The sequence below is a fragment of the Klebsiella sp. JN_Kp122 genome (assembly GCF_040062085.1).
GTDB lineage: Bacteria > Pseudomonadota > Gammaproteobacteria > Enterobacterales > Enterobacteriaceae > Klebsiella > Klebsiella aerogenes.
The window spans coordinates 1-55,625 of the sequence record NZ_JBEAHW010000046.1 but is presented as its reverse complement, the minus strand read 5'-3'; the positions used below and the strand labels follow the sequence as shown (position 1 = coordinate 55,625).

Here is a 55,625-nt window from a genome sequence, read left to right as displayed (position 1 = left end):
TCAACGCGCTGGGCGATGTCCGTAATTCCTGAAGACACCGTGTCGCATCATCCTGATAGCGTCGCCTTCGCGGGTCGGTAAGGGACAAAGCGCCGTTGTTCAGGCGATGCTCGTTCCCTTACGGCCTCGGTATACCTTGCCAAAGAAATCACCAATGCAAATGCTAATGAGAATAATTACCAATATCATTTGCAAATTGCAATGATAAGTAAAAACTTAATGGAACGGGTAAACGTTTATAAGACAAATCGCAGGTGAGCTTTTCAGGAGGGGCGATGGGTTCCGGTAAGTGATGTTGTTCTGCTGGGACAAAGGCCAATCGGTTATTTTTTTATTGCGGAAAGCGGCTGCTTACCGCTGTTCATTACCCGCGTATGATTTGTGATATGATGAAAAAGCGAAACTTTTTCTCTTTTTTCCAGGTTAAACGATACTTATGAGCGCGTTCGATCACTCGTCAGATGACACCCAGGAAACTATCGGCAACAGCCTGCGCCGACGCCCACTGGCGCGCAAAAAGTTGTCTGAAATGGTGGAAGAAGAGTTGGAGCAGATGATTCGTCGCGGCGAGTTTGGCGAAGGTGGACAGCTTCCCTCCGAACGTGAGCTGATGGCGTTTTTTAACGTCGGGCGCCCGTCGGTACGTGAAGCGCTGGCTGCGCTCAAGCGTAAGGGCCTGGTGCAAATCAACAATGGCGAACGTGCGCGAGTCTCGAGACCGTCGGCGGACACCATCATTTCCGAGCTTTCCGGGCTGGCGAAGGATTTTCTCTCCGCGCCTGGCGGTATCGCGCATTTCGAGCAGTTACGCCTTTTTTTCGAATCAAGCCTGGTGCGCTATGCGGCTGAGAACGCCACGGATGAGCAGATTTCCATGTTAAGCAAGGCGCTGGAGATTAACGGCCAGTCGCTGGATGATAACGCGCAATTTATTCGCTCAGACGTCGATTTCCACCGCGTGCTGGCGGAGATCCCCGGCAACCCTATCTTTATGGCGACGCATGTTGCTTTGCTTGACTGGCTAATCGCTGCGCGGCCGAAAGTGTCGGAGCAAGAGCTTCATCATCACAATAACGTCAGTTTTCAAGAGCATATTGCCATATTTAACGCCATACGCGATCGCGATCCGGACGAAGCCGATCGTGCGTTGCAAACCCACCTCAAAAGTGTTTCCGCCACCTGGCGTGCCTTAGGTAAATCCAAAAAATCCGCTAAATGATCCCTGCCTCGCGATCGGTTTAGTGAACTCGATCGCACAATAAGCTTTCCCTATTGTACTGCTTTAAAAACGATCTGGTATAACAGGTATAAAGGTACATAGTTAATCCAGTCAACATCATTACGAGGTATATATGGTTAGCCATTTACGTGGCGTGATGCCCGCGCTTCTGACCCCATTCGACGCACAGCAGAACATCGATCGGGCGAGCCTGCGTCGGTTAGTGCGTTTCAATATTGAGCAGGGCGTTGATGGGGTTTACGTCGGCGGATCGACCGGGGAGGCCTTCGTTCAGAGCCTGTCCGAGCGCGAAGAAGTCCTTGAAATCGTAGCGGAAGAGGCGAAAGGGAAAATTACCTTAATTGCGCATGTTGGTTGCGTCAGTACGGCGGAAAGCCAGCAGCTGGCGGTGGCGGCTAAGCGCTATGGTTTTGATGCGGTTTCCGCGGTAACGCCGTTCTACTACCCGTTCAGCTTTGAAGAGCACTGCGATCATTATCGCGCAATTATTGATTCTGCTGATGGGATACCGATGGTGGTCTACAACATTCCGGCGCTGAGTGGGGTAAAACTGACCTTAGAGCAGATTAACCAACTGGTGACATTACCGGGGGTGGGCGCGTTAAAACAAACGTCTGGCGATCTCTATCAAATGGAGCAAATCCGTCGCGCGCATCCGGAACTGGTGCTCTACAACGGCTATGACGAAATTTTCGCTTCCGGCTTGCTGGCGGGCGCTGACGGCGGGATCGGTAGTACCTATAACATTATGGCCTGGCGCTATCTGGGGATCGTGCAGGCGCTGAAAGAGGGCGACACCGCGAAGGCGCAGCAGCTGCAGCATGAGTGTAATAAGGTCATCGATCTGTTAGTCAAAGTGGGCGTATTCCGTGGACTGAAAACGGTGCTGCACTATATGGATGTGCTCTCCGTACCACTCTGCCGTAAACCGTTTACGCCGGTAGAGGATAAATTCCAGGCCGAATTGAAAGCGCTGGCGCAGCAGTTAATGCAGGAGCGCGGCTGATTTCTCGCCGGAGACGCTCATAAACTGCGCTTTCGATAAGAGATTTAATCAGACATCTGAAGCGGGCGTCATCCGGCAACAACGATATTCAATTCATACCAAAGCGAGTGGGCGCAGCCCATCGCGGGAGACTCACCATGAGTACAACAACCCAGAACATCCCGTGGTATCGTCATCTTAACCGGGCGCAGTGGCGGGCATTTTCCGCCGCCTGGTTAGGGTATTTGCTTGATGGTTTTGATTTTGTCTTAATCGCCCTGGTGCTCACTGAGGTTCAGGGGGAATTCGGTTTAACGACGGTGCAGGCGGCAAGCCTGATTTCCGCCGCTTTTATCTCTCGCTGGTTTGGCGGCTTGATGCTCGGGGCAATGGGGGATCGCTACGGTCGCCGCCTGGCGATGGTGACCAGCATTGTTCTTTTTTCGTTGGGTACGCTGGCCTGTGGTTTTGCACCTGGTTACACCTCTCTCTTTATTGCCCGGCTGGTTATTGGGATGGGCATGGCGGGAGAATATGGCTCCAGCGCCACCTATGTTATTGAAAGTTGGCCGAAACATTTGCGGAACAAGGCGAGTGGATTTCTGATCTCTGGCTTCTCGGTTGGCGCCGTCGTCGCCGCGCAGGTTTATAGTCTGGTGGTGCCCGTTTGGGGCTGGCGTGCGCTCTTTTTCATCGGCATTGTCCCCATCGTTTTTGCCCTCTGGCTGCGTAAAAACATTCCGGAAGCGGAAGACTGGAAAGAGAAGCACGAAGGTAAAGCGCCGGTACGTACGATGGTCGATATTCTCTATCGCGGCCAGCATCGGGTGCTAAACATCATCATGACCTTTGTGGCCGGCGCGTCGTTATGGTACTGCTTTGCCGGCGAGGCGCGTATTGCCGGGTTGGTTGCGCTGCTGGGCCTGGTATGCGCCATTATCTTCATCAGTTTCATGGTGCAAAGCAGCGGTAAACGCTGGCCGACCGGCGTGATGCTGATGGTGGTGGTGCTCTTCGCTTTCCTCTACTCCTGGCCGATTCAGGCGCTGCTACCTACTTATCTGAAAACTGAACTGGCCTATGATCCACATACTGTTGCTAACGTATTGTTCTTTAGCGGTTTTGGTGCAGCCGTCGGCTGCTGCGTCGGCGGTTTCCTCGGCGACTGGCTGGGGACCCGTAAAGCTTACGTTTGCAGTTTACTGGCTTCGCAACTGCTGATCGTTCCGGTATTTGCGATAGGCGGCACCAATGTCTGGGTGCTCGGTTTGTTACTGTTCTTCCAGCAAATGCTGGGTCAAGGAATTTCAGGGATCTTACCGAAGCTGATCGGCGGTTATTTCGAAACCGATCAGCGTGCTGCGGGTCTGGGATTTACTTACAACGTCGGTGCTTTGGGCGGCGCGTTAGCGCCGATTCTCGGGGCGTTAATTGCTCAACGCCTGGATTTAGGCACCGCGCTGGGTTCGCTCTCCTTTAGCCTGACATTCGTGGTGATCTTACTCATCGGGCTTGATATGCCAACTCGCGTCCAGCGGTGGATCCGCCCGGAAGCCATGCGTACCCATGATGCGATCGATGGCAAACCGTTCAGCGGCGCAGTGCCGTTTGGTCGCGGTAAAAGCACATTAGCGAAAAGTAAAAATTAACCATGGCGCCCGGCCAATCACGAATGTTTGCCTAAGGATATGATGATGTCTCTACTTGAACAGCTTAATCAAAACATTGCGCAATCTGGTGGTTTGATAGTTTCCTGCCAGCCTGTACCAAATAGCCCGCTGGATAAGCCTGAAATTGTCGCTGCGATGGCCCTGGCGGCGGAGCAGGCAGGGGCGGTCGCGCTGCGTATTGAAGGTATTGATAATTTACGCGCCACCCGCGCCGTCGTTTCTATTCCTGTCATCGGGATTATGAAACGCGATCTCGACGATTCGCCAGTCCGGATCACCCCGTTTCTTGAAGATGTTGATGCGCTCGCGCAAGGCGGGGCGGATATTATCGCCGTGGATGGTACCGATCGCCTGCGTCCGGTTACCGTTGCGGCACTGCTGGCGCGAATTCATCAGCATGCTTTGCTGGCGATGGCCGACTGTTCAACTTTTGAAGATGGGATGGCTTGCCAGCAGCAGGGGGCCGACATTATCGGGACGACGCTTTCTGGCTACACGACGGTGAAAACGCCGGAAGAACCCGATTTCGCTCTGGTGAAAACACTCAGTGAGGCCGGATGCCGGGTGATTGCCGAGGGGCGCTACAACACCCCGGCGCAGGCGGCAACTGCGATGCGCCAGGGGGCATGGGCCGTGACCGTTGGCTCTGCCATCACTCGTCTTGAGCATATCTGCCAGTGGTATAACTCGGCGTTAAAAAAGGCGGTGTCATGACTACGCTTGCTATTGATATCGGCGGAACCAAACTCGCCGCCGCGCTGGTGGATGATGACCTGAACCTCCTTAAACGCCGTGAGTTGCCGACACCCGCCAGCAAAATGCCGGAAGCGCTATGTTCGACGCTGCAAGAGCTGATCGTGCCGTTGTTTGCTCGCGCCCAGCGAGTGGCAATTGCCTCTACCGGAATAATTAGCGGCGGCGTGCTGTCGGCCATCAATCCCCATAATCTGGGCGGTTTGCAGCATTTTCCGCTGACGCAGACGCTGGAAAAAATCACCGGCCTACCCACACTGGCGGTTAACGATGCGCAAGCTGCGGCATGGGCGGAATACCATGCTCTGGGGGATGAATGTCGCGACATGGTTTTCATCACGGTATCCACAGGTGTAGGGGGCGGTGTAGTGAGTAATGGTCGGCTAATCACCGGGAATGGCGGTCTCGCCGGCCATCTGGGCCATACGTTAGCGGACCCGAATGGACCGCTATGCGGTTGTGGTCGGCGCGGCTGCGTAGAGGCTGTTGCTTCCGGACGTGGAATGGCGGCCGCCGCTCAGGGAGAACTCAGCGGATGTGATGCGAAAACGATTTTCATCCGTGCCGGGCAGGATGATGAGCAGGCTATTGGGCTTATTCACCGTTCGGCACAGACCTTAGCGAGATTGATCGCTGATGTAAAAGCGACAACGGATTGCCAGCGCGTGGTGGTCGGTGGCAGCATCGGCCTGGCGGAAGGTTATCTGGAGATGGTGAGAGCTTACCTTGCGCAGGAACCGTCGGTATATCACGTAATGTTACAACCCGCGCATTACCGACATGACGCGGGATTGCTGGGAGCGGTGTTACTGGCTCGGGAGAATAACTCATGATAGCAGGTGATATTGGAACGCTAACCACCTCCGGGATACATCCCGTTTTAGCCGAAGCGTTGATGCTGGCGGTAGCCGCTTGTCCACAGGAGAAATCTCCTGGACGTTTCAATCTACGCGGTGACGATATTTTTATGAACGTCATGGTATTTACTACCCAGCCAGCGGAAAGTAAAAAATCGGAACAGCATGCGCAATATATCGATATTCAACTGTTGCTAAGCGGTGAAGAACGTATTCTGTGGGGAATGGTAAATTGTGCACAGCAGTGCGAAGCGATACACGTTGAAGAGGATTATCAGTTGTGTAATGCGATTGAAAATCAGCAGGCCATTACGCTACGGCCTGGTAATTTCGTGATATTTATGCCTGGTGAGCCGCATAAACCTGGATGTATTACGACATTGCCGCAGGAGATTAAAAAGGTAGTAGTTAAGGTTAATGTTAGCCTTTTGCAAAACGAATACTGATGCTGAGATTATTCCTGGTTTTGTTTGTGTAATGTGTTCTTCATTTAAATCTGCAAAATTTAAACTAGCTTATTAGGGGGCTCCTTTTCTTAAAACATGCAATATAGGGACTGTTATGGCTATTGATATGTATCTGAAGGTTGATGGGGTAACCGGTGAATCTAACGACTCAAATCATAAAAATTGGATAGATGTTTTGTCATTTAGCTGGGCAGCTGAGCAGCCTGGGAATATGAGCGTTGGCGGCGGTGGCGGAGCGGGTAAAGTTAATTTTCAGGACCTTTCGGTACAAGCATTGATAGATAAAGCAACGCCGGCAGTTCTCAAGTTTTGCGCTAGCGGTAAACATGTCGCTAAAGTCGAACTATCAATTTGCAAAGCCGGCGGCTCGCAAATTGAGTATTCGCGTGTTGTTCTTGAAGATGTTCTGGTGACGAAAACCAGTTTTAGCGGTGTGGGTCATACCGACACTATTATGGTGAATTACCTGTTTCAGGCATCTAAAGTTAATCTGCATTATTGGGAGCAGTCTTCTCAAGGGACCAAAGGCGCAGAAACTAAATCGGGTTGGGATATCAAACAGAATAAAGAAATTTAATCGACGCTGGAGCGCCTGCAATGCCAGATATTACCTCCGAGATAAATGCGGTTCTCTCCGATCATTCCCGGTTTGACGCAGAGCAGCTGGATATTATTATTTCATTCGTCAATGAACTGGATAAAGGAACTTTGAGTCAGTTTGAGAACGCTCCGGATCGCACGATTATGGATACCTATGAGCGCTTGCTTGCTGCCAGTAAAGAGCCTGCCAGAAGACAACGTGACGAAGAATACGAACTGGAATCTTTGATGGGGGCCAGTCGTCGTACTGCCACCATGAGCAATCATGCTGCGTTTTTTGATCGCTTCAGAACAACGCCCGCGCATATGTATGGTTACGGCGGCAACGTCTACCGGGATCAGACAAAAAGCTATTACGATGTGGCCGGTAAAATACTGGCAGGCATTGGCGGTCTCGCTTCTTTTGGCGCAGGTACCGCCGCCATTGCCGCCTCGCAGGCGGGTTCGTCGCTTTCGGGTATAGCGGCGCGTTATGCGTTATCTTCTGTCGGCGCGACCGGCCTGGCCGCTGGCGCGATGGCGTTGCTCCGTAATAATTTTTCCGATGTTCAGGTGGCGACGAATAAAGATTTCCTCGAAACCATCAAGTCTATCGCCAAGCTAAGAAACAAACTGAATGATTTCTTCCAGGGCCTCAACAACAAGGTCTATTCGGATAAGACAAAAGCAGAAACGGCGCTCAACAATGAAATGAAGTCACATCCGTTACGTTTTGGCGTCGGTTCAGGAAGTCAGGTAGTACATGCAAACCTGGCCCCGATTCAACGTTTGGTCACTCAGGACTTTGTTACCGTAAACCACGAGATCAGAGCCAAAATTTTGCCGAAGGGTACAAATTCAGCCTGGAGTGTTGCGGTTTCGAGCTCAGAAATGGGTTGGGATGAACGGGTATTGGACCAGGCTAACATGGGTATTCTGCAGCAGGTCGTTCATCAGCTTTAACGAGGTTGTGTTGGCGGCGAATAATCGAACGCTGTTCGATGGAGAGTCCGGCTGCAGAAAAGTAAAAACCCACCTTTTGGGCGGGTTCTTTAAATAGTGGTGCCCGGACTCGGACTAACGCCGCAGGCGTTGAACAGCGCGCTTGTCGCGCTGGCCCCGAAGGGGTGAGCCGCATTGCGGCGAATAATCGAACGCAGTTCGATGGAGAGTCCGGTTGCAGAAAAGCAAAAACCCAGCCATAGGCTGGGTTCTCTGAATAAGTGGTGCCCGGACTCGGAATCGAACCAAGGACACGGGGATTTTCAATCCCCTGCTCTACCGACTGAGCTATCCGGGCAACGGGGCGCATTAAACCTGATTCACCGCGCCTCGTCAACGAAATTTATAAATTTCGCAGCAGACTGCACAATCTATCACCACTTTGCCGTAAAAGCACGCGTCGTCAGGCAAAAAAGGCCGTCCACGCGACCGAAATCGGCATTGCCAGCAGCAGGGCGGGGAGCATATTGACCACCGCGAACATCTTAATCCCGCAGATACGCAGGCCGGTCGCCACCAGCAGCATACCGCCGACGGCGCTGAAGTCGGCCATCATCATCGGCGTGGTCAGCGGCATGATAAGCGAGGCGCAGGCCGCCAGACTCAGCTGAATCAGCAGCATCGGCACACAGATTGCCGACACCGCCAGCCCCAGCGTGCAGGCGAAAATAGTAGCGGTGAAAAAGTCGAGAAACGCTTTGGCGATAAGGATGCTGGCGTCGCCGGTCATTCCTTCGCGCATGGCGCCAAAAACACCGGTACCGCTGGCGCAAAACAGCACGATGATCGCCACGTAGCTCTGAATATAAGACTCGTGGGCCGAGGCCTTTTTCCTGCCCTTTGGCGACAATAGCTGCTGGAGTTTGCTTACCAGGGTATTGATGCCTTTCTCCATATTACACACTTCGCCGAGTAGCGCGCCGACCAGCGTCGCCAGCACCATCACCGGCAGGTTGGCGCACTTGATGACCAGTAAAATACCAATCCCCAGTGATGCCAGCCCAAAAATCGAGGTCATCGAGGTGCGGATCCGTTCCGGCAATCGTTGGCTCAGCAGCGCGCCCAGTACGCCGCCGACAAGCACCGCGCTGGCGTTAATAAATGGCCCTATAACCAAAGTAAACTCCTGTTAATTATTCCTGATGTCCGCATTATTATGACGTTGTTTCGCCGCTAAGGCTTGCGGATACGTGGGGAGAATGCATATGGATTTCATCTTGCGCCACTTTCGGAAAGGTGCCATGATTGCGCGGATTTTCACCTCTTTACCCTGAGGCCGCCGGGATGACGACATCGCCATTACATCGCCGTTGCCGCTGCGCATTGCTGCGCGGTTTGCCTCGTTCCTTACTCTCCCTGTTCACCATGCGGTGAAGGCCACGTATGCTCACTGTAGGACAACAGTAAGATCGGACGCGTCTGCTTTTACTGATGTCCGGCGGTCGGAGCTGAATTCCGTCAGACCCGGACACCTCGTTGGGCAAGGCTCCACCTTTGCCTGAGATTTTTACACTCCCGATACGGGCATTTGCGCTTATGAAATCTATGCACATTGCCGCCAGCTGCGAGCTGGTCTCCCGTCTGTCCACCCATCGTCAGGTTGTGGCGCTGGACAGCACTGATTTTACCGATGCGGCAGCGGTCGTCATCACCGCGGCGGATAGCCGCAGCGGTATCCTGGCCCTGCTCAAGCGCAGCGGATTCAATCTGCCGGTCTATCTATTTAGCGAAACGCAAACGGATAAACCGGAAGGAGTCGTCGCGGTGATTAGCGGCAAAGAGCAGGAGTGGCTGGAGCTGGAAGCGGCCGCCTGCGGCTATGAAGAGAAACTGCTGCCGCCATTTTTCAATACGCTTAGCCAGTACGTTGAGATGGACAACAGCACTTTCGCCTGTCCCGGCCATCAGCATGGCGCGTTCTTTAAAAAGCATCCCGCGGGCCGCCAGTTCTACGAGTTTTTCGGCGAGAACGTTTTTCGCGCTGACATGTGCAACGCCGACGTCAAGCTCGGCGATCTGCTGATCCATGAAGGTTCGGCGAAGCACGCGCAGAAATTTGCGGCAAAAGTCTTCAATGCCGATAAAACCTACTTCGTGCTTAACGGCACTTCCGCGGCGAACAAGGTCGTGACCAATGCGCTGCTGACCCGCGGCGATCTGGTACTGTTCGATCGCAACAACCATAAATCAAACCACCATGGCGCGCTGATCCAGGCCGGGGCGACGCCGGTCTATCTGGAAGCCGCGCGCAACCCGTTCGGCTTTATCGGCGGCATCGACGACCACTGCTTTGATGAAACCTACCTGCGCGAGCTGATCCGCGAAGCGGCGCCGGAAAAAGCCGACGCGGCGCGCCCGTTCCGCCTGGCGGTGATCCAACTGGGCACCTATGACGGCACGGTGTATAACGCGCGCCAGGTGGTCGATAAAATCGGCCATCTCTGCGATTACATCCTGTTTGACTCGGCGTGGGTCGGTTACGAGCAGTTTATCCCGATGATGGCTGACTGCTCGCCGCTGCTGTTGGATCTCAATGAAAACGATCCGGGCATTTTTGTGACGCAATCGGTGCATAAGCAACAGGCCGGTTTTTCGCAGACCTCGCAAATTCACAAGAAGGATAACCATCTGCGCGGCCAGGCGCGTTTCTGCCCGCATAAGCGGCTGAATAACGCCTTTATGTTGCATGCTTCCACCAGTCCGTTTTATCCGCTGTTCGCCTCGCTGGATGTGAATGCCAAAATCCATGAAGGAGAGAGCGGTCGGCGGCTGTGGGCGGAGTGCGTGGAGCTGGGTATCGAAGCGCGTAAAGCGATACTAGCGCAGTGTAAATTATTGCGGCCATTTGTGCCGCCGCTGGTCGGCGGGAAACCGTGGCAGGAGCATTCGACGGCGACTATCGCCAGCGAACGTCGCTTCTTTAGCTTCGAGCCGGGCGCGAGCTGGCACGGATTTAGCGGTTATGCTGACAATCAATACTTTGTCGATCCGTGTAAGCTGCTGCTGACCACGCCGGGCATCGATGCCGATAGCGGCGACTATACCGAGTTTGGCATCCCGGCGACCATCCTGGCGCACTACCTGCGCGAAAACGGCATCGTGCCGGAGAAGTGCGATCTCAACTCGATTTTGTTCCTGCTGACGCCGGCGGAAAGCGCGGAAAAACTGGCGCGACTGGTGGCGATGCTGGCCCAGTTCGAACAGCATATCGAAGCGGATTCGCCGCTCGCCGAGGTACTGCCGACTATTTACAACAAATACCCGGTTCGCTACCGCGATTACACCATTCGCCAGCTGTGTCAGGAAATGCACGATCTGTACGTCAGTTTTGATGTTAAAGACCTGCAAAAGGCGATGTTCCGCAAGCAGAGTTTCCCGCCGGTGGTGATGAACCCGCAGGACGCCAACCGCGAATTTATCCGCGGTAACGTTGAGTTGGTGTGCCTGAGCGAGGCCGAAGGCCGCATCGCGGCGGAAGGGGCGCTACCGTATCCGCCGGGCGTGCTGTGCGTGGTGCCGGGCGAACTCTGGGGCGGCGCGGTACTACGCTACTTCCTCGCGCTGGAAGAGGGGGTCAATATGCTGCCGGGCTTTTCGCCGGAGTTGCAGGGGGTTTATAGCGAAACGGATACCGATGGTATTAAGCGGTTGTATGGGTATGTGTTGAAGAAATAAAAAAACGCCCCGCCGAACAGGCGGGGCGTTTTGCTTTTGCCAATCAGGCGTTCTGGCGCGCGGCGGCAGGCTGTCTGACGTGTTGATACTTGAACAGCGCCACGAAAGCGAAGGCCAGCACCAGCGAGTAGGCGGCGAAAATCAGCCACACGCTTTGCCAGTTAGTGATCCCCTCAACGGTAAAGTGCTCGACAACTTTGCCGCTCACCATCCCACCAAGGATGCAGCCGAAGCCGTTGGTCATCATCAGGAACATACCCTGGGCGCTGGCGCGGATTTCCGGACGCACCTCTTTCTCAACGAATACTGAACCGGAGATGTTGAAGAAGTCGAAGGCGCAGCCGTAGACGATCATCGACAGTACCAGCAGCACGGTACCGAACGGCGTCGGGTCGCCGAAGGCGAACAGGCCGAAGCGCAGCATCCACGCCACGATACTAATCAGCATCACGTTCTTAATGCCGTAGCGGCTAAGGAAGAACGGGATGGTCAGGATAAACAGCGTTTCGGAGATCTGCGAAATCGACATCAATACCGACGCGTGCTCGACGATAAAGCTGCCGGAGAACAGCGGGTCTTTATCGAAGCTGTGCAGGAAAGTGTTGCCAAACATATTAGTGATTTGCAGTTCGGCACCGAGCATCATGGAGAAGATAAAGAAGATTGCCATACGCTTGTTTTTAAACAGCGCAAAAGCGTTCAGGCCGAGCATCTCAGTCCAGCTCTGGTTGCGCTGGGCGTTGGCGACCGGAATATGCGGCAGCGTCAGGGTGAACAGCGCCAGCAAGACCGACAGCGTCGCGCCGATATAAAGCTGCATATGGCTAAGCTCGAAGCCCGAGAAGCTGACGCCCCACATGGCGAGGATAAAGCCGATGGTGCCCCAGATACGAATTGGCGGGAAATCGGTCACGATATCCAGCCCCGCCGACTGCAGGCGGTAGTAGGAGATGGTGTTGATCAAGCCAAGCGTCGGCATATAGGCCAGCGAGTTAAGCAAGATCACGAGGAACATCTCGCCTGGCGTGGTGACCTGCGCCGCAAGGTACAGCGTTAACGCGCCGACCAGGTGGCAGATGGCATACACCCATTTGGCGCTGATCCATTTATCGGCGACGATCCCGAGCAGCGTCGGCATCAGCACAGCGGCGATGCCGAGCGAGCTATACACCGCGCCGATGGCCGCGCCGTCAAACTTCAGGGTGACGAACATGTAAGAGCCGAGCGTGGTCAGCCAACTCCCCCAAAGGCAGAACTGCAGGAACGACAGTATTTTTAACTGCAGCTTAAGATTCATGTATTTATCCTCACGAATGTGGGCTGGTGATGTTTTTTAAATAACATAACCACCGTTATTTTGATGCGATTCTATCATTCACCGGTTGAAGGCTTCTGTTAACTGCCGCAGAAAATCGAAAGATATTACGAAGTATGTCGTAAAAAAGAGAGGCCCGGCGAGATGTCCGGGCCTGCGGGAGAGGGCTACTTACGGCGGTAGCTTTTCTGCGCGGTATTCACTTTATACAGATACCGGCGCGATTCTGCCGACGGATGGCGGGTGGTGAGCGTCTGGTAGACGTCGCCTGGCGCCATGCTGTTAATGATGTTCGCCGCCTGGACTTTATCGCTGGAGAAGACGCGCAGTACGCTGCCGGCGCCGCCGTTATAGGCGGTGATCACCGCGTAGCGACGCGAGGTGGGGTTATCGATGCCGGCGAGATAAACGTTGTTCAGCATCGCCAGATAGGCGGTACCGGTATCGATGTTATTCGCCGGGTCAAACAGATAGCTGCGGCTCGGCAGGCCGGATTTGCCCTGCGAGCGGAAGACGTCTTTCCCCGCGCTATGCTGTACGACCTGCATCAGCCCCATGGCATCCGCGTGGCTCACCGCATAGGGGTTAAACGATGATTCTGTTTGCATAATCGCAAGGATCAGCGACTCATCAACGCCATATTTACGCGAGGCCTGGCGCACCATGCCGAGATATTTATGCGCACGTTTATCGAGGTGGTTAGGCACCAGGTTGATAGTGATGCTATAGACCACGCGCAGGCCATTGCTGCGGCTCTTCAGACGGGTTTGCAGCAGATAATCGGCATAGCGCGCGGCGCGCCACTCCCAGCGGATGGATTCGCCGGTGTTATCGACGACCTGGCCGTAGAGGAACGGTTCTTTGGAAATCTGAATATCATCGACATCGGAATAGAGGTCGATAGAGTTGGGGTCATCGCCCATCAACAGAGTTTTGATAATCGCCTGGCGTAACCGTCCTTGCGGATCGGTTCCGGCGATGGTCTCGACGGTAATCGTACCGGCATCAAAGTTGATGTGGCTGCGGGTTTGATATTGATCGGTATATTTTACGTAGTCCTTCGGCCCGGCGAGCAGAACTTCGTTATACCCCCAAATGTTCTCGATGTTATGGGCAAACTGGCCCATCAGGATATCGAATCCGTTAGTGTCCTTGACCCAGGCCTCGTTATATTCGGCGCCTTTTTTATTGGAACTGGAACAGGACACGAGCAGTGGCGCAATCAGCGCGAGCGCTAAGTATTTTTTCATCATTCCGGGAGTGCGTGTTGTGTTTGTTTGGTAAAGGCCGTGAGGCCCTTACTGTTTTTCCGGCGGCGTGTAGCCTTCGATGTGAACGTCTTTCCCTTCAAACAGGAACTGCACCATCTCCTGTTCCAGCAGCTTGCGGTGCTCCGGGTTCATCATGCTGAGTTTTTTCTCGTTGATCAGCATAGTCTGCTTATGCTGCCACTGCGCCCAGGCCTCTTTGGAAATTTCGTTGTAAATGCGCTTACCGAGCTCGCCCGGATAGAGCTGGAAATCCTGGCCGTCCGCTTCACGCTGCAGGAAAGTACAAAAAATCGTTCTGCTCATAATCAATCCTCTTTTATAGCCGAAAAAACTAGACCGGCGTTCCGGCTTTCAACTGTTGCAACAAGCGCTCCACGGGGGCCGCCAGTCCGACCGATGGCGGCTGCGCTAAGTTATACCAGAGTGCGTTACCTTCATCCATGCATGCGCCAGATGAGTGCACTGTAAGCCACATCGGCACAATATCCAGGTGGAAATGGCTGAAAGTGTGGCGGAAGGCGGTTAATTGCGTCAGATTATCGGCCTTTATCTGACGTTGCGCCAGCCACTCACGCAGCCCGGCTTCATCCTCAAACTGCGGAAAACAGAACAACCCGCCCCATAAACCCACCGGCGGACGTTGGGAAAGAAATACCTCGTCGCCGTGCTGCATCAGCAGGAAGTAGCCGGTGCGTTCCGGGATGGTCTGCTTCGGTTTTTTCCCCGGATATTCCGCCCATGAATGGTTAGCGTAGGCCACGCAGCCGTTACTCAGCGGGCACAGTTCGCACTTCGGCTTCGAGCGGGTGCAAACCATGGCGCCGAGATCCATCATCGCCTGGTTGAAGCGCTCTACGCCCTGCGCCGGCGTCACCTCTTCGCTTATTTCCCACAGCCGTTTTTCCACCTCTTTTTTCCCCGGCCAGCCGCTCACAGCATAGCAGCGGGCGAGTACCCGCTTCACGTTGCCGTCGAGAATCGGATAATGCTGACCGAGCGAAAGGGATAAAATCGCCCCCGCCGTCGAGCGCCCGACGCCGGGAAGCGCGGCCACCTCTTCAAAGGTTTGCGGGAACTCACCGCCGTGTTGCGTGGCGACCTGCTGCGCGGCTTTATGTAAGTTGCGCGCCCGCGCGTAGTAGCCAAGGCCGGTCCACAGATGCAGCACTTCATCCAGCGGCGCGTTGGCTAAATCAACAACCGTTGGGAAACGCGCCATAAAGCGTTCAAAATAGGGAATAACCGTGGTGACCTGGGTTTGTTGCAACATCACTTCGGAGAGCCATACTTTGTAGGGCGTCTTGGCGATTTGCCAGGGCAGGGTTTTACGGCCGTATTTGTCGTACCAGTCCAGGACCTGGGCTGAAAATTGCGCGGCGAGAAAAGTCAAAGCTACGGCTCCGGAATCGCGATTACAGGGTGGCAGATTGCAGCACAAGGGCGAGTGGCTGTAAACCCTTGCATCCGCCGGGTAACTTTGGATAATGCCCGTTTTCCGAACACATTCACAAGCAGACTTAACTTTTATGAAAAACGACGTCATTTCTCCGGAATTCGATGAAAACGGTCGCCCGCTGCGCCGTATTCGTAGCTTCGTCCGTCGCCAGGGCCGCCTGACGAAAGGGCAGCAGCATGCGCTGGATAACATTTGGCCGGTGATGGGCGTTGAATTCAACGATGCGCCGCTCGATTTCGCCGCCCTGTTTGGCCGCGAAGCGCCGGTCACCTTAGAAATTGGTTTCGGCATGGGCGCTTCGCTGGTGGCGATGGCGAAAGCTAAACCGGAGCAAAACTTCCTCGGTATTGAAGTGCACTCGCCGGGCGTCGGCGCATGCCTGGCTTCCGCGGAAGAAGAAGGCGTACAAAATCTGCGCGTAATGTGTCACGATGCGGTCGAAGTGCTGCACACTATGATCCCGGATAACTCGCTGAATATGGTGCAGCTGTTTTTCCCTGACCCGTGGCATAAAGCGCGTCATAATAAACGTCGTATCGTGCAGCCGCCTTTCGCCGAGCTGGTAAAAAGCAAACTGAAGCTGGGCGGCGTCTTCCATATGGCGACCGACTGGGAAGCCTATGCTGAGCATATGCTGGAAGTGATGTCTTCGCTGGAAGGCTATCGTAACCGGTCGGAAAGTAACGATTACGTACCGCGTCCGGAATCGCGCCCGGTAACCAAATTTGAACAACGTGGCCATCGTCTTGGCCACGGCGTATGGGACTTAATGTTCGAGAGGGTGAAATAATGGCCAAGAATCGTAGCCGTCGTCTGCGTAAAAAAATGCATATCGACGAGTTTCAGGAGTTAGGTTTCTCCGTAGCCTGGCGTTTCCCGGAAGGGACCAGCGAAGAGCAGATCGACCAGACGGTCAACGATCTGATCGAAGAGGTCATTGAGCCGAACAAACTGGCCTTTGACGGCAGCGGCTATCTCTCGTGGGAAGGGCTCATCTGCATGCAGGAAATCGGTAAATGTACCGAAGAGCATCAGGCCATCGTTCGTAAGTGGCTGGAAGATCGTAAATTAGCGGATGTGCGCACCAGCGAACTTTTTGACGTCTGGTGGGACTAAGTTTGACAAGGGTCGGCAATTGCCGGCCCGATTTGTCTTAAGGGAGTAAAATGATGCGCAAAACGCTGCTGGCGGTGGCGCTTTCCGTCACCGCTTTGTCTGCCCACGCGGACTACCAGTGTAGCGTCACGCCGCGTGACGATGTAATCCTCAGCCCGCAGCAGGTGCAGGTGAAGGGTGAAAACGGCGATCTGGTGATTAAGCCGGACGGTAATCTGACCTTTAACGGTAAAGCCTATGCCCTTAGCGCCGCCCAGCGCGAACAGGCGCAAGATTATCAGGCCGGTCTGCGCAGCAGTCTGCCGTGGATTGATGATGGCGCGCGTTCGCGGGTCGAAAAGGGCCGCAAGGCGCTGGATAAAATCATCACCGAACAGGTCGGCGCCAGCAGCAGTATGCATAGCCGCCTGACCAAGCTGGACGCGCAGCTGAAAGAACAGATGAACCGCATTATCGAACGTCGCAGCGATGGCCTGACTTTCCACTATAAAGCCATCGACCAGGTTCGCGCCGATGGCCAACAACTGGTGAATCAGGCGATGGGCGGCATTCTGCAGGACAGCATTAACGAGATGGGCGCCAAAGCGGTGCTTAAAGGCGGCGGCAATCCGCTGCAGGGCATTCTCGGCAGTCTTGGCGGCCTGCAAACCGCAATCCAGGATGAGTGGAAAAACCAGGAAGCGGATTTCCAGCAGTTCGGCAAAGATGTTTGCAGCCGGGTGGTCTCGCTGGAAGAGAGCCGCAAAGCGCTGGTTGGTTCGTTAAAGTAAGCAAGATTTCGCGGCCCGCATTTCTTTGGGCCGCGCACTTATCCACTCAGGCGCGGCCGTGCGACACGCGTGAACGGCGAGCCAGAGAATCAATGATTACCGCAATCGCCAGTACCGCGCCGGTAATGATATAGCGCAGCGAAGACGGCAGGTTCAACAGCGTCAGCCCATTTGAAATCGACTGAATCACGATGATCCCCAATAGCGCGGACCAGGCGCTGCCGCGTCCGCCGAACAGGCTGGTGCCGCCGATCACCGCCGCGGCGATGGCGTTGAGGTTGACGTCGCCGGTGCCGGCCTGCTGGCTGGCGGAAGCCAGTCGCGACGCCGCGAGAATGCCGCCGAAGGTCGCAAGCGTGGTACACAGAACAAAAGCGCTCACATAAATCGCCCGCACGTTAATTCCCGAACGGCGCGCCGCTTCACGGTTGCCGCCGACCGCGAACATCGAGCGACCCCATTTTGTCCGTTTCAGCGCGTAGTTGAGGATCATCACGCAGGCGACAAAGAGACCGAAAATCCACGGAATACCGCGCCCCTGATTGAGGTAAAGCACCGCGGCCTCGAAGATAATCGTCAGCGCGATCGCGCGCGCCAGTAGCGAGCTGACTCCCTCGGCGGAAAGATTGGCCGCCAGGCGCCGCGAGCGCTTTTTCAGACCAAAGACAATAATCGCCAGTCCTGGCAGCAATGCCATCAGGTGTGAGAACCAGCCGGGCATCACCAGCAGTTGGCCAAAGCGCACCAGCGGCGAAGTATAGGGCAGGTTGATGCTGCCGCTCGGCCCGAGGATATACAGCTGCATGCCCAGCAGCGCCAGCAGGCCGGCGAGGGTGGCGACGAAACTTGGCATTCCGACGCGGGTATACAGTAGCGCGTAGACCAGCCCGACGGCCACGCCGCAGGCCAGCGCCACGGCGATGGCTCCCGCCAGCGGCCATCCTGCGTTCACCCACAGCACGCCGACGATAGCCGATGCCAGGCCGCTCATGGAGCCGACCGACAGGTCTATCTCGCCAAGCATCAGAACGCAGACGATGCCGAGCGAGATAAACCCGACCGTCGCGCAGTCAAACAGCAGGTTCACCAGGTTATTCGGCGCGATATAGACCGGGTTGAGGAAGGTGAAAACCAGGGAAATCACAATCAGCCCTGCTATCACCGGCGCGGTGCCGAGATCGCCGGTTTTGATGCGGGTTATCTGCGCGCGCAGGGCGCCAAACAGCCCCTCGTCGTGACGAACGCGCTCATCGCTGCGATCCAGCGCGGTGTGGGATGCGGTCTTACTGTTCATAAAATTACATCGCTCCGGAAGTTGTTGGCTGTGATTTACGTTCAACCCGGCGTGAAACGGCGTTTTCCGTCGCGCCGGTGATCGCGGCGACCAGATCCTGATTGGAAGCATCGGGCGTGAAGATCCCTTTGTTGCGCCCGAGACGTAGCACCACGATACGGTCGGCGACGGCGCGAACGTCTTCCATGTTGTGGCTGATGATGATGACGCCAAGCCCGCGCTCGCGAACGCGCTCAATCAGGTTGAGCACTTCCGCGGTCTGCGCGACGCCCAGCGCCGCGGTGGGCTCATCGAGCATAATGATTTTAGGGTTCAGCAGCAGCGAACGGGCGATGGCGACGGTCTGCCGCTGGCCGCCGGAAAGCGATGCCACCGGTTCGCGTACCGACGGAATACGTGCCGCCAGCTCCTGCAGCAGCGTCCAGGCTTTCACTTCCATCGCCACTTCATCGAGCTGGAACGGCGAAATTTCATGACCCAGAAACAGGTTTGCTACCACATCAAGGTTTTCACACAGCGCCAGATCCTGAAACACCGTGGCAATACCGTATTCCAGCGCCTTGCCGGGGCTATCGAGGGTGACGGGGTTGCCGTCAAACTCAATGGTGCCGGAGGTCGGTTGGTGGACGCCGGCGAGGATCTTCACCAGCGTGGATTTGCCCGCGCCGTTGTCGCCGACCAGCGCAACTACCTCGCCGGCGTGGACTTCTAATTCGATATCCGTCAGCGCGGACACCGCGCCAAAATGTTTAGAGACGTTGCGCAGTTGCAGTATTGGCCGCCCGGCGGCGGAGTTGTGTTGTTGTTGCGGCATACAAAACGACCTCAATCATGGCGAAATCGCGCCCGCCGCGGCGGGCGCAGGGGCAAAGGTTACTTGCTGATGCCTAACTTCTGGCAGGCGGCGGCGTACTCGCCGCTACACACCTGATCCCAGGTCTGGATTTTTTTATCGAAGATTTCCGCTTTGATGTTTTTGGCCGTTACCACTTCCGGGGTAAATAGCTGGGAAGGGGTGTTGTACAGGGTGGTGCTGGCCTGCGGTTTTTTGCCCTGAATAAAATCAACCGCCACTTTGGCCGCCGCCGCGGCGACGATCTCCGATGGCTTGGAGATGGTGTTGTACTGGTCGCCGGCGATGATCAGCTGCAGCGCGGCGATAGTGGCGTCATTGCCGGTGACCGGCGGCAGCGGCTGGACCCCGGCAGCCTTAAAGGCGGCAATCGCGCCGCCGCCGGTACCGTCGTTCGCCGCGACCACGCCCTTAATTTTGTCGCCAAAGCGGGTAACCTGCCCGGCGGTCCACTCCTGGGCTTTCGGCGGCGCCCACTCCGGGGTGTCGAATTCGGCCAGCGTTTTGTAACCGGACTCTTTCAATCCGCGATGGATACCGTCGCGGATCAGCCCTGCGGCGGCATCGGTTGGCGAACCGTTAATTTGCAGCACGCCGGCATCCTGCGGCACGCCGCTCGCTTTCAGGTGGTCGGTGAGGGATTTCGCGATGGCGTAGCCAATGCCCTCGTTATCAAACGAAACATAAAAATCGGCCGGTTTGTTTGGCACCGGGCGGTCATAGGCGATGACCTTGACCCCCTGCGCCTGGGCGTTTTCGACCAGCGCGGCGGCGGCGGAAGAGTCAACCGGATCCAGGACGATCACTTTCGCTCCCTGGGCGATTACCGAGTTGAACTGCTGCTGCTGGAGCGACGCGTTGGCGTTGGCATTCTGATAGATGACCTTACATTCCGCGCAAAGCTTGCTCATTTCCGCCTTAAAACCGGGGAAGTCGTGCTGCTCATAGCGGGTAGAGGCCTGATCGGGCATTAAAAAGGCCACGGTGGCGGACTCTGCAGACCAGGCTGAAGCCGTGACGGTGCCGGATAGTGCGGCGAGTGTGATAAATATATTACGGTAATTCATTGTGTTACCCTCTTTTTTATAGGCTTAAGCCCGCCGGGTTGCGCCGACGTTACAGAGACTTTTTTTAATCAGAGTTACCAATAATTCACATGTAGGATACGTCGGTTTTACATTTGCTCAACCGATGAAGCAGGATTACCACTGCGCAAAAAATGAGTCAAGAAAAGGAAAAAAGTCGATCGGATTTTGTGATTCGCTGCAAATAAGTGAACAAAAAAACGCCAGTCTATTTGACCGTGGCGGAAGAGGATGTAATGGGAAAGATACGGGCGACGACGTGCCGCCCGCAGGGATTACTCTTCGCTGAGGAACAGCTCTAGCAGCGAATTTAAAAACAGTTTACCGTGCTCGGTAATTTGCCAGTTTTGCGCATCTTCCAGCAGATAGCCTTCGGCGATAGCGGCATCGATTTGCGGACGGATAACCTGCTCATTAAGGCCGGTATACAAGCTGAACTCCGCGCGCGGCGCGGCCTCCAGCAGGCGGAAGCGGTTCATAAAGAACTCGAACGGTTTATCCGCCGCGTCCACGTCGTGCTGGCGCTCCAGGTAACGGCCTTCCATGTAGCCGCGCGGGTGACGGGTTTTCGCCGTACGCAGAATTCGGCCATCAGGGAAGGTCACTTTGCCGTGCGCGCCGCAGCCAATACCCAGATAATCGCCAAAGCGCCAGTAGTTGAGATTGTGCTGGCACTGATAGCCTGGTTTGGCGTAAGCGGAGGTCTCGTACTGCTGATAACCTGCGGCGCTCAGCAATTGATGCCCCTGCTCGAAAATATCCCACAGCGCATCGTCATCCGGTAATACCGGCGGGCGCGAACCAAACAGCGTGTTCGGCTCAATAGTCAACTGATACCACGACAGATGCGGCGGATTCAGCGCGATCGCCTGGCGCAAATCATCCAGCGCCTCATCCAGCGACTGGTCCGGTAGGCCATGCATTAAATCGAGGTTAAAGCTACGCAGCCCGAGGCCGCTCGCCAGCCGCGCCGCGCGTTTTGCCTCTTCCGGACCGTGAATACGCCCCAGACGCTGCAATTTGGGCTCGCTAAAGCTCTGTACGCCGATGGAGATACGGTTGATCCCGGCACGCTGATACTCAACGAAGCGATCGGCCTCCACGGTCCCCGGATTGGCTTCCATGGTGATCTCCGCATCCGCCGCCAGCGGTAGGCAGGCGCGCACGCCATCAAGCAGGGTTTGCATCGCCGGGCCGGAAAGCAGGCTCGGCGTACCGCCGCCGATAAAAATAGTCTTAATTTCACGTCCCTGTGCGTATGGCGCATCGTGGCGCAGATCGGCAAGCAGGTGCTGGACGTAGTCGTCGTGCGGCACTTCGCCCTTTAACGCATGCGAATTGAAATCGCAGTACGGGCATTTCTGCACGCACCACGGGATATGAATATAAAGACTCAGAGGCGGCAAATTAGCCATTACGTAATGCTTCCAGTAACAGTTTCAGCGCCTGCCCACGGTGGGAAATGGCGCTTTTCTCTTCACGGCTCAGTTCCGCTGCGGTTTTACCCTCGGACGGAACAAAGAAAATCGGGTCATAGCCAAAGCCGCCGCTACCCGCCGCCTGGCGAGTAATCACGCCCGGCCAGCTGCCGTGGCACACCAGCGGTGTCGGGTCTTCGGCATGGCGCAGATACACCAGCACGCAGTGGAACTGGGCCTGGCGTTGCTCATCGGGCACATCCTGCAGGGCATCCAGCAGCTTTTCCAGATTCTGCTGGTCGCTGGCGTTTTCACCCGAGTAGCGAGCGGAGTAAATTCCCGGCGCGCCGCCCAGCGCATCCACCGCCAGACCCGAGTCGTCGGCGATGGCCGGTAGGCCGGTGATCTGCGCGGCGTGACGCGCTTTGAGGATCGCGTTTTCGATAAAGGTCAGGCCGGTTTCTTCGGCGGAATCGACGCCAAGCTCGGTCTGGGCGACGACGTCGAGCCCAAAATCTTCCAGCAGCGAGGCCAGCTCGCGAACTTTACCGGCGTTGCCGGTAGCGAGTACAACTTTTTGCATATTCAATCCTGTTTAGTCAGTCAGCGCCGCGACGGCGGGCGGGATCTGCTGCGGGTGAATGATTTTTACCTGTTTGTGACGGCCCAGTTCGCCTTTTTCGATAAGCACCTGGCTTTTCGCAACGCGGAACTGTTTAGCGAGATATTTAACCAGATGGGCATTTGCCTGGCCGTCGACGGGTGGGGCGGTGATGGCGACTTTGAGCTCGTCGCCATGCAGACCAACAAGGCTGTCGCGGCTGGCCTTTGGCTGAATATACAGCCTGAGCACCAGCCCGTCAGCGCAGACTTCAACGGCACTCATAGCGCCATCCACAGCCCCGGAAGCAGGACATTGCCAGTAGCTTGCAGCAGCTCGGCGATACCCATGTTAATCACGTACAGCAGCAGGACCAGCACCATCGGCGAAAAGTCGATGCCGCCCATGGATGGCAGCAGGTTGCGGATCGGGCGCAGCAGCGGGTCGGCCAACTGCATCAGCACGTATTCCACCGGGCTGCGGCCCTGGCTTACCCAGCTCATGATCGCCATCAATAGCAGCACCCAGAAAATCAGCGAACCGATGGTTTTCAGCAGGATCAGCACCGCGGCAATCCAGATAATCGGCTGGAAGGTGACCACCATAAACAGCACGATCGCCTTGATAACGCAGAGCACGAAGGCGACCAGCAGGGAGGCGCTATCCAGCGGCCCCATTGCCGGGATAATCCGGCGCAGCGGCCCGACGATTGGCTGGGTCGCTTTCACGACGAACTGTGAAAACGGATTGTAAAAGTCGCAGCGCGCCCACTGCATCCAGACGCGTAACAACATGACCATTGTGTAGAGCTCAATGACCGTTGAGAGCAGGAAGGTCAACGTCTTCATGGCGTTCCTCAGATTCCTTATTTTTTGCTGTAGTCGCGCGCGCCGAAGATTGCGGTCCCGATGCGCACCATAGTGCTTCCCGCCGCGATAGCGGCTTCCATGTCATCCGACATGCCCAGAGAGAGCGTATCAACCGAAGGGTAGAGCGTTTTCAGTTGCGCGAATGCTACCGCCATTTGTTGGGCGACGGCAAACTGCCTTTCATATTCTGACTCTGGCGCCGGAATGGCCATTAACCCGCGAAGCTGGAGATTCGGTAAGGCGGCGACACCGGCGGCTAAAGCGTCAAGCTCCGCCAGCGGGATCCCGGATTTACTCTGTTCATCGCTGATGTTGATTTGAATCAGCACGTTCAGCGGCGGTAAATCCGCCGGACGTTGCTCGCTCAGGCGGGTGGCGATTTTCAACCGGTCGACGGTGTGGCACCAGTCAAAATGTTCGGCCACCAGCCGGCTTTTGTTGGACTGCAGCGGGCCGATGAAGTGCCACTGCAGACCGCTGGCGCCCGCCTGCTGGAAATAGCGGATTTTATCCACCCCTTCCTGGACGTAGTTTTCGCCGAATGCCCGCTGTCCTGCGGTCATTGCTTCTTCGATAGCGCTCGCAGGTTTGGTTTTACTCACTGCAAGCAACGTAACTTCTTCTGAAGCGCGGCCGCAGCGGGCGGCGGCGCCTGAGATTTTATCCCGGACCTGTGCCAGGTTATGCGCAATATCGTTCATATTCCGAGGATCAGTTATGGAGCTGGAAGAAATCGTGGCCCTTAGTGTAAAGCATAACGTCTCCGATCTACACCTGTGCAGCGCGTATCCGCCGCGCTGGCGTCGTTTGGGAAAGCTTGAGCCTGCACCGTTTACTTCGCCGGATGTTGAGGAAATCCTCACTCGCTGGCTTAACGACCCACAGTTGGCGCAGTGGCGTGCCGATGGCCAGGTGGACTTTGCCCTTGCCCTCTCAGATGGGCCGCGGCTGCGTGCCAGCGCTTTTGCCCACGCGCGCGGCTTGTCGTTGGCGCTGCGTCTTTTGCCGCAGCGATGCCCGCAGTTGGGTGATTTGGGCGCGCCCGCCGCGCTTAGCGAACTGTTAAATGAAGAGAGTGGTTTGATCCTGGTTACCGGCGCTACCGGTAGCGGCAAGTCGACCACCCTGGCGGCGATGGTGGACTACCTCAATCAATATCGCCATGGTCATATTTTAACCCTTGAGGATCCCGTGGAGTTTATTCACGCCAGCAGGAACTGCCTGATCCAGCAGCGCGAAATCGGCCGCCATTGCTCCTCCTTCGCGGCGGCGCTACGCGTGGCGCTGCGTCAGGACCCGGACGTGATCTTATTAGGTGAGCTACGCGATAGCGAAACCATCCGCCTGGCGCTGACCGCGGCCGAAACCGGGCACCTGGTGATGGCGACGCTGCATACCCGCAGCGCGGCGCAGGCCGTCGAGCGGCTGGTGGATGTGTTCCCGGCGGAAGAAAAAGAGCCGGTTCGCAGTCAGCTGGCAGGGAGTTTATGCGCCGTGGCGGCGCAAAAATTGTTGCCAAATGCTTCCGGCGGCCGGGTTGCGCTATACGAACTTTTAGTGAACACGCCAGCGGTGGCAAATTTGATCCGCGAAGGAAAAACGCATCAGCTACCCGGCGTGATGCAAACCAGTCAACAGGCAGGAATGCAAACCTTTGCGCAGAGTTTTCAACAACGTGCGTTAGCAGGTGAGTTATAGCTTATGCCGTGATGAAACAAAGGTGGTATTCATTAAATTGTTAATTCAGTGTTCAATTAATGTTTTGATTAATGATTTCATAATACAAATAAGTGGTACGACCTAAGCCGAAATAATGAATGTTATGACAGCGGGCTTACATTTACCCCGCTTAACCAGGAAAAAAATGGGATTACCTTTTGACACTTTTGCTGGGTTCGATTTATGCTGTTTACGGGAATAGGAAGATTCTCATGAAATGATGTTTCAATATCCAAAATGTATTTGAAAATATAAATACATTATTGAACGTTTAATTTTCAGTTAATTTAACCGCTAAGATGGCGGGGTACTGCTAAGGAGAGTTTTAAGTGATTAATTTATCGGAGAATTTACCGCATTCGCGTCAAGTGACTTTCATTACTCATCCGTCCATTCAGAGTAATGCATTTGCGACGTGGTTGACTGAGAAGCTATCCGTAAACGTAACTCTGCATAATATCAACAAACCGCTAACTCAACGTCTGGCAAAAGACTCGGTAATATTGTTTGATATTGCCGTCTCTAATAAGAAATTGAATGGCGTGTGGCGAGATATTATTCGCGTACAGGCAGATAATCCGCGTCTGTTGATTATCAATAGCGCGCAAAAGTATGAGCTTTACGAAATGGCGCAATGGCCTGCGTTATATGGCGTATTCCGCCATGACGATGACCAATCGCGCTTAATTGAGGGCGTCAAAGCCGTATTAAATGGCGAGCAGACGGCTGAATTGAGCGTGATGCACCCGGCGCTGTATTCTGCGGATCAGGTCACGGCGCCGACGGAGAACTCACCGTTGACCGAGCGTGAATGTGAGATCCTCAACGAGCTGCGCTGCGGCGCAACGAATATGGATATTGCCCGCGCGCTGTTCATCAGCGAAAACACGGTACGTACTCATCTGTACAATGTGTTCCGCAAATTGAGCGTCAAGAACCGTACCCAGGCGGTAAGCTGGGCGAATGAACATCTGCGTCACTGATTGCCCGGCGGCGCTACGCTTGCGCGGGCCTACGGGTTATGCCAGCGAGGGGGTTGTAGGCCGGGTAAGGCGAAGCCGCCACCCGGCGCAAAAGCGGCTCCGCATCCGCTGCCATGATTGCCCTGCGGCGCTACGCTTGCGCGGGCCTACGGGTTACTCCAGCGGGGGTTTTGTAGGCCGGGTAAGGCGAAGCCGCCACCCGGCGCAAACGCGAATCTATGCTTCGCTTTCATCCCAGAGCTACCGATTAGTATCCCTGTTCGAAATAGCTTTCGAGGATAACCACGGCAGAGGCGGAATCAACGCTGCCTTTATTGAGCGCGCGAAAACCTCCGTGTTCGAACAGCCCTGCGCGGGCTTCGACGGTGCTTAAACGCTCGTCGTGGAGGGTGATTTTCACGCCGAAGCGGCCATGAATTTTATTGGCGAAGTTACGTGCGCGCGCGGTTAGCGGCTGTTCGGTGCCGTCCATGTTCAGCGGCAGGCCGACAATCACCGCTTCCGGCTGCCACTCTTTCAACAGCTTTTCGATGATGTTCCAGTCAGGTTTGCCGTCCTGCGCTTTCAGCGCCGGGAGCGGACGCGCCGTGCCGGTAATGCGCTGCCCAACGGCGACGCCAATGCTTTTAGTGCCAAAATCAAAACTCAGAAAGGTACCGCTCATTATGCATGCCCCGCGTCGGCAGGCATCGTCACGATATCGATACCGATAAGTTTGGCCGCTTCGCGCCAGCGGTCGGCAATCGGCGTTTTAAACAAAATATTCTGATCGGCCGGTGCGGTAAGCCAGGCGTTATCGAGAATTTCCTGTTCCAGTTGCCCTTTTTCCCACGACGCGTAGCCCAACGCCACCAGCACGTTGCTCGGTTGTTTATCGGTACCGAGAGTTTCCAGCACGTCGCGTGAGGTGGTAATCACCGTGTTGTCGGAGATACGGATGCTGGAGGAAAAATCAGACGGCGGCGTGTGCAGAATAAAACCGCGATCCTCCGCCAGCGGGCCGCCGACCATCACCGGCTTATCCAGACGGATATCCGGGTTGCGCGGCTGCGGCGCGATTTTCAATTTTTCCAGGATCCCTTCCACCTGCAAATTTTCCAGCGGCTTATTGATGATAATGCCCATGGCGCCATCGTCGTTGTACTCGCAGATATAGACGACGGAGCGACGGAAAAGAGGGTCCTGTAGCGCAGGCATGGCAATCAGAAAGTGATGCTGTAAATTCATTGTCAGAGGTTCTGTTCCTGGTTTAAAAAAACAACACCCAGTATGCGGGTAAAGTAGAAACGTGTCGATGCACTTTGTTTTACCGGCGCCCGAGGGGCGCCTTGCGGGCGGGCGTTTGCCCGCCCCAGTGCTTATTTGTTGATACGTTTTTCGATGGCGTCCATCAACATGCCGGTAATCGACACGTCCGGGAAAGCGGCTTCGATTTCGCGCACGCAGGTCGGGCTGGTAACGTTAATTTCGGTCAGGCGATCGCCGATGATGTCCAGGCCGACGAAGATAAGGCCTTTGGCTTTTAGCGTTGGGCCAACGCGGCGGGCGATTTCCCAGTCGCTTTCGGTCAGCGGACGCGCTTCGCCACGGCCACCGGCAGCCAGGTTGCCGCGCGTTTCACCGCCCTGCGGGATACGCGCCAGGCAGTATGGCACCGGCTCGCCGTCCACCACCAGCACGCGTTTGTCGCCGTCTTTGATGGCCGGCAGATAATTCTGCGCCATGCAGTAGCGGCTACCCAATTCAGTCAGGGTTTCGGAAATGACGCCGAGGTTCGGGTCGCCCGCTTTCACGCGGAAGATTGAGGCGCCGCCCATGCCGTCCAGCGGTTTGAGAATAATATCGCCGTGTTTTTCCCAAAACGCTTTCAACTGGGCTTTATTACGGGTGACCAGCGTTTCCGGGGTTAGATCGGAGAACCAGGCGGTAAACAGCTTCTCGTTACAGTCGCGCAGGCTCTGCGGCTTGTTGACGATAAGCGTGCCTTTCTCTTCCGCGCGTTCGAGAATGTAGGTGGCGTAGATAAACTCGGTATCGAACGGCGGGTCTTTACGCATCAGGATAACGTCGAGATCCGCCAGCGGCAGGTCCTGTTCGCCGGTGAACGCGTACCACTTGTCGTAATTCTGCTCGACGCTCAGCGTGCGCGTACGGGCGCGGGATTCGCCGTTGATGAGATACAGGTCGTTCATCTCCATGTAATGGAGTTCATAGCCGCGACGCTGCGCTTCCAGCAACATAGCGAAGCTGGTGTCTTTTTTGATGTTGATGGATGCGATAGGGTCCATCACGATGCCGAGCTTGATCATTCTTTTCTCCATTAGCGCTGTCGTGTTTGCGGAACGTTGCGCCAGATTTTAGCCCAGATCGCCAAAACGCACCTGCAGCGCGGTGATGGCGGTGAGCGCGGTGGTCTCAGTACGCAGAACGCGCGGTCCCAACAGGATATCAGTAAACTGATAGCGAGCGGTCATCGCTATCTCTTCCGCCGACAAACCGCCTTCCGGGCCAATCAGCAGGCGAACACGTTCAACCGGCAGCGGCAGCGTATTGATGCTGGCGCTGGCGCGCGGGTGCAGGTTGAGCTTGAGGCCGTTTTCTTCCTCGGCGCACCAGGCTTCCAGCTGCATCGCCGGGCGAATTTCCGGCACGATGTTACGGCCGCTCTGTTCGCAGGCGGCAATAGCGATTTTCTGCCACTGCTGAATCTTCTTCTGCAAGCGTTCGGCATCCAGTTTAACGCCGCAGCGCTCGGAAAACAGTGGCGTTATGAGGCTTACGCCAAGTTCGATCGATTTCTGGATGGTGAATTCCATTTTTTCGCCGCGTGACATCACCTGGCCGAGATGGATGTGCAGCGGTGATTCACGATCGTCGATCTGGCCACGGATAACCTCGACCATGACGTTTTTCTTACCCGCTTCGGTGATGACCGCGTCAAAAACCTGATTGCTGCCGTCAAACAGCTGGATTTCCTGACCTTTGCTCATGCGCAGGACGCGGCCAACGTGGTTTGCCGCGTCTTCGCTGAGGGCAATGTGGCTGCCGGGGGTAATGCGTTCCGGGTGGTGGATGCGAGGAATGCGCATGCTTGATATTCCGTTCTTCGCGCAGATAGCGTCTTCCCCATAGCGGGGAAGACGGCGGCTGCAAATTAACAATTGCCGCTAGTGTAGGTTAGCTCTTTTGCGCCTGGCAAGCCTGCTGGACGTAAGGATTATGGTTGCCCTGTACTTTGGCGATTCGCTCATCGCGCTCGCACTCCCAGGAGGTCACCGGATACTGCTTATCCCAGGCGGTAAATAGCTGGGTTTGCTGGCGGGAAAGAGTCAGCTGATAGCGGTCGCGCATATAGAAGTAGGTGCGAGCGATCGAGCCGCGGGCGCGTACCGGCGGTTCGGCGACTTTATCTTTGAAATCGACCTTCATGGCGCATTGACCATACTGCCCGTCGCCGCCGTTCCACTGGCTGTACATAAAGTTGCCGCGATCGCCATTGACCTCGCCGACCGCAGGCTGCAGGTTATGCATATCGCTTTCCATCTTGCGATATTCCGGATCTTTGGCGCAGTTTTTACGTCCACCATCCTGCCAGCACTGGCGCTGGTGGCCGAACTGCCACGCCGGAACCACATGTTCCCATTCGACCCGGCTGGCGCGGTTCTCGTTTTTACGCACTTTGTAGCCGCAAGATTCCAGATCGATAACGCCTTTTTTACCCTGCCAGTCGATTTTACAACCGCAATAAAAGTCGCCGGGGACGTCGGCATTCACTTTTACGCCAGCGGCTTTCGCCTGGGAAAAACTATGAATACCAGCTGCCGCAAGCGGGCCGCTGGCTGCCACGCTGAACAACGCGACGGCAAAAACATACATACGGGACATCGTAAACTCCGTGTCAAAACGAGCCCGCAACGTAGCGAATGAGGGTGTCAGATGCAATCAGTCAGATCAGAAAGTTTCTAATTAATTCCGGTGGTTACTTTTCCGCCACCAGTAGATCGCCGCAGCGAACGCAGCGGTAGGTGGCTTCACCGCGCACCACGCGGTTATGACGACGAACGGTGAGCTGATGCTGCTGGCACTGGCAGCGATAGGGGAAGGTGTTCTGGCGTACCGAATCAAGCTCAAAGCGGTGGGTGCGGCGGGCGGGGACGCCCAGCACGGCCTCCATCATCCATTTCCACTCTTTGCCGTGCGGCGCGACGCGGCCAAAGTGTTTCCACACCAGCAGATGCGCCAGTTCGTGCGGTACCACTTCATCGATAAACGCCTGCTGGTTTTCCAGCAATAGCACTGGATTAAGGCGGATCTCGTTTTTCTCCAGCCACGCGGTGCCTGCGGAGGTGCCGCGCTGCTGATAAACCAGCGTCGGTTCCGCATAGCGGCGTTCCAGCTTGAGATTGGCGGTGGCAAGGTGCTCCCGCAGGCTACGCATGACGGCCTGCTGGATAGCGATGGGAATACGGGGTGTTTTCATAGCGCCAGAGGATAGTGCGCCGCGCGGGGGAGAGCAAGAAGAAGCTTCCTCCCGAAGGGGAGGAAGCACAGAGGGGATTAATCGCGAGCGCCGATTTCGCGCAGCGGACGTCCCTGCATCAGGTTGCGTTCAATATGTTCCAGCGAGACGTTTTTGGTTTCCGGAATCAGCCAGATAGTCAGCAGGATAAACAGCACGTTCAGACCGCCGTAGACCCAGAAGGTGTTGGCGCTGCCGAGAGAGTTCAGCATGGTCAGGAAGGTGGCGCCGACGATCATATTGGCAATCCAGTTGGTCGCGGTGGAGCAGGTGATACCGAAATCGCGGCCTTTCAGCGGCTGGATTTCCGAACACAGTACCCAAATCAGCGGGCCGGCGCTCATCGCGAAGCCGACGATAAACATCAGCAGCATCAGTACCGCGAAGTACTGTGCGGTAGCAGAATGAATACCGATATGCATCATGCTGCCCAGTACGCCCATACCGGCGGCCATCACGATAAAGCCGAGGATCAGCGTCGGTTTGCGGCCCCAGCGGTCGACCAGGCCGATAGCGATAAAGGTGGCCAGTACGTTGGTCAGGCCGACGATCACGGTGCCCCACATTTGCTCAGTGGTATTGGCATAGCCCGCCAGTTCAAAAATCTTCGGCGCATAGTACATGATGACGTTCATTCCGGTGAACTGTTGCATGATCTGCAGCAGTACGCCGAGGAATACCGCACGGCGGAAGTTGCTGTTCTCTTTGAACAGCGCCCAGCCGGACTGTTTGACTTTCAGGCTTTCGCGGATTTCATCGAGCTCGCGTTTGGCTTCGGCGCTGGTATCTCGCAGGCGCAGCAGGACGCGCTCGGCATCGACGAAACGGCGTTTAGCGGCAAACCAGCGCGGGCTATCCGGCAGGAAGATAACGCCGATCAGCAGCAGGACTGCCGGGATGATAATCACGCCGAGCATCCAGCGCCACGCGCCGCTATAGCTGAAGGCGGTATCGGAAAGATAGGCGCCGAGAATACCGATGGTAATCATCAACTGGTACATCGAAATCATACTGCCGCGGATTTTCTCCGGCGCGATTTCCGACAAGTATAGCGGCGCGGTGTAAGAGGCGACGCCAACCGCCAGCCCCAGCAATACGCGGGAAATCAGCAGGATTTCGACGTTCGGCGCGGCGGCGGAAAATAGTGAACCAGCCACAAACAGGATCGCGCCGATCATCAGGCTTTTTTTACGCCCAAGTTTGAAAGAGAGCCAGCCGCTGCCCACTGCGCCGACGGCGGCGCCGAACATCATGGAGCTGACCACCCACTCCTGGGTGTGTGCGCTGATTTGGAATTCATTGGCAATGAACGGTAAGGCGCCGGCAATAACGCCGATATCAAGGCCGAACAGTAAGCCGGCCAGCGCGGCGAGGAAACAGACAAAGAACGTCATCGTCTTGTTTGAACGCCCTTGTTTTTTATTGTCAGGCATAACGCCCTCCAGTTGAGTTATTGATTCTGTCGATGCTTAGAGTAGGGGAGTGCAGGACAAAAAAACGTGATTACAATCACGACTGTGTAATCGGTTACACTAAGGTAAAGATATGTAATCAGCAAAAACATATTCAAATCATAGATATAAAAGGCAATTATCGCCAATAAGATTGCGCTGAAACGGTGAGATTCGACATGGTATGTAACATTGTGAAAAGAATTGGCGTCAACAGAAAGCTCAGTTACGCCAGGCTCTATAACAGATATGTAATCGCTTCCATTATCTATGGCCTGCATGACAAAAAAAGGGCAGGAAGCGTTAGATGTGGGGAATGAGGGGCAACAAAAAGGCCAGCGCGGGGCTGGCCTTAAGTCGTCAAGCGGGGTGGCTTATTTCAGGCCAGCCGCTTCGCGCAGCAGGGCTGCTTTGTCGGTTTTTTCCCATGGGAAATGTTCGCGACCAAAGTGACCGTAAGCCGCGGTCTCTTTGTAGATCGGGTGCAGCAGATCCAGCATCTGAATCAGGCCGTATGGACGCAGGTCGAAGAACTCGCGTACCAGCAGGGTCAGCTGTTCAGAAGGCACTTTTTCGGTGCCGAAAGTTTCTACCATGATCGAAGTCGGTTCAGCGACGCCGATGGCGTAGGAGACCTGAATCTCACAACGATCGGCAAGACCTGCGGCAACGATGTTTTTCGCTACATAGCGCGCCGCGTAGGCTGCGGAACGGTCAACTTTAGATGGATCTTTACCGGAGAACGCGCCGCCGCCGTGACGAGCCATGCCGCCGTAGGTATCAACGATGATCTTACGACCGGTCAGACCGCAGTCGCCCATCGGGCCGCCGATAACGAAACGGCCGGTCGGGTTGATGAAGAACTTGGTCGAAGCGTTCAGCCATTCGGTCGGCAGAATCGGCTTGATGATCTCTTCCATCACTGCTTCCTGCAGGGATTTCTGATCGATATCTTCAGCGTGCTGAGTAGACAGAACTACCGCATCGATGCCGACGATTTTGCCGTCGTCATACTGGAAAGTGACCTGGCTTTTCGCGTCCGGACGCAGCCACGGCAGGGTGCCGTTTTTGCGGACTTCAGCCTGGCGCTGTACCAGACGGTGAGCATAGGTCACCGGAGCCGGCATCAGCACGTCAGTTTCGTTAGTGGCATAACCAAACATCAGGCCCTGGTCGCCCGCGCCCTGTTCCAGCGGATCGGCACGGTCAACACCCTGGTTGATGTCCGGGGACTGTTTACCAATGGCGCTCAGGACGGCGCAAGAGTTGGCGTCAAAGCCCATATCGGAATGCACGTAGCCAATTTCACGCACCGTGTTACGGGTGATCTCTTCGATATCAACCCATGCGCTGGTGGTGATTTCACCGCCAACCAGAACCATGCCGGTTTTAACGTAGGTTTCGCAGGCTACGCGCGCTTTCGGATCCTGTTCGAGGATCGCGTCCAGCACGGCATCGGAGATTTGGTCAGCAATTTTGTCTGGATGCCCTTCTGATACAGACTCGGACGTAAAGAGGTGTTTTGCCATGTTTTATTTTACCTGTGAGTATTCGTGTAGCTCATACTGTTGTGTAGAGAGGCTTTGATAGATGACTCTACCAAGGCTTGCAGGTAGTGACACGAGCAGTCTGAGTGTTAATCAGTATAGATGGATTAACTTCTGGATGGCTATTTTAGGTCAGAACTTCATCGCATTTCCACATTTTTTTGACATCACCCGCATTAATGGAAAAAGCGTGGTGGAAATTTTTCCTGACAACCCCGGCAAGGCGCGTATTTTTATTTTGCATTTTACCCCGCTTCTCGGTATAAAACGCCGCGCGCGGCTCATTAAAAAAGCGCACGAAGCCCCATCTCGTGACGCCACTTCCAGCCGGGTTAAGCACTCTGTTACACAGCGGCGGTTTCGCCGGCTGTTCGATATGTATAGCTTTGGCTTGTCGCTGGCCTGTTTCGGGGCAGTGTGGAGGTGATACCAGATAATGAACCAACGTTTTTCGCCTGATTCGTCGCGTCGTTCTGTCGCGCAATTCTATCCCGCAATCTGCATCTCTTTCGTGCAAACCTGCCGATGTTCTACCCATCTCGGCGCTTCTCAGGATTCCAGGGCCTCCAGGCTTTTTGAAAACTGAACAAGGGCGCTCTTGCGTGAGCAAGGGTTTTCTCGTGGTTTCTCCGGGCTGTCACACCAGCTTCGGGTACGTGTTTTACTATATATGAATAAGAAACCGGTCGCGCAGCTGCAGTGCCAGCACTATCTGCTGGGATTAAAGGCTGTTCATGGGTTGTTATCGCGTCTGTCGACTGCGATAGTAGTTAATATTACAAGTTGAGGTTCGCTATGTCTGACGACATGTCTTTGGGTTCGCTTTCGTCAGCAGGCGAACACGGTGTACTACGTTCCATGCAGGAGGTTGCGATGAGCTCCCAGGAAGCCAGCAAAATGCTACGTACCTACAATATTGCCTGGTGGGGTAATAACTATTACGACGTTAACGAACTGGGCCATATCAGCGTTTGCCCGGATCCTGACGTCCCGGAAGCGCGCGTCGACCTGGCCGAGCTGGTCAAAGCGCGCGAAGCCCAGGGACAACGCCTGCCGGCGCTGTTCTGCTTCCCGCAGATCCTGCAACATCGTCTGCGCTCGATTAACGCCGCCTTCAAGCGCGCGCGTGAATCCTACGGTTATAACGGCGACTATTTCCTTGTCTACCCGATCAAGGTTAACCAGCACCGTCGCGTGATTGAATCCTTGATCCACTCCGGCGAACCGCTGGGGCTGGAGGCCGGTTCGAAGGCTGAGCTGATGGCGGTGCTGGCGCACGCGGGGATGACCCGTAGCGTGATCGTCTGTAACGGTTATAAAGATCGCGAATACATCCGTCTGGCGCTGGTGGGTGAGAAGATGGGCCATAAGGTCTATCTGGTCATCGAGAAGATGTCGGAAATCGCCATCGTGCTGGAAGAGGCCGCCCGTCTGAACGTAGTGCCGCGCCTTGGCGTGCGTGCGCGTCTGGCTTCGCAGGGCTCCGGTAAATGGCAGTCCTCCGGCGGTGAGAAATCCAAATTTGGCCTCGCGGCGACGCAGGTGCTGCAACTGGTCGAAATTCTGCGCGAGGCAGGCCATCTTGAGAGCCTGCAACTGCTGCACTTCCACCTCGGCTCGCAGATGGCCAACATTCGCGATATCGCCACCGGCGTGCGCGAATCGGCGCGTTTCTACGTCGAGCTGCATAAGCTGGGCGTTAATATTCAGTGTTTCGATGTCGGCGGCGGTCTGGGCGTGGACTATGAAGGGACCCGCTCGCAGTCCGACTGTTCGGTGAACTACGGCCTGAATGAGTACGCCAACAATATCATCTGGGCGATCGGCGATGCCTGTGAAGAGAACGGCCTGCCGCACCCGACGGTGATTACTGAGTCCGGCCGCGCGGTGACCGCGCACCACACCGTACTGGTTTCCAACATTATCGGCGTCGAGCGCAACGAATACACCGAGGCGACCCCGCCGGCGGAAGACGCCGCGCGTCCGCTGCAGAGCATGTGGGAAACCTGGCTGGAGATGCACGAAACCGGCAACCGCCGCTCGCTGCGTGAATGGCTGCATGACAGCCAAATGGATCTGCACGATATCCACATCGGCTACTCCTCTGGCACCTTCAACCTGCAGGAGCGCGCGTGGGCGGAACAGCTGTATCTGAACATGTGCCATGAGGTGCAAAAACAGCTCGATCCAAGCAACCGCGCCCATCGCCCGATTATCGATGAGCTGCAGGAACGTATGGCGGATAAAATCTACGTCAACTTCTCGCTGTTCCAGTCGATGCCGGATGCCTGGGGTATCGATCAGCTGTTCCCGGTGATGCCGCTGGAAGGGCTGAACAAGTCGCCGGAACGCCGCGCGGTGCTGCTGGATATAACCTGCGACTCCGATGGCGCCATCGATCACTATGTTGACGGCGACGGGATCGCCACTACCATGCCGATGCCGGAATACGACCCGGAGAACCCGCCAATGCTGGGCTTCTTTATGGTTGGCGCTTATCAGGAGATCCTCGGCAACATGCACAACCTGTTCGGCGACACCGAAGCGGTAGACGTCTTCGTCTTCCCGGACGGTAGCGTTGAGGTTGAGCTCTCCGATGAGGGCGATACGGTGGCGGATATGCTGCAGTATGTTCAACTGGATCCGAATACGTTGCTGACCCAGTTCCGCGATCAGGTGAAAAATACCGGACTCGACGCCGAGCTGCAGCAGCAGTTCCTCGAAGAGTTCGAAGCGGGGCTGTACGGGTATACTTATCTTGAAGATGAGTAACTAAGAGTTATCCGCTGGCGGGCCGGTTTATATTCCTGAACCGGCCCTTTTTTATAAATGAAATCTGAAACATCATGGTAGCTGCTTTTTAAAATGACAAAGGTCCGTACACTGCCGCAGGGAATTAACATTCAGTGAAACAGGGACGGAATATGAAAAGCATACCGCGTTACGGTCTTATTATCGGTTTATTATTTTTAAGCGGCTGCGCAAAACAGCCGGAGTACAATACCCGCACGGCACTCTCCACTGAGGTTGCCACCCGCTGGGGCAGCGACGTTCACTCAACGGTTAAAGGCGTGTCTGCAGAACGCGTAGATTCCCATCCTGATGAGATCGTACTAATTAATTATTCCGGTCAATATCAAACCGGGTTTGACCAGCGCTATAGCATTCGTAATAGCGATCTGGAATATGCGGTGCGCGATGCTAATTTTAACTCTCTCCCTATTACTCGCAGCTATAATAATTCCACGGGAAAATGGCAATACGCCATTGCGGCCCGCGTTGGTACTCAGTATCAATTATATGTCCGTAATTATAGCCACAGCGTGGATTATGAAATTGTCGCCACGGTGGATGGTCTCGATGTCCTGAGCGGTAAGGCCGGTTCGCTTAACAACAATGGCTACATTGTGCCTGCTGGTGGCTCGTTAGCGATCAAAGGCTTTCGTAAAAACAGCCGTATCGAGGCGGCATTCGAATTTTCAAACGTCGCGCAATCTTATGCCGCCCATTCCGTACAGGGCGACACGCGTAACGTTGGAGTCATTGGTTTTGCGGCCTTCGCTTTACGTGGAAAAGAGCAAGCGTCGCTACCGCCGTGCGCGAGCCAGGCCTTCCCGGCGGACGGTTTCGCCCCGGCGCCTTGTCAAAAATAAACGTCCCGCTTGCTGCCGGGCGTTTTTCGGGCGATAATTTATGCCCATAAGCAGTAACCCAATTCAAACCCTTCCTCGTCGGGCCTAACGACGCGGAGGGGTTTTTTTATACTTATTTTTTACGTACCACGACTGCGAAAAGAGGTCATATCCATGAGCACTTTAGGTCATCAATACGATAACTCCCTGGTATCCAACGCCTTTGGTTTCCTGCGTCTGCCGATGAACTTTATGCCGTATGAAAGCGATGCGGATTGGGTCATCACCGGCGTGCCGTTTGATATGGCGACCTCCGGGCGCGCGGGCGGCCGTCATGGCCCGGCGGCGATCCGTCAGGTGTCAACCAACCTTGCCTGGGAGCACAACCGTTTCCCATGGAACTTCGACATGCGCGAACGCCTGAACGTCGTGGACTGCGGCGATCTGGTCTACGCCTTCGGCGACGCCCGCGAAATGAGCGAGAAACTGCAGGCGCACGCGGAGAAACTGCTGGCGGCCGGTAAACGCATGCTCTCCTTCGGCGGCGACCATTTCGTCACCCTGCCGCTGCTGCGCGCCCACGCCAAGCATTTCGGTAAAATGGCGCTGGTACACTTCGATGCCCACACCGATACCTACGCCAACGGCTGTGAATTCGACCACGGCACCATGTTCTACACCGCGCCGAACGAAGGGCTTATCGATCCGAACCACTCCGTGCAGATCGGTATTCGTACCGAATTCGATAAAGATAACGGTTTTACCGTGCTTGATGCGGGCCAGGTTAACGACCGCAGCGTCGATGATATCATCGCTCAGGTGAAGCAGATCGTCGGCGATATGCCGGTGTACCTGACCTTCGATATCGACTGCCTGGATCCGGCATTTGCGCCAGGTACCGGTACGCCGGTGATCGGTGGACTCACCTCCGACCGTGCGATCAAACTGGTGCGCGGCCTGAAGGATCTGAACATCGTCGGGATGGACGTGGTTGAAGTCGCCCCGGCCTATGACCAGTCCGAAATCACCGCCCTGGCGGCGGCGACTCTGGCGCTGGAGATGCTTTATATTCAGGCGGCGAAGAAAGGCGACTAAGCCTATCCCCGTCATACTTCAAGTTGCATGTGCGTTGGCTTTCCTCGCTCACCCCAGTCACTTACTTGAGTAAGCTCCTGGGGATTCTCTGCGTCGCCGCCTTCCTGCAACTCGAATTATTTAGGGGATAGAGGTATTTACTGCTGCTGCGCGACGCATGCGCAGCAGCAGTACGCCGCCGGCGCACAGCGTGATCAGCTGCGAGGCCACCAGAACGGAAAAACCTGAACTGACCGATCCCACCGATTTCATCACCACTCCCATCAGCAGCGGAATAAACGCCGCGCAAATATTGCCAATGCCGTTAATGATCCCATAGGCGCTGCCCACCGCTTCGCGCGGGGCGTGATGCTGAACCACCGCGGGGATCGCCGCCCCCTGTAATCCCCAGAAAATGTTCGCCGCCAGCATAAACAATGCCAGCATCGCCGGCTGCTGGCTGAGCATCAGCGCCAGCACAGAACCGGCGGTGAGTAGGCCGCCGATAATAAACAGCAGCGGCGCCTGCTCCGGGCGCATTTTGTCGAGGAGCACGCCGCCAAGAAACTTTGAGCCGAGGCTTAACAGAAAGGGGACAGCCGCCAGCAGGCCGGTAGCCTGTAGCGAGAAGTGGTGCTCGTCGCGCAGCCAGGCGGGCAACCAGGCGCTACTCCCCCACAGATAGCTGAGTGTGGCGATTTCTACCAGCAGGATCCAGCCTAGCAGCGGCGTGCGCCAGGCGAGGGCGAAAGTCTGCCTGAAACCCGGCTTCGCGCGCTGTGAGGTTACTTGTGGCGCGGGGAGAAACCGCCAGATTAATCCGCCGCCGAGTAGCAGGTTAAGCAGCGCCAGCGCGTAGAAGGAGCCGATCCAGCCAACGTGCGCCATCAGCCAGGTGACCAGCGGGAAGCCTACCGCCAGCCCCAACGATACGCCAAGGGCGGTCAGCGCATTCGGCTTGCCTATTTCATCGGCGGCGAAGTTGTCGTTGATAAAGCGCGTTTTCAGTGAGAACAGCGGCCCCTCCGCCACGCCAAGAACAATGCGCGCGATTAACATTCCCATTAGTGAACCGAGTAACGGGGAAATGGCGCACACCAGCGCCCATATCGCAATGCTGCTTAACAGTCCCTGACGATAATGCCATCTACTTTCTATAACTGGTGTTAATAATAATGCCGAAAACCCATAACCCAGAAGAAAGCATGTCATTAGCATGCCTTGTAACATTCTGTTTTCATTTAACTGAAAATGGGCAGCGAATTCCGGGTTAAGGATCATCACCGAGATATTTACCCGATCGACGTAGGAAATAATTATTAACAAAAGTAATGCTATTACCCCTTGCCATCTTGCCGCCATTCGTTGTCTCCACGCTTAATTTAATGATTGCCAGTTATTATTTTTTAACGCCAGAAATAGTTACATGAGTAAAATGGTTCACCTGTGAAACTCATTGTTTTTAAATGATTAAATAAAGAGTTGTTTCATGGGTGAAACACCATGGTTTCCGCTATTGCCCATTTTTAATGATCGATTTGAAAAGAAGTCAATAGTCGTATGTGAAATTTAAATCGGCATTTTTATTTATAATGGATCACCGCTTTAAATATCATCATTTCATCTGAATGCAGTTTTTCGTGATCAATTGCACACTTAGCTAATTTAAAAGCCATTAATTAACAAGTTCGTCACATTAACGCTTGACGAAACATTCACCGCTTTTATATTGACCGTATTAAATAAGAAACAGAGTTTCATATATGAAACATAAGCCCGGAGGATTGCGATGAGCTGGATAGGCGTATGTGACGCGGAGCAAGTACAGGAAGATTTCCCATATAGCGGCAATATCGACGGTAAGGAAATCGGTATTTATCTGATTGATGGCGAATATTACGCGCTGGAAGACGTTTGCCCTCATGCCTATGCGCTCCTGAGCCAGGGCTTTGTCGAAGATGGCAAGGTGGAATGCCCGCTGCATGAGGCGGTATTCGACGTCAAAACCGGCCAGTGCCTGCATGGCCCCGGCGGTCGCAACCTTAATCGTTACCCGGTGCGGGTATACGACAATCAGATCCAGATTACCTTTATCGAGGAGAACGTGGCATGAGCGAATCCCTGGACTTCAACCCGGCGCTACCGGAAAGCCGCCAGTTTACGCCACCGGCGGAAGGCGGAAACGGCAATATCCATAAGCCTGGCGACTATCACAATCTGATTTGGCAAACCCGCAGCCGGGTGCCGGAAAACTGGGAACTGCAGCTTATCGCCACCCTGGAAACGTTGTTCGAGCAGGGCGCGGAAAGTCTCGGTGAACTGGTGAACGGCCTCAATGGCGTCAGGATGCATGACCAACAGGGCGAACCGTGGAGCGAAAGCAGCTTCCAGGCATTTTTACAGGTTAACGGCTACTGAGGACACAGCGATGACGACAACGGTACAAAACTATCTTGATAAAGGACTGCGCGGCCTGTGGTATCCGGTGCTGGCGAGTTGGGAAGTGCAGTCTGCGCCGGTAGGCATTACCCGTCTCGGCGAGCAGATCGTGGTCTGGCGGAATAAAGACGGTCAGGTGCAGGCGCTGGAAGACCGCTGTCCGCATCGCGGCGCGCGTCTGTCAATGGGCTGGAACTTAGGCGATCGTATCGCCTGCTGGTATCACGGCGTGGAAGTCGCCGGTAACGGCGAAGTCAAAGACGTCCCGGCGGTTGACCGCTGCCCGCTGGTCGGCCAGCAGTGCGTGCGCAGCTACAGCGTGCAGGAAGCGCATGGGGCAATCTTCCTGTGGTTCGGCGTCACCGCCGACCAGCAGCCTGATGAACTGAGCTTCCCGGAGGAACTGGCCGACCACGAAAAATACAGTAACTTCCTGTGCACCGCGGCGTGGAAATGCAACTACCAGTACGCGCTGGAAAACGTGATGGACCCGATGCACGGTACCTATCTGCACTCGTCATCGCATTCGATGGCGGAAGGCGATCGCAAAGCCGATATGGTGCTGCAGCCGACGAAAACCGGCTTTATCTTCGAGAAAAAAGGGCAGAGCGGCGTCAACTTTGACTGGGTTGAACTGGGCAACAGCGGCGCCTACTGGATGCGCCTGTCTATTCCGTACAAAAAGCGTTTCGGGCCGGGCGGCCACTTCTGGATCGTCGGCATGGTGGTTCCGGAAGATAACGACAACTGCCGCGTCTTCTTCTGGCGCATCCGCGGCGTTCAGGGCTGGCAGCGCGATCTGTGGCGCTTTATGTACCGCAACCGTCTGGAAAAACTGCACTGGGAAGTACTGGAACAGGATCGCGTGGTGCTGGAAAGCCTGGCGCCGAACGCCCGCGATCATGAATATCTCTATCAACATGACGTCGGTTTGTCCCGCCTGCGCCGCATGATGCAGAAAGCGGCGAAAGAGCAGTTAGCGCTTCGCGAAGCGCAGCAGGGTGCCGCCTGATGAACGGCCTGCTGAACGGTAAACGTATTGTCGTCACCGGCGCGGCGCGTGGCCTGGGTTACCACTTTGCCGAAGCCTGCGCCGCGCAGGGCGCGACGGTGGTGATGTGCGACATCCTGCAGGGGGAGCTGGCGGAAAGCGCTCATCGCCTGCAGCAGAAGGGCTATCAGATCGAATCCCACGCCATCGATCTTGCCAGTCAAGCGTCGATCGAGCAGGTCTTCAGCGCCATCGGCGCGCAGGGGCCTATCGATGGCTTAGTCAATAACGCGGCGATGGCCACCGGCGTCGGCGGTAAAAATATGATCGATTACGATCCGGACCTGTGGGATCGGGTGATGACGGTCAATGTCAAAGGCACCTGGCTGGTGACCCGCGAGGCGGTACCGCTGCTGCGCGAAGGGTCGGCGATCGTCAACGTCGCTTCGGATACCGCGCTGTGGGGCGCGCCGCGGCTGATGGCCTATGTCGCCAGTAAGGGCGCGGTGATTGCGATGACCCGCTCCATGGCCCGCGAGTTGGGTGAAAAGCGGATCCGTATCAACGCCATCGCGCCGGGACTGACCCGCGTTGAGGCCACGGAATACGTTCCCGCCGAGCGTCATCAGCTGTATGAGAACGGCCGCGCGCTCAGCGGCGCGCAGCAGCCGGAAGATGTCACCGGCAGCGTGGTCTGGCTGCTGAGCGATCTTTCGCGCTTTATCACCGGCCAACTGATCCCGGTCAACGGCGGTTTTGTCTTTAACTAACAAGTGAGGCGGTATGGCGAACGATCAGGAAGTGAAGTACCTGGTACCGGGTCTGGAGCGCGGTTTACAACTGCTGCTGGCGTTTGGCGAACAGCATCGCGATCTAACCTTTGCCGAGCTGCATCGGCTGGTGGATATGCCGAAAGCGACCGCCTATCGCGTGGTGCAGACGCTGGAATATATGGGCTTTCTCGAGCGCAATGCCCGCACCAATACCTTTTCGCTGGGCATGAACGTACTGCGTCTGGGCTTTGAATATATCGCCTCACTGGATGTCGCTCAGGTGGGTCAGCCGGTCATCGAGCAACTGCGCGATATCAGCCAGTGCAGCAGCCATCTGGCGATCCGCGATGGCCGCGACATTATCTACATCGCCCGCGTCAGCGCCGCCGGTTCGCGTATCAACCAGGTCAGCGTCGGAACGCGGCTACCGGTGCACTGCACCTCGCTTGGCCGCATGCTGCTGACCGATGTTTCCCGCAGCGAGTTTGAACAATTGTTCCCGGATGAACGTCTGCCGGGCAATACGCCGGGCCAGCTGTACGACCGCGAAGCGCTGTGGCAGATGGTGCAGCAGGATAAAGCCCGCGGCTACGTGATTGGCGAATCGTTCTATCGCCACGGCATCTCATCGATTGTCTATCCGGTCTTTGACCGCAGCGGCCGGGTGGCGGCGGTCGTCAGCATTCTGGTGCCGTCGGACGAGATCCCGCAAAGCGATCGCGAGCGGTTGCAGAACGACGTCAGTATGGCGGCGGACAAAATTTCCGGCTTCCTCGGATATTTGTCACAGGCAAGTTAAATCAACAACTTAACAGCAGGCGCTTGATTGCGTCGGGCATGTTTTACGCCCAAATTCGGGCGACTGAACGGTAAAGAGGCGACGAATAATGAGTATTACCGGAATTGAAAAGCTGGAATTTGGCGTAGACGACCTGAACCACAGCGCTAAATTCATGCGCGATTTTGGCCTGACCGGCGACGCCAGCGGCCGCGCGTTTACCACCCTCAGCGGCGCGCGGGTCGAACTTAACCCGACCGATGCCGCCGACCTGCCGCCAGCCTTTGAGGCGGGCAACACCCTGCGTCGCATGACCTGGGGCGTGGCGGATCGGGCGGCGCTGGATGCGCTGCGCCCGAAGCTGGAACTTCAGCCCGCTTTCCGTGAAATCGACGGCGCGCTGGAGTGCCGCGATCCCAACGGTATGACACTGCGGGTGCAGGTTAGCCAGCAAACGGCGGTTGAACTGAACGTTGAACCGATCAACCAGTGGGGCGATGTGCGTCGCATCGACACCCCGAGCCCGGTGTACGACCGCGCGCAGCCGATTAATGTCGGCCACGTGGTGTTCTTCGTGGAAGAACTGGCGGCGGTGGAAAGTTTCTATCGCGAAGTCCTCGGCTTCCAGGTGTCAGACCGCTATATCAATCGCGCGGTGTTCCTGCGCTGCGGCGTGCGCGGCGGACACCATAACCTCTTCTTATTGCAGTTGCCCAACCGCAAGCGCGGGCTAAACCACGTCGCGTTTACCGTGCGGGATATTCATGAAGTGATCGGCGGCGGCATTGCGATGAATAAAAACGCGTGGAGCACGTTTATCGGCCCCGGCCGCCATCCGGTCTCCTCGGCCTACTTCTGGTATGTCAACAGCCCGACCGGCGGCGCTTTTGAGTACTACACCAACGATGACTATCTGACGGAAAACTGGCAGCCGCGCGAACTGGAGCATTCACTCGTGTCCTTTACCGAATGGGCGGTGGAAGGCGGTATCGATCACGATACCCGTCGCCAGCAGAAAAAACCGGAGGCGGTATGACGGCGCGGATAGTCATTATCGGCGGCGGCCAGGCTGGCGGCTGGGCAGCGAAAACGCTGCGTGATGAAGGGTTTAGCGGCGAGATTTGCGTGGTTGCCGAAGAGCAATGGGATTTTTACGAGCGCCCGCCGCTGTCGAAAGCGGCATTGCTGGAGGCCGAACCGGCGCTGCCGCGGTTATTCAGCGCCGAGGCGCAGCAGGCGCTGGATCTGCGCTGGTACCGCCCGCTGCGCGCGGAATCGATCGACCGGCAAAATAAAACCCTGGCGCTGAGCAACGGCGAAACGCTGGCGTACGACCAACTGCTGATCGCCACCGGCGGCCGCGCGCGGCTGCCGTCCGAGGCCTGGGGGCAGCATCCGCAGGTGTATACCCTGCGCCACTGGCAGGACGCGCAGCGTCTGAAGCAGCGGCTGGCGTCGGCAACGCGGCTGGCGATCGTCGGCGGCGGCTGGATTGGCCTCGAAATCGCCGCCTCGGCGCGCAAAAGCGGCGTGGCCGTGACCCTTTATGAACAGCAGCCGGCGCTGTGCATGCGTTCGGTCAGTATGGAGGTCTCGCAGGCCCTGGATCAGTTGCATCGCGGGCAGGGCGTTGATATTCGCCGCGGCTGCGGCGCGCTGGAGCTGGAAGATGATAACGGCCTGCCGACGCTGCACTGCGATGGCCAGCGGGAAACCTTCGATGCGGTGGTGGTGGGGATCGGCGTCGATCTGAATCTCGAACTGGCGCGCGATGCCGGGCTCACTATCGAGCGCGGGATTGTCGTCGATGCCCAGGGACGCAGCAGCGATCCGGCGATTTTCGCCGCCGGCGATGTCGCTCAGCATCATCAGTATGGCCTGTGCATTCAGTCGTGGGCCTTTGCGCAAAATCAGGCCATCGCGACGGCGAAAGCGATGCTCGATCCGCAGGCCAGCGGCTACGACGAGGCGCCATGGCTGTGGTCGGATCAATACGATCGCAATATCCAGATCCTCGGGATCCCTCAGGCGGGCAGCCGCACTATCGTGCGTGACGAGCCGCAGGGCGCGCTCTATTTCTCGCTCAATGCCGATGGACGTTTAACGCAACTGGTGGCCTTCAATAATGCACGTACCGTGAAGCTGGCGAAGCGCTGGATGGCGGCGGGGAGGGATCTCTCTGACGTCCCGCTCGCTGACCCGACTTTCTCGCTGATGTCATTGCGATAATTAACGCGAACCCTTAAGGGGGAGAAATGACCACATTAGAGACTAACGCCGCGCCTGCTGAGGCGAGCGGCGAGGGCGTCCGCACGCCTGAAAAGGCGGTTCGTTGGGCCATTCCGCTGTCGCTGCTGGCCTGCGTACTGCTGGCGTTTTTCGACAAAATCAGCATCGCCGCGCTGTTTTCCGATAGCCATTTCCAGCAGGCGATGGGGATCGATTTCGATACCACCCGGCTGGGCATTTTGATGAGCGCCTTTCTGTTGAGCTATGGCTTCTCATCAGTGTTGTTAAGCGGTCTTGGTGACCGGATTGCGCCGCTGCGCTTGCTAACTGGAATGATGGTGGTGTGGTGCATCCTGATGGTGATCATGGGTTTCACCCACAACTACGCGCTGATGGTGACGCTGCGCATCCTGTTGGGCATTGCTGAAGGGCCGCTGTTCCCGTTGGCGTTCGCCGTGGTGCGTCACACCTTCCCGCAGCGGCTACAGGCCCGCGCCACCATGCTGTGGCTGCTTGGCACGCCGGTTGGCGCGGCGCTGGGTTTCCCGCTGTCAATTTGGCTACTCAATACCTTCGGCTGGCAGAGCACCTTTTTCGTGATGGCGATGCTGACGGTACCGGTGCTGATTTTTGTGCGCATCGGGCTGCGCGGCGTGCAGCTGGAGGCGAAAGTCGGCAGCGATAAAACGTCGCAGGAAGCACGCCGCAGCGCGCGTCGCGAGCTCTTCGTGAGTCCGCATTTCTGGATGATCTGCATTTTCAACATCGCCTTTCTCGCCTATCTGTGGGGGATCAACGGCTGGCTACCGGGCTACCTGATTAAAGGCAAAGGCATTCATCTGGAACACGCCGGCTGGCTGTCTTCGATGCCGTTTATCGCCATGCTGCTGGGCGAAATTATCGGCGCCTGGCTGTCCGACCGCGTCGATAAGCGCGCCGCCGCCTGCTTTATTTCCCTGGCGGGCGCCGGAATCGGGCTGGCGGCGGTGATGCATTTTAGCGCGCCGTTGCCGGTGATCGCGGCGATGAGCTTTAGCACCTTTATGTGGGGCACCGGCGCGCCAAACATTTTCGCGCTGCTGGCTAAAGCGACCCATCCACGGGTCAGCGCCACGGCGGGTGGAATTTTCAACGGACTGGGAAACTTTGCCGGGGCGCTATCGCCGGCGGTGATGGGCGCGCTTATCGCCTTCACCAATAGCATGGATTCCGGGCTGATTTTTCTGGCGGTGATGGCGGCGGTGGGCTGCGCCCTGTTACTGCCGCTGCTGAGACGTTACTGAGGATAAAACGATGACTGATTCAACCGTAACTGCAAAACAGAGTTTGAAACCTGACCATATGACGATGGAAGAGTGGGTGGAGTCGCGTATCGCGCGCTTTGAAGGCCGTAAATACGACTGGAATGCGCTGAAATTCCAGGCCGATTTCGATCCGAAATATCGCCGCGCGCAGATGCGCTACATCGGCACCGGCGCCACCGGCGTCGCCAGTGATACCAACACCGTTCCGGCCGAACACTTCACCTTCTCCACCATGGTGTTGCCGTCCAAATGTGAAGGGCCGCTGCACCTGCATGATGACGTAGAAGAGGTGTTCTTCATGCTCAAAGGGCAGATCACCCTGATGATTCAGGACGGCGACAACTATACCGAAACCGTGCTACGCGAACGCGATCTGATCTCGGTGCCGCCTGGAATTTACCGCGGTTTGTTTAACCACGGCGAAGAAGAGGCGCTGATGTGCGTGATGCTCGGCACCCATAAGCCGCATATTCCGACCTACCCGGAAGATCATCCGCTGGCAAAAGTAAAACGTAACTAAGGGGCGATGATGACGGGGTTTCGTGAACAAGGAAGCGGTATTCCGATGACGCTGCTGCACGGCATTAGTTCCGGCGCGGCCTCCTGGCATAAACAGATGACGCTGCCCGGCTACCGCGTGCTGGCCTGGGATATGCCCGGTTATGGCGAAAGCCCGATGCTGGCGGCGGCGTCGGCGGATGCCGGTGATTACGCCGACGCGCTGGCGCGAATGCTGGACCGCGCTGGAGTAGAGCAAACCGTACTGGTCGGCCATTCGCTGGGCGCGCTGGTGGCGGCCGCCTTCGCCGCGAAATACCCGCAGCGGGTGCTTTACCTGGTGCTCGCCGACGTCGCGCAGGGCTACGGCCAGGCGGAAGCCGCACAGCGGGAAAAAGTCTGGCAGGGACGTCAACAGCAGATAGCGCTGGGCGGCGAGGCGATGGCGCAGGGGCGGGCGGCAAAACTGCTGCGCCCCGGCGCGCGCGAAGCCGATGTGGCGACGGTGGCGGCAGGTATGCGCAGGCTGCGTAGCGAAGGCTACCTCGCCGCCGCCTGGATGCTGGCGCATGACGACATCCACCGCTGGCTTGCCGACTATCGCGGTCGTCTCTCGGTGTGGTGCGGCGAGCAGGATGCCATTACCCAACCGGAGCTGGTGCAGGGAGTGGCGCTGCGTTACGGCGCCCCTTACATCGCCATCCCGCAGGCTGGACATGCCAGCTATCTCGATAACGAAACCTTTTTTAATCAACAGCTTTTACGCATAGGGGAAGAGGTGCGCGATGAATGCACAAATTGAAGGACGCGTCGCGGTAGTCACCGGCGGCTCGTCAGGGATCGGCTTTGAAACGCTGCGCCTGCTGCTGGGCGAAGGGGCGAAGGTCGCCTTTTGCGGCCGCAACCCGGATCGGCTGGCCAGTGCCCATGCGGCGTTGCAAAACGAATATCCAGAAGGCGAGGTGTTCTCCTGGCGCTGCGACGTACTGAACGAAGCGGAAGTTCAGGCCTTCGCTGACGCGGTCGCCACGCGTTTCGGCGGCACCGACATGCTGATTAATAACGCCGGGCAGGGCTATGTCGCCCATTTCGCCGATACGCCGCGCGAGGCCTGGCTGCACGAAGCCGAACTGAAACTGTTCGGCGTGATTAACCCGGTAAAGGCCTTCCAGTCGCAGCTTGAACAGTCGGATATCGCCTCGATTACCTGTGTGAACTCGCTGCTGGCTCTGCAGCCGGAAGAGCACATGATTGCCACCTCTGCTGCCCGTGCCGCGCTGCTCAATATGACGCTGACCCTGTCGAAAGAGCTGGTGGAGAAAGGCATCCGCGTGAATTCCATTCTGCTGGGAATGGTCGAATCCGGGCAGTGGCAGCGCCGTTTCGAAAACCGCAGCGATAAGAGCCAGAGCTGGCCGCAGTGGACCGCCGATATCGCCCGCAAACGCGGGATCCCGATGGCGCGCCTCGGCAAACCGCAGGAACCGGCACAGGCGTTGCTATTCCTCGCTTCGCCGCTGGCCTCCTTTACCACCGGCGCGGCGCTGGACGTTTCCGGCGGTTTCTGCCGCCATCTGTAAGGAAAGATGATGAAAAAGGTCATGTTAATCGGCTATGGCGCGATGGCGCAGGCGGTGATTGAACGCCTGCCGCCGCAGGTGACGTTGGGTTGGATCGTCGCCCGCGAATCGCATCATGCGGCGATCCGCCAGCAGTTCGGCCACGCGGTGACGCCGCTTACCGATCCGCTGCAGTGCGAAGAGACACCGGATCTGGTGCTGGAATGCGCCAGCCAGCAGGCGGTCGCGCAGTACGGCGAAGCGGTGCTGGCGCGCGGCTGGCATCTGGCGGTGATCTCGACCGGCGCGCTGGCGGACAGCGAACTGGAACAGCGTTTACGTCAGGCGGGCGGCAAGTTGACGCTGCTGGCTGGCGCAGTAGCCGGGATTGACGGCCTGGCGGCGGCCAAAGAGGGGGGGCTTGAACGAGTGACCTATCAGTCACGTAAAAGCCCGGACAGCTGGCGCGGCAGCTATGCCGAACAGCTTATCGACCTCAGCGCGGTCAATGAAGCGCAAATTTTCTTCGAGGGCAGCGCCCGCGAGGCGGCGCGGCTATTCCCGGCAAATGCCAACGTGGCGGCAACCATCGCGCTGGGCGGTATCGGCCTTGACGCGACCCGAGTACAGCTGATGGTCGATCCGGCGACGCAACGCAACACCCATACGCTACACGCCGAAGGATTGTTCGGCGAGTTTCACCTGGAGCTGAGCGGTCTGCCGCTCGCCAGCAATCCGAAAACATCGACCCTCGCGGCACTGAGCGCGGTACGCGCCTGCCGTGAACTGGCATAACGCAGAGAGGCTGAGATGGACGAATTAGACATTTTTATCGGCGGTCAGTGGCGTCGCGGCGGCGGCAATTTGATGCACAGCCAGTTTCCGGCGGATGGCGCTATTAACGCGGCGCTGCATGCGGCAAGCCTCGATGATTTACAGGAGGCGATCGACTGCGCCGACCGCGCCTGGCGGCAGCCAACGTGGCGGGCGATGCTGCCGCATCAGCGGGCGAAGATCCTGCATAAAGTCGCCGATCTGATTGAAGCACAGCTTGATGCGCTCACCCAAAAGCAGAGCCGCGATAACGGTAAACCGCTGGCGGAAGCGCGAGGGCTGGTGATGAGCGCGGCGGGGACGGCGCGCTATTTTGCCGCCGCCTGCGAGTTACTGGAAGGCGAGCTGCCGACGCCGCGGCAGGCGGATCTATTGACCCTGAGCCGCTATGAGCCGTTGGGCGTGGTGGCGGCGATCACCCCATGGAACTCGCCGATCGCCAGCGAAATGCAGAAGGTGGCCCCGGCGATCGCCGCCGGAAATGCGGTGATCCTCAAACCGGCGGAAGCTACGCCGCTCATGGCGCTGGAGCTGGCGAAGATCTTTGAGCAGGCCGGTTTACCCGCCGGACTGCTGAGCGTGCTGCCGGGTAAAGGATCGATTATCGGCGATGCGCTGGCCCGCCATCCTAAGGTGCGCAAAATTTCCTTTACCGGCGGCACCACCACCGGACGTCACCTGGCGCACGTGGCGGCGGAAAAGTTGATCCCGGCGTCGCTGGAGCTGGGCGGTAAATCACCGACCATCGTGCTGGAAGATGCCGATATCGAACAGGCGGCGCGGGGCATCTGCTACGGCATTTTCAGCTCCGGCGGCCAGGCCTGCATTGCCGGCTCGCGGCTGTTTGTCCATGACAAAGTGTATCCGCAATTAATGGCCCGCCTGCTGGAGTTAACCCAAGGGCTGCGGGTTGGTCATCCGTTCAGCGCTGGCACCCACGTCGGGCCGCTAATCAACGATAAACACCGCCAGAGCGTGCTGGAGTACGTCGAGCTGGCGAAACGCGAAGGCGGCAGCGTGCTATGCGGCGGCGAGATCCCGGCGGATCCGGCGCTGGCGGCGGGGAGCTATTTCCTGCCGACCATCATTGAAGGGCTGAACAATCAAGCCCGCGTTTGCCAGGAAGAGATCTTCGGGCCGGTGTTGGTGGCAATGCGTTTTCACGATGAAGCGGCGTTGATCCGCGAGGCCAATGATTCGGTCTTCGGACTGGCGGCGGGGATCTGGACACGCGATACCGGCCGCGCGCTGCGTCTGAGCGAGCAACTGGAAGCCGGTACGGTGTGGATCAACACCTACAAAGTTTTCTCCATTTCGACCCCGTTTGGGGGCTTTAAAGAGAGCGGTCTGGGCCGCGAAAAAGGGATCCAGGGGCTGAAAGCCTGGATGCAACAAAAGAGCATTTATCTGGCGACGGGTAATAGCGTCAACCACTGGTGCGACTGAGAAAGGGTGAGCAATGAGCGAAATGATAACCGTCGGCGATGCCATCGCCAGAACGCTGGAGCAGTATCACGTTGAAGCCATTTATGGCGTCATTTCTATCCATAACCTGCCGATCGCCGACGCCGTCGGCCAGCGGGAAAAAATCCGCTTTGTTCCGGCGCGCGGTGAAGCGGGCTCGGTGACCATGGCTGACGCCCACGGCCGTTTTTCCGGGCTCGGCGTGGCGCTGACCAGTACCGGCGCGGGCGCGGGTAATGCGGTCGGCGCGCTGGTTGAGGCGATGAACGCCGGTACGCCGCTGCTGCACCTGACCGGACAGGTCGAAAAAGCCTGGCTGGACGCCGACACCGGTTTTATTCATGAAACCCGCGATCAGTTGACCTTCCTGAAAGCCAGTTCGAAGCGCGCTTACCGCATTAGCAACGCCAACCAGGCGGTGGCTATCCTGCATAAGGCGATTCAGGAGGCGCAGACGCCGCCGTGCGGCCCGGTCTCGGTGGAAATTCCCATCGATATTCAGAGCGCCAAAATTCCGCTTTCACTGCTGACCGCGCCGTTGGAACGCGCTCCGGCGGTTGAGCCGGAAGCGTCGCTGGTCGATGCGCTGTGGGCGCAGCTTAAGCAGGCGAAGCAACCGCTGTTGTGGCTTGGCGGCGGCGCGTTAGAGAGCGGCGAGGCGGTAAAGACGCTGGCGGATGCCGGGGTGACGGTGATTTCCAGTACCCACGGCCGCGGCATTCTGGCGGACAGCCATCGCGCCAGCCTACGCGCGTTTCATAATTCTCCCTCGGTTGAAGCGCTGATTTCACAATGTGATTTCACACTTGTGGCCGGTTCCCGGCTACGCAGTAACGAAACGCGCTCGTGGACGCTGGAACTGCCAACGCCGCGGGTGCAGATTGATATCGACCCGGCGGCGGCCAGCCGTAACTACCTGATGGACAACACGCTGGTGGCGGACTGCCGCGCTTTATTAGACGCGCTGGCGAAGCGAGTACAGGGCCGGATGTGGGGCGATGCGCGTTGGGATAGCCAGCTTAAAGCGGCGGTAGAGACGGCGGAGCAGGCGCTGCGCGACCAGTGCGGCGCTTACGCTAAATTGAATGACGCGATTGCGCAGGCGCTGCCCGATGACGGCATCCTGGTGCGCGATATTACCGTTTCCGGCAGCCTGTGGGGCAGCCGTCTGTTCCGCGCTCACGGCCCGCTGATGAATATCCATTCTCTGGCCGGCGCCATCGGTATGGGGCTACCGATGGCGGTGGGCACCGCGATTGCCAATCCGCAACGGAAAGTGGTCGGCCTGGTCGGCGACGGCGGCCTGAGCCTCAACCTTGGCGAGCTGGCGACCCTGGCGCAGGAGAAGGCCAACGTGACGCTGTTGATTATGAACGATGGCGGCTACGGCGTGATGCGCGGTATTCAGGATAAGTACTTTGGCGGCCGCCAGTATTACAACGAGCTGCACACGCCGGACTTTACCCTGTTGGCGCAGGCGATTGGCCTGCAGGCGTGGAGCGTGGAACGCGCTGAGGATTTCCAGGCGGTGATGACCGAAGCGCTGGCGATGCCGGGGCCATCGGTGGTGGAAGTGAAAATGGGCCAGATTGGCGCGCTGCGCTTTGCCGGCCCGCCGCAGAAGACGCTGTATTAATATAACCCAGTGACCCCAACCCTCTCCCTTCCGGGGAGAGGGTACCGCACGGCACAGGGGGTTAATCAAGGCGCCGCACGGTTGCTCCCGCGCGCCGGGAGAGGGCCGGCTCACAGGAGAGGGTTCATTACACGGTTAAAATACGTTAAACGGATATTCGACGTAGAACCGCACTTCATTACCGCTGACGTTATAGTCGCTGGCGTTGCTGGAAACGCGCAGCACCGAATAGCGGAGTCTCAATTTCAAATCTTTCGCCATGCCGTTTTGCACCTGGTACTGCACCTGGTTGAACCATTCGTGTTCTTTGCCGTTGCTGGTCTCGGCGGTTTTAATGTTATCGCCGCGAACGTAGGCGGTGGTCCAGCTCAGGCCCGGTACGCCCAGTCCGGCAAAATCCAGGCCATAGGAGGCCTGCCAGGAACGTTCATCCTCGCCGTTAAAATCGGACCAGTAGGAGTTAGCCAGCCAGATGGTGTTGCCGCCATCGCCAACGCCGCCCTGATTCTGATACCCGCCGTAGTGGTAGCCGGTGCTGCCGCTGCTTTGCTGGTAAGCGACTTTAAAGGTATGAATATCCCAGATATAGCTGGCGGCCAGGCTCCAGATGCTGTTGCTGCGCCCGGTGTCATTGGCGTCGGCATACTCTTGATCTAAGCGCGAGTTATAGCCATTGAAGTCAACAATCAGCTGCTGGTCGGCGGCGAACGGCTGCTTGTAGTTCAGGCCGAGATACTGCTTATTCAGCACGTCCTCGACGTGCGAAGCGTAAAGCGCGCCGCTGAGCTGGTCGTTGAATTGATAGCTGGCGCCGCCAAAGGTCAGGCTCTTCAGGCCGCTATTGTGGCTGTCGTCGCTTTTGCGCTGCTGATCGGTGAGATAACCGGCGTTAATTTCCAGACCGTCGATTTCTCTTGAGGTCAGCATGGTACCGGTATAGCTCTCATACAGCAGCCGCGAGTCATCGGCGTAGACGATGGGCAGCATCGGGCGCTGGCTGCCGTAGCTGAGTACGGTATTCGAGAAGCGCATTTTAGCGGTAGCGCCAAATTTTGCTAAATCGGACTTCGCGCGGCCATCATCATCCTGGGCGAAAAAGTCGATACCGCCTGCGCCGCTGCGGCCGCGGCCGCCGTCGAGGCGCACGGCGTACTGTGCAATGCCGTCAACGCCGAAGCCGACCGGCCCTTGAGTAAAGCCGGACTCGAAGGTAGCGATGATACCCTGACCCCATTCGGCTTTATCCGGCAAACCATCGCGATAATCGCGTTTGATATAAGCGTTACGTAAAAAGAGATCGAGGTGGCTGTCTTCAATAAAGCCCTGACTGGTAGATTGTTGGCTGGCGAAAGCCGGCGCGGCGGCAATAATGCCAAGTGCGAGTAATGGTAATTCTTTTTTCACTGAGGGCACTTCTCTGTCTGTCGATATATTCAAGGGAATCACTGCCAGTCAGATATTCTCCTGAAATAATGTCGAAAGCAATCATTGTGTGAGCAGTTATTGCAGCCGGAAACAGGCTGTATGGCGCATGAGCCGTGCGCCAGGTAGTAAGGGGTGGACTATTTATTATTCGGCTAAAGACGATTCTGGAAGCCAGATAGTGTGCGGCCTTTTTAATTTACCAAATAATATATTTCTGAATCGCCGGGCATAAAATAATTGGCTGTGATGCGCTGTGATAATAATTAACGGTTTGTGCGCTTAAATTATCAATTGATGCGGCTAAATATTTTTACGGGTATATAAAAAAGGGAGGCAATAATGCCTCCCGCTGTCGCTTATTTAATACCGTCGGCCTTCATGCGATCGCGAATATGCTGCGCGCGGGCTTCCGATGCCGGGTGATCGTCAAACATGGAGCTCTGACGGCCGGCTTCCAGCTTGGCCAGTTTTTCGAAGCTGGTGGCCAGTCCCGATGGATTGATGCCGCGTTTACGCAGCAGGTCGTAAGAGTAGTCGTCCGCTTCCGACTCCTGGCGCTGGGAGAACTGCGAGTTCACCAGTTTTTCGCCGAGATCGCCCAGCTGCGACTGAGACAGGCTGCCGACGATGCCGCCAGCGGAGGCCGCCGCCGCGCGCACGGCGTTAGTGCCCAGCGCGACCTGCATGCCTTTCTTCACGTGGCCCAACGCAACGTGGCCCATTTCGTGGCCGATAACCGCTTCCACTTCATTATCGTTCATCAGGTCCATCAGGCCGCTATAAACGCGGATGCAGCCGTTGGCCATCGCGAAGGCGTTGACGTCTTTTGTTTCATAAACCTTATAGTTGACCGGCTGACCGTTGATGTTATCGCCCAGCGCCGCGGCAATCTTGCTCAGGCGTTTGCTGTACTCGCTGCTGGCCGGAGAAATAGTGGCTTTGGCGTCCATCTCTTTACACGCCTGGTCGCTTAAGGTTTTTACCTGTTCGTCGCTAAGAGAGTAGGCCTGGAATGCTTCCGCGCCCGAGCTCAGCAGGGCGTTGGAGTCCATGTTCTGACATCCGGTTAACGTTGCTGCGATCCCGAAGGCAAGAAGGGTTGAGCGAATTTTCATTTTTATCTTCCACAATCTTATGGTTTTTTATCTGAATAATGGGCGACGACGGACCCGCCTCGTCCTGTGCAAAGTATAAATAGTATCTCATGATCCGGGCGAGTGGATTCCGCGGCAGCACAACGTGTTCCAGAGATTTCTTAATGGGCAAAAGGATGCTCCATGTACATGCTTTGTCGCTTGGGTTACATTGTTCACACTTTTTTCCGGCGTAGCCCAAAACGCGCTCTCGTCAAGTCGTTAAGGGCATGGCCTTATAACATCCGAACTGGAGTCAAAATGTCCTCACGTAAAGAGCTTGCCAACGCTATTCGTGCGCTGAGCATGGACGCTGTACAGAAAGCCAAATCCGGCCACCCTGGCGCCCCGATGGGCATGG

Annotated in this window: 57 protein-coding genes and 1 tRNA gene; 33 read left to right on the top strand and 25 right to left on the bottom strand. The window is 56.6% G+C overall.

All coding sequences use genetic code 11. The annotated features are described in order from the left end of the window. Positions 1-436: 436 nt before the first annotated feature. The 8 genes from nanR to ABLU78_RS20325 all read left to right on the top strand — a co-directional run bounded on the left by nanR (position 437) and on the right by ABLU78_RS20325 (position 7,514). Positions 437-1,219, top strand: a complete 783-nt coding sequence (gene nanR, locus ABLU78_RS20360) for a transcriptional regulator NanR (protein WP_047055801.1) — start codon at positions 437-439, stop codon at positions 1,217-1,219. A 133-nt stretch (positions 1,220-1,352) separates the two neighbouring features. Next, positions 1,353-2,246 (top strand): N-acetylneuraminate lyase, encoded by an 894-nt coding sequence (gene nanA, locus ABLU78_RS20355; RefSeq protein ID WP_048229465.1) that lies wholly within the window; start codon positions 1,353-1,355, stop codon positions 2,244-2,246. A 137-nt stretch (positions 2,247-2,383) separates the two neighbouring features. Beyond that, positions 2,384-3,874: an MFS transporter gene (locus tag ABLU78_RS20350; protein WP_015703467.1), complete on the top strand. Its 1,491-nt coding sequence runs from the start codon at positions 2,384-2,386 to the stop codon at positions 3,872-3,874. A 45-nt stretch (positions 3,875-3,919) separates the two neighbouring features. Beyond that, the gene (locus tag ABLU78_RS20345) at positions 3,920-4,609 is read left to right on the top strand and encodes an N-acetylmannosamine-6-phosphate 2-epimerase (RefSeq protein ID WP_047046675.1); all 690 of its coding nucleotides are present in this window, start codon (positions 3,920-3,922) and stop codon (positions 4,607-4,609) included. After that, positions 4,606-5,481: an N-acetylmannosamine kinase gene (locus tag ABLU78_RS20340; protein WP_042897792.1), complete on the top strand. Its 876-nt coding sequence runs from the start codon at positions 4,606-4,608 to the stop codon at positions 5,479-5,481. The genes ABLU78_RS20345 and ABLU78_RS20340 overlap by 4 nt, the downstream gene beginning before the upstream one ends. Next, entirely contained in the window at positions 5,478-5,951 is a 474-nt protein-coding gene (gene nanQ / locus ABLU78_RS20335; RefSeq protein ID WP_032709153.1) for an N-acetylneuraminate anomerase, read from the top strand. Before ABLU78_RS20340 ends, nanQ begins: the two co-directional genes overlap by 4 nt. 115 nt (positions 5,952-6,066) lie before the next feature. Continuing rightward, the gene (locus ABLU78_RS20330; RefSeq protein WP_015369713.1) at positions 6,067-6,549 is read left to right on the top strand and encodes a type VI secretion system tube protein Hcp; all 483 of its coding nucleotides are present in this window, start codon (positions 6,067-6,069) and stop codon (positions 6,547-6,549) included. 20 nt (positions 6,550-6,569) lie between these two features. Beyond that, entirely contained in the window at positions 6,570-7,514 is a 945-nt protein-coding gene (locus ABLU78_RS20325; protein ID WP_348820657.1) for a transcriptional regulator, read from the top strand. 261 nt (positions 7,515-7,775) lie between these two features. On the opposite strand, the gene ABLU78_RS20320 is transcribed toward ABLU78_RS20325, so the two are convergent. Then, positions 7,776-7,851, bottom strand: a tRNA-Phe gene (locus tag ABLU78_RS20320). A gap of 105 nt (positions 7,852-7,956) precedes the next feature. After that, entirely contained in the window at positions 7,957-8,670 is a 714-nt protein-coding gene (locus tag ABLU78_RS20315; RefSeq protein WP_015369715.1) for a DUF554 domain-containing protein, read from the bottom strand. A 419-nt stretch (positions 8,671-9,089) separates the two neighbouring features. On the opposite strand from ABLU78_RS20315, the gene ABLU78_RS20310 reads away from it, so the two are divergent. Continuing rightward, positions 9,090-11,228: an ornithine decarboxylase gene (locus tag ABLU78_RS20310; protein ID WP_047055803.1), complete on the top strand. Its 2,139-nt coding sequence runs from the start codon at positions 9,090-9,092 to the stop codon at positions 11,226-11,228. Positions 11,229-11,271: 43 nt separating this feature from the next. Here ABLU78_RS20310 and ABLU78_RS20305 read toward each other — a convergent pair whose 3' ends face one another. The 4 genes from ABLU78_RS20305 to mutY form a co-directional block, all read right to left on the bottom strand. Further along, a complete protein-coding gene (locus ABLU78_RS20305) occupies positions 11,272-12,525 on the bottom strand; it encodes a nucleoside permease (RefSeq protein ID WP_045387267.1) in 1,254 nt (417 codons plus the stop codon). 185 nt (positions 12,526-12,710) lie between these two features. Further along, positions 12,711-13,793, bottom strand: coding sequence for a membrane-bound lytic murein transglycosylase MltC (gene mltC, locus ABLU78_RS20300; RefSeq protein ID WP_015369719.1), 1,083 nt, complete (start codon positions 13,791-13,793; stop codon positions 12,711-12,713). 48 nt (positions 13,794-13,841) lie between these two features. Further along, positions 13,842-14,117, bottom strand: coding sequence for an oxidative damage protection protein (locus ABLU78_RS20295; RefSeq protein WP_004105744.1), 276 nt, complete (start codon positions 14,115-14,117; stop codon positions 13,842-13,844). A 28-nt stretch (positions 14,118-14,145) separates the two neighbouring features. Further along, entirely contained in the window at positions 14,146-15,204 is a 1,059-nt protein-coding gene (gene mutY / locus ABLU78_RS20290) for an A/G-specific adenine glycosylase (protein WP_020077946.1), read from the bottom strand. Positions 15,205-15,340: 136 nt separating this feature from the next. Between mutY and trmB the strand changes: the two genes are divergently transcribed. Genes trmB through ABLU78_RS20275 form a run of 3 tightly spaced genes read left to right on the top strand, consistent with a single transcriptional unit; the run spans position 15,341 to position 17,156 of the window. Then, entirely contained in the window at positions 15,341-16,060 is a 720-nt protein-coding gene (gene trmB / locus ABLU78_RS20285; RefSeq protein WP_015369721.1) for a tRNA (guanosine(46)-N7)-methyltransferase TrmB, read from the top strand. Further along, on the top strand, positions 16,060-16,386 hold the full coding sequence (locus ABLU78_RS20280) for a YggL family protein (protein WP_015369722.1): 327 nt from the start codon (positions 16,060-16,062) through the stop codon (positions 16,384-16,386). Before trmB ends, ABLU78_RS20280 begins: the two co-directional genes overlap by 1 nt. 50 nt (positions 16,387-16,436) lie before the next feature. Continuing rightward, a complete protein-coding gene (locus ABLU78_RS20275) occupies positions 16,437-17,156 on the top strand; it encodes a DUF2884 domain-containing protein (RefSeq protein WP_032709145.1) in 720 nt (239 codons plus the stop codon). A 46-nt stretch (positions 17,157-17,202) separates the two neighbouring features. Here the strand turns inward: ABLU78_RS20275 and ABLU78_RS20270 are convergent, their stop codons facing one another. From ABLU78_RS20270 to ABLU78_RS20235, 8 genes are all read right to left on the bottom strand, one after another. Continuing rightward, on the bottom strand, positions 17,203-18,450 hold the full coding sequence (locus tag ABLU78_RS20270) for an ABC transporter permease (RefSeq protein ID WP_015369724.1): 1,248 nt from the start codon (positions 18,448-18,450) through the stop codon (positions 17,203-17,205). A 4-nt stretch (positions 18,451-18,454) separates the two neighbouring features. Next, the gene (locus tag ABLU78_RS20265) at positions 18,455-19,264 is read right to left on the bottom strand and encodes an ATP-binding cassette domain-containing protein (RefSeq protein ID WP_004181271.1); all 810 of its coding nucleotides are present in this window, start codon (positions 19,262-19,264) and stop codon (positions 18,455-18,457) included. Positions 19,265-19,323: 59 nt separating this feature from the next. Beyond that, on the bottom strand, positions 19,324-20,370 hold the full coding sequence (locus ABLU78_RS20260) for a sugar ABC transporter substrate-binding protein (RefSeq protein WP_015369725.1): 1,047 nt from the start codon (positions 20,368-20,370) through the stop codon (positions 19,324-19,326). Between the two features lie 293 nt (positions 20,371-20,663). Further along, positions 20,664-21,803 carry a radical SAM family heme chaperone HemW gene (gene hemW / locus ABLU78_RS20255; protein WP_048229463.1) on the bottom strand — a complete coding sequence of 380 codons (1,140 nt, stop codon included), beginning with the start codon at positions 21,801-21,803 and terminating at the stop codon, positions 20,664-20,666. Further along, positions 21,796-22,389: an XTP/dITP diphosphatase gene (locus ABLU78_RS20250; protein ID WP_032715812.1), complete on the bottom strand. Its 594-nt coding sequence runs from the start codon at positions 22,387-22,389 to the stop codon at positions 21,796-21,798. The genes hemW and ABLU78_RS20250 overlap by 8 nt, the downstream gene beginning before the upstream one ends. A 12-nt stretch (positions 22,390-22,401) precedes the next feature. Then, positions 22,402-22,692, bottom strand: coding sequence for a DUF167 family protein YggU (yggU, locus tag ABLU78_RS20245; RefSeq protein WP_015369728.1), 291 nt, complete (start codon positions 22,690-22,692; stop codon positions 22,402-22,404). Next, entirely contained in the window at positions 22,689-23,255 is a 567-nt protein-coding gene (locus tag ABLU78_RS20240; RefSeq protein ID WP_015369729.1) for a YggT family protein, read from the bottom strand. Before ABLU78_RS20240 ends, yggU begins: the two co-directional genes overlap by 4 nt. Before the next feature lie 17 nt (positions 23,256-23,272). Beyond that, positions 23,273-23,977 (bottom strand): YggS family pyridoxal phosphate-dependent enzyme, encoded by a 705-nt coding sequence (locus ABLU78_RS20235; RefSeq protein WP_032715810.1) that lies wholly within the window; start codon positions 23,975-23,977, stop codon positions 23,273-23,275. A 16-nt stretch (positions 23,978-23,993) separates the two neighbouring features. On the opposite strand from ABLU78_RS20235, the gene ABLU78_RS20230 reads away from it, so the two are divergent. Continuing rightward, positions 23,994-24,974 carry a type IV pilus twitching motility protein PilT gene (locus ABLU78_RS20230; RefSeq protein WP_015703454.1) on the top strand — a complete coding sequence of 327 codons (981 nt, stop codon included), beginning with the start codon at positions 23,994-23,996 and terminating at the stop codon, positions 24,972-24,974. Positions 24,975-25,324: 350 nt separating this feature from the next. Further along, a complete protein-coding gene (locus ABLU78_RS20225) occupies positions 25,325-25,978 on the top strand; it encodes a LuxR C-terminal-related transcriptional regulator (protein WP_047043381.1) in 654 nt (217 codons plus the stop codon). Positions 25,979-26,225: 247 nt separating this feature from the next. On the opposite strand, the gene ruvX is transcribed toward ABLU78_RS20225, so the two are convergent. From ruvX to metK, 8 genes are all read right to left on the bottom strand, one after another. After that, positions 26,226-26,642, bottom strand: coding sequence for a Holliday junction resolvase RuvX (gene ruvX / locus ABLU78_RS20220; RefSeq protein ID WP_015369733.1), 417 nt, complete (start codon positions 26,640-26,642; stop codon positions 26,226-26,228). Next, on the bottom strand, positions 26,642-27,205 hold the full coding sequence (locus ABLU78_RS20215; protein ID WP_015369734.1) for a YqgE/AlgH family protein: 564 nt from the start codon (positions 27,203-27,205) through the stop codon (positions 26,642-26,644). Before ABLU78_RS20215 ends, ruvX begins: the two co-directional genes overlap by 1 nt. 131 nt (positions 27,206-27,336) lie before the next feature. Next, positions 27,337-28,287: a glutathione synthase gene (gshB, locus tag ABLU78_RS20210; RefSeq protein WP_015369735.1), complete on the bottom strand. Its 951-nt coding sequence runs from the start codon at positions 28,285-28,287 to the stop codon at positions 27,337-27,339. A gap of 48 nt (positions 28,288-28,335) precedes the next feature. Beyond that, positions 28,336-29,067: a 16S rRNA (uracil(1498)-N(3))-methyltransferase gene (gene rsmE, locus ABLU78_RS20205; RefSeq protein WP_015369736.1), complete on the bottom strand. Its 732-nt coding sequence runs from the start codon at positions 29,065-29,067 to the stop codon at positions 28,336-28,338. Between the two features lie 88 nt (positions 29,068-29,155). Next, positions 29,156-29,863 carry a deoxyribonuclease I gene (gene endA, locus ABLU78_RS20200; protein ID WP_015369737.1) on the bottom strand — a complete coding sequence of 236 codons (708 nt, stop codon included), beginning with the start codon at positions 29,861-29,863 and terminating at the stop codon, positions 29,156-29,158. A 94-nt stretch (positions 29,864-29,957) separates the two neighbouring features. After that, positions 29,958-30,458 carry a SprT family zinc-dependent metalloprotease gene (locus ABLU78_RS20195; protein ID WP_020077952.1) on the bottom strand — a complete coding sequence of 167 codons (501 nt, stop codon included), beginning with the start codon at positions 30,456-30,458 and terminating at the stop codon, positions 29,958-29,960. A 77-nt stretch (positions 30,459-30,535) separates the two neighbouring features. Next, entirely contained in the window at positions 30,536-31,930 is a 1,395-nt protein-coding gene (locus ABLU78_RS20190; protein WP_015369739.1) for a sugar porter family MFS transporter, read from the bottom strand. A 392-nt stretch (positions 31,931-32,322) separates the two neighbouring features. Then, the gene (gene metK, locus ABLU78_RS20185; RefSeq protein ID WP_004149807.1) at positions 32,323-33,477 is read right to left on the bottom strand and encodes a methionine adenosyltransferase; all 1,155 of its coding nucleotides are present in this window, start codon (positions 33,475-33,477) and stop codon (positions 32,323-32,325) included. Between the two features lie 136 nt (positions 33,478-33,613). Here metK and ABLU78_RS20180 point away from each other — a divergent pair, with 136 nt between their 5' ends. The 5 genes from ABLU78_RS20180 to speB all read left to right on the top strand — a co-directional run bounded on the left by ABLU78_RS20180 (position 33,614) and on the right by speB (position 38,222). Beyond that, positions 33,614-33,922, top strand: coding sequence for a hypothetical protein (locus ABLU78_RS20180; protein ID WP_139340791.1), 309 nt, complete (start codon positions 33,614-33,616; stop codon positions 33,920-33,922). Positions 33,923-34,165: 243 nt separating this feature from the next. Continuing rightward, positions 34,166-34,282: an acid stress response protein YqgB gene (gene yqgB / locus ABLU78_RS20175; protein ID WP_015369741.1), complete on the top strand. Its 117-nt coding sequence runs from the start codon at positions 34,166-34,168 to the stop codon at positions 34,280-34,282. Positions 34,283-34,290: 8 nt separating this feature from the next. After that, on the top strand, positions 34,291-36,267 hold the full coding sequence (gene speA, locus ABLU78_RS20170; protein ID WP_020077953.1) for a biosynthetic arginine decarboxylase: 1,977 nt from the start codon (positions 34,291-34,293) through the stop codon (positions 36,265-36,267). 152 nt (positions 36,268-36,419) lie between these two features. Next, positions 36,420-37,148 (top strand): membrane protein, encoded by a 729-nt coding sequence (locus ABLU78_RS20165; protein WP_042897774.1) that lies wholly within the window; start codon positions 36,420-36,422, stop codon positions 37,146-37,148. 153 nt (positions 37,149-37,301) lie between these two features. Continuing rightward, positions 37,302-38,222: an agmatinase gene (speB, locus tag ABLU78_RS20160; protein WP_015369744.1), complete on the top strand. Its 921-nt coding sequence runs from the start codon at positions 37,302-37,304 to the stop codon at positions 38,220-38,222. Between the two features lie 120 nt (positions 38,223-38,342). On the opposite strand, the gene ABLU78_RS20155 is transcribed toward speB, so the two are convergent. Further along, on the bottom strand, positions 38,343-39,563 hold the full coding sequence (locus ABLU78_RS20155) for an MFS transporter (protein WP_048229457.1): 1,221 nt from the start codon (positions 39,561-39,563) through the stop codon (positions 38,343-38,345). A 427-nt stretch (positions 39,564-39,990) separates the two neighbouring features. On the opposite strand from ABLU78_RS20155, the gene ABLU78_RS20150 reads away from it, so the two are divergent. The 14 genes from ABLU78_RS20150 to ABLU78_RS20085 all read left to right on the top strand — a co-directional run bounded on the left by ABLU78_RS20150 (position 39,991) and on the right by ABLU78_RS20085 (position 52,706). Beyond that, entirely contained in the window at positions 39,991-40,314 is a 324-nt protein-coding gene (locus ABLU78_RS20150) for a non-heme iron oxygenase ferredoxin subunit (RefSeq protein WP_004151769.1), read from the top strand. Then, entirely contained in the window at positions 40,311-40,619 is a 309-nt protein-coding gene (locus tag ABLU78_RS20145) for a recombinase-like helix-turn-helix domain-containing protein (RefSeq protein ID WP_004144765.1), read from the top strand. The genes ABLU78_RS20150 and ABLU78_RS20145 overlap by 4 nt, the downstream gene beginning before the upstream one ends. Before the next feature lie 10 nt (positions 40,620-40,629). Continuing rightward, on the top strand, positions 40,630-41,652 hold the full coding sequence (locus ABLU78_RS20140) for an aromatic ring-hydroxylating dioxygenase subunit alpha (RefSeq protein WP_020077956.1): 1,023 nt from the start codon (positions 40,630-40,632) through the stop codon (positions 41,650-41,652). Next, positions 41,652-42,401, top strand: coding sequence for an SDR family oxidoreductase (locus ABLU78_RS20135; protein WP_032456612.1), 750 nt, complete (start codon positions 41,652-41,654; stop codon positions 42,399-42,401). Before ABLU78_RS20140 ends, ABLU78_RS20135 begins: the two co-directional genes overlap by 1 nt. Positions 42,402-42,414: 13 nt before the next feature. Next, entirely contained in the window at positions 42,415-43,203 is a 789-nt protein-coding gene (locus ABLU78_RS20130; RefSeq protein ID WP_004211388.1) for an IclR family transcriptional regulator, read from the top strand. Between the two features lie 88 nt (positions 43,204-43,291). After that, positions 43,292-44,218 carry a VOC family protein gene (locus ABLU78_RS20125; protein ID WP_045359391.1) on the top strand — a complete coding sequence of 309 codons (927 nt, stop codon included), beginning with the start codon at positions 43,292-43,294 and terminating at the stop codon, positions 44,216-44,218. Beyond that, positions 44,215-45,411, top strand: coding sequence for an FAD-dependent oxidoreductase (locus ABLU78_RS20120; protein WP_047055808.1), 1,197 nt, complete (start codon positions 44,215-44,217; stop codon positions 45,409-45,411). The genes ABLU78_RS20125 and ABLU78_RS20120 overlap by 4 nt, the downstream gene beginning before the upstream one ends. 26 nt (positions 45,412-45,437) lie before the next feature. Further along, entirely contained in the window at positions 45,438-46,694 is a 1,257-nt protein-coding gene (locus ABLU78_RS20115; protein WP_047055810.1) for an MFS transporter, read from the top strand. 10 nt (positions 46,695-46,704) lie between these two features. Next, complete coding sequence (locus tag ABLU78_RS20110; protein WP_004174433.1) at positions 46,705-47,235, top strand: cupin domain-containing protein; 531 nt, start codon at positions 46,705-46,707, stop codon at positions 47,233-47,235. Positions 47,236-47,244: 9 nt separating this feature from the next. After that, positions 47,245-48,015: an alpha/beta hydrolase gene (locus tag ABLU78_RS20105; protein WP_348820656.1), complete on the top strand. Its 771-nt coding sequence runs from the start codon at positions 47,245-47,247 to the stop codon at positions 48,013-48,015. Then, positions 47,999-48,793: an SDR family oxidoreductase gene (locus ABLU78_RS20100; RefSeq protein ID WP_048229455.1), complete on the top strand. Its 795-nt coding sequence runs from the start codon at positions 47,999-48,001 to the stop codon at positions 48,791-48,793. Before ABLU78_RS20105 ends, ABLU78_RS20100 begins: the two co-directional genes overlap by 17 nt. A 9-nt stretch (positions 48,794-48,802) precedes the next feature. Next, positions 48,803-49,567, top strand: a complete 765-nt coding sequence (locus ABLU78_RS20095; protein WP_020077963.1) for an aspartate dehydrogenase — start codon at positions 48,803-48,805, stop codon at positions 49,565-49,567. Between the two features lie 15 nt (positions 49,568-49,582). After that, positions 49,583-51,052 (top strand): aldehyde dehydrogenase, encoded by a 1,470-nt coding sequence (locus ABLU78_RS20090; protein WP_015369755.1) that lies wholly within the window; start codon positions 49,583-49,585, stop codon positions 51,050-51,052. Between the two features lie 13 nt (positions 51,053-51,065). Continuing rightward, positions 51,066-52,706, top strand: a complete 1,641-nt coding sequence (locus ABLU78_RS20085) for a thiamine pyrophosphate-binding protein (protein WP_048229453.1) — start codon at positions 51,066-51,068, stop codon at positions 52,704-52,706. 135 nt (positions 52,707-52,841) lie between these two features. Here ABLU78_RS20085 and ABLU78_RS20080 read toward each other — a convergent pair whose 3' ends face one another. Both ABLU78_RS20080 and ABLU78_RS20075 read right to left on the bottom strand, forming a co-directional pair. Then, positions 52,842-54,110 (bottom strand): OprD family outer membrane porin, encoded by a 1,269-nt coding sequence (locus ABLU78_RS20080; RefSeq protein ID WP_015703438.1) that lies wholly within the window; start codon positions 54,108-54,110, stop codon positions 52,842-52,844. A gap of 377 nt (positions 54,111-54,487) precedes the next feature. Next, positions 54,488-55,246, bottom strand: coding sequence for a M48 family metallopeptidase (locus tag ABLU78_RS20075; RefSeq protein WP_015703437.1), 759 nt, complete (start codon positions 55,244-55,246; stop codon positions 54,488-54,490). Between the last annotated feature and the right edge of the window lie 379 nt (positions 55,247-55,625).

Excerpts from the sequence above, each read along its gene's own strand:
- ABLU78_RS20090 (WP_015369755.1), top strand. The coding sequence starts at position 49,583 with ATGGACGAATTAGACATTTTTATCGGCGGTCAGTGGCGTCGCGGCGGC.
- ruvX (WP_015369733.1), bottom strand. The coding sequence starts at position 26,642 with ATGAGCGGTACCTTTCTGAGTTTTGATTTTGGCACTAAAAGCATTGGC.
- ABLU78_RS20180 (WP_139340791.1), top strand. The coding sequence starts at position 33,614 with ATGGCTATTTTAGGTCAGAACTTCATCGCATTTCCACATTTTTTTGAC.
- ABLU78_RS20150 (WP_004151769.1), top strand. The coding sequence starts at position 39,991 with ATGAGCTGGATAGGCGTATGTGACGCGGAGCAAGTACAGGAAGATTTC.
- rsmE (WP_015369736.1), bottom strand. The coding sequence starts at position 29,067 with ATGCGCATTCCTCGCATCCACCACCCGGAACGCATTACCCCCGGCAGC.
- ABLU78_RS20075 (WP_015703437.1), bottom strand. The coding sequence starts at position 55,246 with ATGAAAATTCGCTCAACCCTTCTTGCCTTCGGGATCGCAGCAACGTTA.
- hemW (WP_048229463.1), bottom strand. The coding sequence starts at position 21,803 with ATGGCTAATTTGCCGCCTCTGAGTCTTTATATTCATATCCCGTGGTGC.
- ABLU78_RS20095 (WP_020077963.1), top strand. The coding sequence starts at position 48,803 with ATGAAAAAGGTCATGTTAATCGGCTATGGCGCGATGGCGCAGGCGGTG.
- ABLU78_RS20135 (WP_032456612.1), top strand. The coding sequence starts at position 41,652 with ATGAACGGCCTGCTGAACGGTAAACGTATTGTCGTCACCGGCGCGGCG.
- yggU (WP_015369728.1), bottom strand. The coding sequence starts at position 22,692 with ATGAGTGCCGTTGAAGTCTGCGCTGACGGGCTGGTGCTCAGGCTGTAT.
- ABLU78_RS20105 (WP_348820656.1), top strand. The coding sequence starts at position 47,245 with ATGACGGGGTTTCGTGAACAAGGAAGCGGTATTCCGATGACGCTGCTG.
- yqgB (WP_015369741.1), top strand. The coding sequence starts at position 34,166 with ATGAATAAGAAACCGGTCGCGCAGCTGCAGTGCCAGCACTATCTGCTG.
- ABLU78_RS20125 (WP_045359391.1), top strand. The coding sequence starts at position 43,292 with ATGAGTATTACCGGAATTGAAAAGCTGGAATTTGGCGTAGACGACCTG.
- endA (WP_015369737.1), bottom strand. The coding sequence starts at position 29,863 with ATGTCCCGTATGTATGTTTTTGCCGTCGCGTTGTTCAGCGTGGCAGCC.
- speB (WP_015369744.1), top strand. The coding sequence starts at position 37,302 with ATGAGCACTTTAGGTCATCAATACGATAACTCCCTGGTATCCAACGCC.
- trmB (WP_015369721.1), top strand. The coding sequence starts at position 15,341 with ATGAAAAACGACGTCATTTCTCCGGAATTCGATGAAAACGGTCGCCCG.
- ABLU78_RS20325 (WP_348820657.1), top strand. The coding sequence starts at position 6,570 with ATGCCAGATATTACCTCCGAGATAAATGCGGTTCTCTCCGATCATTCC.
- nanA (WP_048229465.1), top strand. The coding sequence starts at position 1,353 with ATGGTTAGCCATTTACGTGGCGTGATGCCCGCGCTTCTGACCCCATTC.
- ABLU78_RS20310 (WP_047055803.1), top strand. The coding sequence starts at position 9,090 with ATGAAATCTATGCACATTGCCGCCAGCTGCGAGCTGGTCTCCCGTCTG.
- mltC (WP_015369719.1), bottom strand. The coding sequence starts at position 13,793 with ATGAAAAAATACTTAGCGCTCGCGCTGATTGCGCCACTGCTCGTGTCC.
- ABLU78_RS20270 (WP_015369724.1), bottom strand. The coding sequence starts at position 18,450 with ATGAACAGTAAGACCGCATCCCACACCGCGCTGGATCGCAGCGATGAG.
- ABLU78_RS20235 (WP_032715810.1), bottom strand. The coding sequence starts at position 23,977 with ATGAACGATATTGCGCATAACCTGGCACAGGTCCGGGATAAAATCTCA.
- ABLU78_RS20115 (WP_047055810.1), top strand. The coding sequence starts at position 45,438 with ATGACCACATTAGAGACTAACGCCGCGCCTGCTGAGGCGAGCGGCGAG.
- ABLU78_RS20120 (WP_047055808.1), top strand. The coding sequence starts at position 44,215 with ATGACGGCGCGGATAGTCATTATCGGCGGCGGCCAGGCTGGCGGCTGG.
- ABLU78_RS20305 (WP_045387267.1), bottom strand. The coding sequence starts at position 12,525 with ATGAATCTTAAGCTGCAGTTAAAAATACTGTCGTTCCTGCAGTTCTGC.
- ABLU78_RS20330 (WP_015369713.1), top strand. The coding sequence starts at position 6,067 with ATGGCTATTGATATGTATCTGAAGGTTGATGGGGTAACCGGTGAATCT.
- ABLU78_RS20110 (WP_004174433.1), top strand. The coding sequence starts at position 46,705 with ATGACTGATTCAACCGTAACTGCAAAACAGAGTTTGAAACCTGACCAT.
- ABLU78_RS20155 (WP_048229457.1), bottom strand. The coding sequence starts at position 39,563 with ATGGCGGCAAGATGGCAAGGGGTAATAGCATTACTTTTGTTAATAATT.
- ABLU78_RS20230 (WP_015703454.1), top strand. The coding sequence starts at position 23,994 with ATGGAGCTGGAAGAAATCGTGGCCCTTAGTGTAAAGCATAACGTCTCC.
- ABLU78_RS20240 (WP_015369729.1), bottom strand. The coding sequence starts at position 23,255 with ATGAAGACGTTGACCTTCCTGCTCTCAACGGTCATTGAGCTCTACACA.
- speA (WP_020077953.1), top strand. The coding sequence starts at position 34,291 with ATGTCTGACGACATGTCTTTGGGTTCGCTTTCGTCAGCAGGCGAACAC.
- ABLU78_RS20250 (WP_032715812.1), bottom strand. The coding sequence starts at position 22,389 with ATGCAAAAAGTTGTACTCGCTACCGGCAACGCCGGTAAAGTTCGCGAG.
- ABLU78_RS20295 (WP_004105744.1), bottom strand. The coding sequence starts at position 14,117 with ATGAGCAGAACGATTTTTTGTACTTTCCTGCAGCGTGAAGCGGACGGC.
- ABLU78_RS20350 (WP_015703467.1), top strand. The coding sequence starts at position 2,384 with ATGAGTACAACAACCCAGAACATCCCGTGGTATCGTCATCTTAACCGG.
- ABLU78_RS20280 (WP_015369722.1), top strand. The coding sequence starts at position 16,060 with ATGGCCAAGAATCGTAGCCGTCGTCTGCGTAAAAAAATGCATATCGAC.
- ABLU78_RS20265 (WP_004181271.1), bottom strand. The coding sequence starts at position 19,264 with ATGCCGCAACAACAACACAACTCCGCCGCCGGGCGGCCAATACTGCAA.
- ABLU78_RS20145 (WP_004144765.1), top strand. The coding sequence starts at position 40,311 with ATGAGCGAATCCCTGGACTTCAACCCGGCGCTACCGGAAAGCCGCCAG.
- ABLU78_RS20215 (WP_015369734.1), bottom strand. The coding sequence starts at position 27,205 with ATGAATTTACAGCATCACTTTCTGATTGCCATGCCTGCGCTACAGGAC.
- ABLU78_RS20260 (WP_015369725.1), bottom strand. The coding sequence starts at position 20,370 with ATGAATTACCGTAATATATTTATCACACTCGCCGCACTATCCGGCACC.
- ABLU78_RS20190 (WP_015369739.1), bottom strand. The coding sequence starts at position 31,930 with ATGCCTGACAATAAAAAACAAGGGCGTTCAAACAAGACGATGACGTTC.
- ABLU78_RS20130 (WP_004211388.1), top strand. The coding sequence starts at position 42,415 with ATGGCGAACGATCAGGAAGTGAAGTACCTGGTACCGGGTCTGGAGCGC.
- ABLU78_RS20165 (WP_042897774.1), top strand. The coding sequence starts at position 36,420 with ATGAAAAGCATACCGCGTTACGGTCTTATTATCGGTTTATTATTTTTA.
- ABLU78_RS20345 (WP_047046675.1), top strand. The coding sequence starts at position 3,920 with ATGTCTCTACTTGAACAGCTTAATCAAAACATTGCGCAATCTGGTGGT.
- metK (WP_004149807.1), bottom strand. The coding sequence starts at position 33,477 with ATGGCAAAACACCTCTTTACGTCCGAGTCTGTATCAGAAGGGCATCCA.
- nanQ (WP_032709153.1), top strand. The coding sequence starts at position 5,478 with ATGATAGCAGGTGATATTGGAACGCTAACCACCTCCGGGATACATCCC.
- gshB (WP_015369735.1), bottom strand. The coding sequence starts at position 28,287 with ATGATCAAGCTCGGCATCGTGATGGACCCTATCGCATCCATCAACATC.
- ABLU78_RS20275 (WP_032709145.1), top strand. The coding sequence starts at position 16,437 with ATGATGCGCAAAACGCTGCTGGCGGTGGCGCTTTCCGTCACCGCTTTG.
- nanR (WP_047055801.1), top strand. The coding sequence starts at position 437 with ATGAGCGCGTTCGATCACTCGTCAGATGACACCCAGGAAACTATCGGC.
- ABLU78_RS20140 (WP_020077956.1), top strand. The coding sequence starts at position 40,630 with ATGACGACAACGGTACAAAACTATCTTGATAAAGGACTGCGCGGCCTG.
- ABLU78_RS20085 (WP_048229453.1), top strand. The coding sequence starts at position 51,066 with ATGAGCGAAATGATAACCGTCGGCGATGCCATCGCCAGAACGCTGGAG.
- ABLU78_RS20195 (WP_020077952.1), bottom strand. The coding sequence starts at position 30,458 with ATGAAAACACCCCGTATTCCCATCGCTATCCAGCAGGCCGTCATGCGT.
- ABLU78_RS20100 (WP_048229455.1), top strand. The coding sequence starts at position 47,999 with ATGAATGCACAAATTGAAGGACGCGTCGCGGTAGTCACCGGCGGCTCG.
- ABLU78_RS20340 (WP_042897792.1), top strand. The coding sequence starts at position 4,606 with ATGACTACGCTTGCTATTGATATCGGCGGAACCAAACTCGCCGCCGCG.